Genomic DNA, 57,671 nt, shown 5'->3' with positions numbered 1-57,671 from the left:
GGATACCAAGCAAGAAGCCTACGCCGAGATGGCCGAGAAGCTGCACACCGCGGTCATCGACACCACCGAGCGGTGGGTCAAGCCGGAAGATGGGGATCTGTGGTATGCCTATATGCCAGATGGCAGCTATGGAATGAAGGATTATATGCATTTAACCTTGAAGGATTTGCGATATAGCCAAGAGTTATTTAAACGACTAAATAAAAATCCAGACCCTCAGTTTCAATACTTGATCGATGTAAAAGAACGCTACCTGACGAAGATGGGTCATCCGCTTTATGATTGGGAGGATCTGATGTTCCGGTTGAAGGATCGGTAGACCCGCTTTAGCGGAGTGAGGGACTGACCCTTGTCACAAGGTAAAGCGTGACTAGTTAAGCGGAGGATTTTCCGTTATTTTTCAAATTGAAGGAAATGAGGGCACATTAGGCGGAGATTGTTCCGCTAACAAGTGAAAATCCTCATTTTCTTTGCGGTTTGGGCCAATAACGGAAATCTTTCCTGTTATTTTCCGCTCAACGACCTCATTTTTAAGAATAGAGGAATTTTCTCCGCTTATCTCCCTGCCTTCCTCCTCACCGACTTAGGAAATCTGTAATTTTAAATTCCAGAATAAACCAAACTGTTTTATAATATAGAAGATTAGGTAGATATGCCTAAGCTTCCTAATCTGTACAGAAAGGGGGAATGATTTCATGTGCTTCACAATTTTTGGTGGAAAGGGATGATAGACAAGTTGTTATATCCGGGATATAAAAGGATATTCTGCGTATTGTTGCTCCTGTTTTCAAATCTCTTATTTGGTTTAAGTCCAATGGTTGTTAGTGCTACAGGTTTAGATATAGCTGATAAGATTTTTACTATTAATACAACAAACATCACTCAGGGTATTGGTTTGCCGGGCGGGAAGCTGGCTTTGGTTCATGGCGATGATCTGGAGATTTACAGTGCTGAAGGAGAAAAAGTATCTACGATAGCCAATCTAAGTTCTTATCGTAGTCCTAAGGCAAGCGGCGGAGCAGATCAGTTTAGGCTGAAGGTTTTGAATGATGGCAATCTACTCATTCATTGGTATTCATCTTCGATTAATCAAGCTATTAAAGATGCTTACTTTACCATTATTAGTCAAGATGGCCAGGTTGTGAAAGCTCCTACCATGATCAATAGCGATGCAGGAAGTTTAAATCGTTTCACAGCGGCGGCCCAACTTTCTAATGGTGATCTTGCTTTTGTTTGGGCGACAAGTGGGACGAATTATGCGCTTCGTATCTTTGACTCAGGAGGAACGGCCCGAGGAAATCAATTAAGTATTGTAAACGATTCGATGGGTGTATACGATATCGACATTGCGGCCAATGATAATGGGACCTTTATGGTCGTCTATAACCGCTATACAGCCGGGCAGTATAAAGGAATCTTGTTTCATAATAACGGAGGCGTGAAGAAGTCCGAATTCAGCATTTCGGATGTTTATAAGAGTGGAGCTGCACAAAATTATGTCGCTAGTCTTGCAAATGGAAACTTCCTAGTCGCCTATAAAGCGGAACCGGGCGATTATACTACTCGTGAATCCCGACTGGCTATTTTTACACCCGACGGAACGCGTACTCTAGAGAAGATTGTCAAAGTCATTGGAAACACGAGCATTGTGGTACCCCTCGGAATAGCTGACGGAGGATTTATCATACCGAGATATAATGAAGAAGAGGATTGGGCGGTGCTTGCGACTCGTTTTGATAATGATGGGAACTTACTAGAAGTTGATAAACGGGTGACTGACGCGTGGCCGGATGAAGTGGCTAGTATATGGCCTGTCCTGGTTACCGGCTATGAAGGGGGATTAGCCACCGTTAATGCGATCCGGACCGGAACGATGGAAGTTCGTTTATTCAATTTCGGAGGAACCCCACCTAAGGTGAATCGTCCATCCGTAACGAATGCGACTACAGCGGAAGATACCTTAACGACAAGCGGATTAGTGATTACGCCAGATGTCGCGGATACAACATCAGTCAAGTTCTTTAAGATTACGGAAATTACAGGCGGAACACTCTTAAAGAATGATGGAGTTACCCCTGTTCTTTCTGATAGCTTTATCACCGTGAACGAGGGTGCTGCCGGATTGAAGTTTATGCCTGCAGCCGATGCGAATACTCCTGCGGGGGGAATCTTCTCGTTTAAGGTGCAAGCGTCATTGGATGCGACGGGTCAGGGATTAAGTGACGCCTCGGAAGCGAGTATTACGGTATCTGAGGTGAACGATGCGCCTATGGCTCAGGATAATAATCTAGCAGCCATAGCGGAAAATGCAGCGGGAGCGTCCTTTACAATCGAAGACCTTTTAAGCAATGATAGCGCAGGTCCGATCAATGAAAGTGGCCAGACGCTCACGCTGATCTCGGTTGCCAATCCTTTAGGAGGCGAAGCAAGAATAGAGGGAACACGGGTTTATTTTACCCCTACACCCTATTATGCGGGTCCCGCGAGCTTCGAGTATACGGTACAGGATAACGGGACAACGAATGGAGCGCCAGACCTCAAAACGGCTACGGCAGTAGGTAGATTTAATATTACGGCCTTACCGAATGATCCACCATCAGGATCAGTTGTCATTAATAACGGAGCGGCGGCTACGAGTTCTGTAGATGTAACGCTCTCGATTACGGCAACGGATCCACAGAACCATCCGATGGAGATGCGTCTCTCCAACGACGGGACTTCCTGGGGTGAGTGGGAGTCACACGCTGATGCCAAAGATTGGACCCTGAGCTCAGGAGAAGGGGTAAAGACGGTTTATGTGGAGCTGCGTGACATCAAGGGAGCCATTTCACCTTCCATTTCCGACACCATCATTCTAGACACTAATGCACCGATCGTGGAAGGGGTAAGGTACGGGGAAGTTACGAACTCGGATTTGGTCATTACATTTAACGAGGGAACAGCTCAGCTGAATGAAATGCCATTTAGCAGTGGAGACACGGTGAGCACAGAAGGAAACCATACATTGGTTGTAACCGATGAGGCAGGGAATACAACGACGGTCCATTTCACCATAGATAAAACGGTCCCAGTTGGATCTTTACTCATTAACAACGGTGAACCTGAAACTTTCTCTTCTCTAGTGAATCTCACCATCACAGGGACAGATGACGGCGGCACCGTCGAGATGAGGCTGTCGAACGACAGTACGAATTGGAGCGACTGGGAGCCCGTAACAACTGAGAAGAGCTGGACGCTCTCCAGTGGATACGGGGTGAAAACGGTGGATATGGAGCTCCGAGATCAAGCAGGGAATATAACCCCTGTATCGGATACGATCAAAGTGGTAGCGGATGCCAATCTAAGTGGACTTGAGTTAACAGATGTTGATCTCGATCCTGGCTTTGATCCTGCCATAGTAGCCTACACCGCCAGCGTACCGCATGCCATAGACGAGGTAGCGGTGACGGCGACGACAGCAGATCCCAACGCAATCCTCCGGATTAATGGCTCGGATGCGGTGAGTAGAGTAGCGTTTCCTGTGTCGTTGAACGTAGGGGACAATGAAATTACGGTTGAGGTAACGGGTCAAGATGGAATCCCAAAACCGTACACGATTGAAGTGCACCGGCTAGATCTCGTAAACACCCTAACCGTACTAACAACCTCGGAAGAGGGGGCGAATGCGGGCGAGACGATCAACCTTCATGTTAAGGTGAGTCCAACGGAAGGGACTTCTGTTCCGACGGGAAATGTTACATTGAAGGAGGGAACGAATACCGTTGCGATTCTCTCGTTAGATGAGCAAGGAGAAGCCGTTTATACGACGTCTCTCTTATCCATCGGCTCTCACACCTTGACAGCGGAATATCATGGAGATGTGGTTCATCGAGCAAGTATTTCGGATGCAGTAGAACAAAGGATCTACTCCGTCTTGGAAGCCTATCAGGTAACGGCGCGTACAGGGGAAACGGTGGAAGTGCCGATTCTTCTCAGTACATCTGGTGATGTAGCCGGTCTGCAATTTGATCTTCTGTTTGACTCGAGTTTGTTGGAGTTTAAGAGCTTGGCTCAAGGCTCGTTAATGGATTCTCGTATCCGAGCAGACTTTCATTCCATAAGGGAGGGTCAACTCCGCGTCATTGTGGCCAATCTCGAGAATGCCCAGATTCCTAGCGGCACGGGCCAGCTCATGACATTAAACTTTGACGTAAGCCCATCGGCCCTGGTCGATGATCGAAGCGAGTTGAAGTTTGCGGATCCTGAATTTGTTGACCAGCATGGGAATACTCTGTCGGCTGATTTCCGGGTGAAGGATGGTTCGGTTACCGTCATTGATGATTTAGCACCGGAGATTACGCTCACGGCTTCTGAGCTCAACGCGACCAACCAACCGGTGACAGTGACGGCTCAGGTTTATGGTACAGGAAGCGCGGTTCCTATGAAAAAGTGGGCAAAAGGAAACCTAGCTATCGAGGATTTTGCTTCCATTGGCGTGGTCTTAGAGGGTGATACCTTTGAGGTGTATGAGAATGGAACCTACACGGTGTTTGCGAGGGATGCGGCAGGAAATGTTGCCGTCAGGTCGATCCAGATTACGAATATCGATGTAGAAAGTCCTTCTATTTCGGTCCAGAGCTTAACTCAAAGCCCTAATGATAAAGACGCTTCTATTCTGGTCGAGCTGAATCTAGATGGAACGGGAACGGCCATCGTAGAGCGAAAAGCAAGCGCGGGCTTACTTTCTAAGCAGGAAGTAATAACGATGGGTGAAAGCTTCACGGATTCGATTGTCATCACCGAAAATCGTCCCTACACCCTGTATGTGCGGGATGCAGCAGGGAATGAAACGGTTCAAGCGTTTTTCTTTATGGGAGACTCGAACTTCGATCAGTTCACGGACGTGACAGATTGGATCAATCTCATTAATTTCATACTGGAAAGAGAAGTTCCGACAGCCGCTGAAAAGCTGGTTTCCGATATGAATTCGGATGGTCTCTTGAGTGTAATGGATCCTGTCGTGCTAGCCAACATTATTATAAATGGCTACACGGGCGCCAATCAGACCCCGACGATCGAGCAGCCTATTGAGCATCAGGTGGTAAAGGTAGGAGAAGGTCCACGCACCCTTCCTCTTGCTCCTGTATTTAGGGACCCTGACGGAGATCTGCTGCACTTCTTTGCTCAGTCCACCGAAGAGACCTCGGTTCGGGTTGTACAGGATGCGTTGGATCCGCAGCTCGTGATCGTTCCGATGAAAGCGGGCCAATCGACGGTGACCGTGAAGGCGACAGACGGAAGAGGAGGAACGAGAACGCACACCTTTACGACTCTTGTGGAGAGCCCAGACGTTGTTCTTCCGCCACCTTCTTGTCCTGCTCCCGTGATCGGGCAGCGACTAGATGATCAAGTCCTCTATCTAGAGGGTGGAGCCGTGAGACTTCATATTCAACAGGTGTTTGAAGAACCAGCGAGTGTGACCTTAAGTGTTTACTCCAGCGATACCAAACTGGTGGAGGCCACCCTCGAAGGGATGGAAGTTATTCTTCATCCGAAAGGGGTAGGGGTGACGACGGTGTCGCTTCAAGCGGAAAACCCACAAGGGAAAAAGGCGGAGTTGAGTTTTACCGTAACCGTTCAAGCCTCCCCAGATAGCGAGAATCTTCCGCCTGTGGTAGCGAAGGTGATTCCCGGGCAGCAATTGGTGCTCGAGGAGGGGGCTGTGATCACGATCGACTTAGGCGAGGTCTTCGTCGATCCGAATCAAGATCCTTTGAGCTTTACCGTGACACCTTTAGATGAGGGAGTGGGTTCAGTGATCTTGGAAGGTAGTCAATTGACTCTCACACCTCTTATGGTAGGCAGCACGATAATGGAAATCGAAGCAAACGATGGAAAAGGCGGCACAGCTTTGACCTCCTTTAGTGTAACGGTGGTTCCCTGAGGCTGCACCAGACGAATCATAAAAGGATGATATGGAGACTGTTTTCCCGAAAGGAAAATAGTCTTTTTTTTTGTGTGGAAAAGGTAGAGAGAGGGCGGAGGGGGATCCGTAAGCGGAGAAAGTTCCGTTATTTTCTGATATGAGGGAAAAAAGAGCGAATGAGGCGGAGAAAGTTCCGTTAACAAGCAAAAATTGCCCCTTTCCTTGGCGTTTAGGGCAAATAGCGGAAATCTTTCCGCTTATGCTCCGCCCAACGCCCTCACTTTTGGAAATAGGGGAAATTTCTCCGCTTATTTTTTGGGGGAAAGGACCGGACTTTATTCCTATTATTCTAAAAAGAAACCTGTCCAATTTTTTCTAAACCAGATATAATTCTAATATTGCTACTTTTTATAAATATGACAAAAAACCTTTGGGAGAGAAGAGCCGAATGAATAAGAGAGTAGTCTCAACCTTAGTCCTTTCTTCACTGATGGCCTCGATTCTATTATTCGAGCCGACTAGTTCTTATGCTTTAGTAGAGAAGAAAGTTTTGAAGAATGAGAGAGGGGAAATTCACAATCTAGTGGGGGATCTTGGTTCTTTGCGTGGGGTGAACCCACAGGAGAGGGCATTGGATGCGCTCAGCAAGGTAAAAGGGACCTATGGCATCAAAGATGTGGCGAAGGAGTTCAAGGTGAAAAAGATGCCTGAACCCAAGGCGGGTGTAACGGGGAAGAAGAGCTTAACGAAGTCACTAACCCATCATACGCGTCTGGATCGTGTCATGAACGGTGTTCCTGTCTATGGAGAGCAATTAATTGTACATGAAAAGAATGGGCGCCTATCCGGTGTAACGGGAAAGTACAAACCATTGGTTGTGAATGCAACTAAAGCGACCCTATCAAATGAAGCGGCAGAGCAGAAAGCGCTAGAATACACGGGGTATCAAGGGGAGCTGGCGGTTCCTATCACAAGTGAGTTAACTTACCTGCCTCAAGGTGACCAGGCGATTTTAACGTATAAGGTTAACGTCTGTTACCTAGGGGGCAACACGCCTGGGGATTGGATCATTTTTGTCTCAGCTGTGGATGGGTCCATTGTTAATGCCTTCAATTCAGCAGCGGAAGCTATCGGGATTGGAACAGGCGCCGACCTGGAGGCCAAATGGATTAACACGGTGAAAAAGGGAAATGAGTTTTATCTTGAGGATCGCACCAAAATGATGGCGCTGCAGGGTGGAACGATTAACACCTATACCTACAGCAATGGAACCACTTCCCAAGCCTATGTTGTGGACACTGACAACGTATGGGACGATGAGTTGCAACGGGCTGCTGTAGATGCCCACTATAACGCTTCCATTGTCTATGATTTTTATTTAAATGAGCTTGGCCGCAACTCCTATGATGATATGGGGGCACCCATTATATCAAATGTTCATTACTCGAAAGACTATAACAATGCTTTTTGGAGCGGTGGCATAGGGCAAATGGTCTATGGAGATGGGGACGGAGAGTTGATGACCTCGCTCTCCGGCGCACTCGATGTGGTTGCACATGAAATCACCCATGCGGTTATACAGTATACCGCTGATCTGATTTATCAGGATCAATCCGGGGCATTGAATGAATCCTGGGCGGATGCTCTAGGTACGGCGATTGAAAACGAAAATTGGCTGCTAGGCGAAGAGATCTGGACACCTGGGATTGAAGGGGATGCTCTACGTTACATGGATGACCCGGAATTGGGGGATCAACCGGGCCATATGGATCAATATGTTGTCACGCATTTAGACAATGGGGGCGTCCATATTAATTCCGGTATTCCAAACAAGGCGTTCTATCATTTTGCAGAGGCCATAGGGTCTCGCGTGGAGGCAGGGAAGGTATGGTACTTGGCGCTCCGTGACTATATGACACCGAATACCGACTTTTCAGGTGCTCGGGCAGCCACGCTATTGGCTTGCGAAGAGCTGTATGGAAAAGGATCAGATGCCTATCAATCTCTCCAAACCGCTTGGACGAATGTAGGGATAGAATAGGAGGGGTTCGCTTGAAAACATGGAATCGTATGCTGGCTGTATCCCTTGCAGCCTTAACGGCGTTTAGTCCTCTCTCGCAACCGATGCAAGCGGATGCTTCAGGTCATGCTGCGGCATGGGCAGAGGAATCCATTCAAGAGATGCAGCAACGGGGAATCATGAAGGGCGATGCCAAGGGGCAATTTCGTCCTCTGGACCATTTGACTCGCCAAGAGTTTGCAGCGATCATAGCGAATGCGCTGAATGTTAACTTGACCGACGAGACTCTTACGTCTCCCTTTGTGGATGTCATGCAAGGAAGCTGGGCTGAGAAGCCGATCGCTGCCCTTGACAAGCTGGGAATCCTTCAAGGAGACGGCAAAGGGCACTACCGTCCGAACGATCCGATTACACGCGAGGAGATCGCGGTTCTTTTAGCTCGAGCAGCCGGGGTGAAGCCAGCTGGAGGAGCTGGTTCAGACCTTGCTTTTACCGATCAACAGCAAATTAGCCCTTGGGCTCGTGAAGCCGTACAGTTCTGGAGTCAAGCGGGAGTGATCCAAGGAGACGGCCAGCAGTTCGGCCCGAAGCGCCATGCTCTCCGTCAGGAAATTGCGGTGATGCTTTCTAAAGCCCTTCCTTTTTTCCAAGCTCACACCGCCACCGTGGACCGTATGGAAGATGGAAAGGTCATCATCGATGGAAAAAGCTATCAAGTCACCGAGTCCTTAGCTCCTTTGTTTACATCGGGGAATCAATCGATTCTTGAAGGGGCCAAGATGCGATTCGTTGCTGTTGATCAAACCATCTCTAAGATTACGTATCTGGAATTGACACAAAGTGGTCAGGTGCCGCAGCTTGGACAAGCTGAATTCAGCGGAAACAGGGTATTGGACGCAGGTCATGTAACGCTTGATGGGGATCTCAGCATTCAAGGGGATTTTATTTCAGTAAAAAATGTAAACGTTCAAGGCAATCTTGAGATTCAAAAGAGCGTGCAGCATGATTTTTATGCTTCGAACCTGAAGGTCATGGGGCAAACCGTGATTAACGGCGGAGACAGCCATACGGTGGTGTTTGAAGATTCGAAACTAGGTCAGGTGGAAATCAACAAACCGCAAGTTCGTGTAGCACCGAGAGGACAAACCACGGTCGGCGACCTGTCCGTCAACGTGAATGCTGCGATCACAGCCGACAGCCAGATTACGCTTCCTAAGCTGACGGTGCAAGAGGGGGTTCAGCAGCTAGAGCTTCATGCCAATATTGGGGTTCTTGAAGTACGGGGCCAGCAGCAGACCCAGCTTTCTGGATCAGGACAGATCAAGCAGTTGAACGTCATGGGAAGCGGCAACCTCGTCCTTAACAATACAGGAACGATTGAACAGATCCAAGTGGCGGATACCAGGTCGAAGCTGACGTTAAACACTGGACTTACGGTAAACAATCTTCGGTTACCCGAGGGAACGAAAACAGCGGACGCTGTGACCAACTATGCTAGAGTAAAAGACAATATTAAGAGCACCAATGGCACTAGTCCTCCTCCCACTGGTGGAGGCGGCGGAGGTGGTGGCGGAGGATCTACCAATTATGCTCCTCAATCCAAAACGATCCCAGTTCAAACACTAGGGCTAAGCAGCCAGCCGATCACCTTCGAAGCGAGTGATCTAGCAACAGACGCGAACGGAGACACTCTCGTGTTGGTTGCCGATTCTATTAAAATGGATAAACAAGGAATCGTAGAAGCAATCATAGAGCAAAATGGCTTAGTCCTTAAGCCGAAGGGCTTAGGTGAAGTGGTGGTCAAGGCTCTCGTTTCAGATGGCAAGCTGGAGAAGGAGATTTCGATCTCTGTACAGGTCACCCAAGCGGAAGAATTGCAGGCAACCGTTTTATCTGGCGGCTCGTTCGCGGTAGGGAAGGCCACTCACCCGCTTGTAATTGAAGTGGAGAAACTGGATGTCTTTGGTCAGAAGGTAACAGACCTCGATCTTTCGGGTTTGTCGATTCTTAACGGAACCACGAAGCTGACCAAGGGTTATAGCTTGGACGAGACAACGAACGAAGTTCAATTCTCGGTGTCTTACCTGAACATGCTAAGCGAAGGAGAGCATACCCTCACCCTACGTTTAGGGACGAGTCAAACCTCCTTCACCCTGCAGGTACTGCCTGCGCACCAGCATGCTCCAGTGGCGAAATCCCAGCCGAAGCAGCGGCTGCTCTTGGGTCATCCCGCAGGATCCTATGAGCCATCCGACTTAGCATCTGATGAGGATGGAGATGCCTTGCACTTCGTTGCAGGCTCACTCACCTCGAGTGACGAGGACATTGTCGAAGCGCAGTTAGAAGCCGGTTCCTTGCACGTAACGTCGAAGTCCCTAGGGGAAACGACGTTATCCTTACGGGTTTCCGATGGACATGCGGAAGTGCAAGTAGAACTCCCGATCCAGGTCGTGCAATCGCAAGCCCTGCTCGTCCATCCTTTCTATGGGAATCGCTTTGCGGTACAGGAATCAGGGATTGAGGCCTTCTTTACCTTAAGTTTGATTAATGAGTTCGGACAACAGGCCGCTGTAACCGATTATAGCCAAATCCAGATTAGCAACGGATCTTCCTTCTTGCAAATGGACAGAGACTACACCGTCGTGCAGCAAACCTATGGATTAGCGCTGGAGTCTTCCTTCCTGAATCAATTGTCGGCAGGGGAGACCGTCTTATCTGTCACGTACCATGATGTAACTGGGGAATTGCCGTTGATCGTTCAGTCCGAGTCAATGTTTTCTCAGGCCGTTGAAGCTGTCAACGCAGCCACTTCTATGGAGGATACACGAGCAGCGCTGGAGTCGCCTGCCTTGCGTCTTGCCCTCGTACCGTATCAATCGATTACGGACAGCCAACGGAATATCGTGGCTCAAGCTGTTCTGGTAGGAAAAGAAACCGGATACCTTTCTCGTTGGGCTATTCAGGATGCGGTAGATCTTGCTATTACACAGATTCAATGGGATGGAGACGAAGTCAGTGCCATTCGGGCTGTGAACCAGGCCCAAACTGTCCAGGAGATGCTGGATGCCATCAAGTCTCCTTACCTGCAACTGGATAACCCTGATTACTCTTATCTAGAAGAGTATGAGCGCGAGATTGTGGCTCAGTATTTATTGGAACAGCGTGGAACAGGCTACAGCAGTCGTGAGGCGATCCAAGAAGCCTTCGATTTGATCATCGCCATGATTTTGGAAGACTGGTATGCCCTCATGGATGATATTAGAGCCACGGAGATTGGCTTTGCTGAAGGAGACTATGACCAGCATGTAACCAAGGACATTGTGCTTCCTACAGAAGGGGCCATTCATGGTTCTACCATTACTTGGACATCTGATCGCCCTGAGGTGATTACAGCGGAGGGGCATGTGTTCTTGCCTAGTGAGGATACGGAGGTCATTCTCTCTGCGCTGTTTACAAATCGATATGAAAAATATGAGCTGTATTTCCCCCTTCTTGTCAAAGCCTTTCAAAAGGGTATTATAGCTACACCGTTCCAAGGGCGTCAGCTCTTAGAAGGGTCAGCCGCTACGGAAACGCTTATTTATGTTGAGCAATACGATCAGGATCATCGCAACGTGGAGGATCCGGTGTTGACCGATTTCACCCTCAGGAATGACTCTTCGTTGTTGAGACGTGACATCGATTATACCACCGATGAAGCGATGAACGAGTTTGCCTTGCAGATGTCTTACCTTAATGCGCTACCTGTGGGAATGCATGTGGTTTATATCGAAGACGGCTATTCTACAGACGCTGTGACGTTAGACATATTGCCAATGGAGGAGAGCGTTGCGGCAGCCGTCTACGCCGTGAATGAGGCAGCGGATATAGCCAGCCTCCGCCTCGCCATCGAGTCAGAGGACCTTGCCTTGCAGCTGATCCCGTATTACTCTCTATCCGACGCCCAGCAGCAATCGGTTGCTCAGGCGGTCTATAGCAGCAGGGGAACGGAAGTGTGGAATCGATGGATGATTCAAGACCTCGTCGATATGGCGGTAAGGGGAATCTATGGAAACGGGAGTGAAGCTAGCGCAGTGAAAGCTGTCAATGAAGCAACGACGGTGCCTGAGATGCTTGGGGCCATCAAGTCTCCTTACCTGCATCTAGATCATGAGTATTATTCAGCCATGGAAGACTATGAGCTTGAGATCATCGGACAATACCTCATCGAACATAAGCCATACCATGACCGGGATCATATCCAATCGACCTTTGCCTTAATCATCGACATGATCGTCGAGGATTGGTATGCGATTTTGGATGATGCCTATTCTTTAGAGATTGGTTTTACACCAGGAGATTCTGCCGAAAGCGTTACGGGTGATGTCTACTTACCATCGATCGGAAGCATACACGGAGCAAAAATCACGTGGACAAGCGACCAATCGGATATTATCGGTCTGGATGGGCATGTCACCCGACCTGTGGCGGATACGGTCGTGAGCTTAACCGCTTATTTAACCAATCGCTATGAAAAATACATGCGTGAATTTAAGTTGCTCGTAAAGGGAACCGAACCGAGTGGAGATTCTACGCTTCCTGACATGCAACAACCGATTACGGATCTTCAAACGGCAAGGAATCGATTTACCTCAACAAGTGAGTAACGAAAGGAAGAGGCGGTCCCTAAGGGGCAGCCTCTTCCTTGTGAAGTGATCGGACATACGATCCGCTATCCGGGCCACAAAGTGGGATTTTGACGTTCTAGCGGACATGGGGTCCTTTATTTGAAAGGATGAGGCTACTTTTTGATGTAAATCGAGGAAGTAGAGGATTCTATGTCCTTTAGCCTGATCAAGAAGGTAGTTTTGGACGAAACAAGGTACCGTATGTCCGTCTATGGAGAAGAACGGGGTCTGACCTCTTTGCTTATAGTCATCTCTACTTTTCTCTTCTCCCCAACCTCTCATAGCTCAATTTGGAAGGTTTTGCTATGATAAAGAGAGTCCCTTTGACAGAAAAGAAGAGGGAAGCTCGTCTGTTGTGTCAAGGGGAATAGATCGATTTGTAAGGAGAGAAACAGTATGCTAAACGCTTATAACAGTGGGTTGATATATCGCTTTTTATTTGTATCCTTCTTTCTCTTTTTTCTACCATTCGCTCATCATGCGTCGGTGCTAGCATCCACCGTTTCGGTCACGAGTGTCAAGATTACTCCGGATACCGTCCCGCTGCTAGAAGAGGGGAAGACGGTAGAGCTAAAGGCGATAGTATCCCCTCCAGAGGCCAATTCAGCGGTCAAATGGACGTCGACGAATCCAGCAGTCGCCAAGGTGGACTCGGAGGGCGTGGTAACCCCGATTACAGCAGGAACTACGACGATCATCGTCAGCACGGTGGAGGGCGGAAAAACCGATTTTCGCGAAATTAAAGTCTATGGACCCGTTAAGGATCTAGAACTAAGTCCTCCCACGTTGAATCTGACTTCTGGGGGACCGACGGGTACGCTTACCGCTGCGGTTAAACCGGCCAATGCCACCAATCAACAGGTCAACTGGGTCAGCACGAATAGAGCGGTAGCCGACGTGGATCAGAAGGGGGTAGTCACGCCCTTCAAGGCAGGCAAGACCATGATTATAGCCACCACTGCCGAGGGTGGAATTACCAAAACGAGTGAAGTAACCGTGACAGGAGTCGCGGTGGAACGGATCGAGTTAAACCGAACCAGCCTGAGCACCTTTCTGAACAGTGGCACAACCACCTTAACAGCAACAGTCACCCCTGCAGATGCAACGAATCGCTCCGTAACCTGGTCTACCAGTGATGCGGCTGTAGCACGAGTGAACAATGGTGTCATCACCCCTGTGGCTCCAGGCAGAGCGACGATCACGGCGACTACAGACAGTGGGAGAAAGACCGCGACTTGTGAAGTGACCGTTCTTTCTCATTCAGGACAAGCCAGTGGATTGAAGGTGAGACGAACCGGAACCTCTAGAGTAGAGCTCACCTGGAGCGGCACGTCAGGAGACACCTACGTGGAGATTAGGCGTGGAAACTCCAAGGAAGATGACGAGTGGACGCGCGATCGAAGTGCTTCGTTTAGCGGTCTTTCCTATGATACAAGGTATGATGTCTATATCAACGATCGATATGTGGATGACTTCCGGATACGAGATTTGGTCGGGAATGTGAATGTGCAGAACTTCAGGGTAAACCCGCTAAGCAGTACGAAAGTCGAATTAACCTGGACGGGAACATCGGGAACGGTGTATGTGGAGCTCACCGACGGGAGCAGAGACGATGTAGAAGAGTATAGCAGTACGTCCAATCGCGCGATCACCTTTAGCGGACTCTCTCCGAATACCACTTACAATGTGTATATTGAAGGCGTGTACGTGGATCGGTTCAAGCTGTCTCAGGACATCCGAGATTTCAAGGTCAAATCCAAAACTGAATCGACGGCCGAATTTACCTGGCAAGGGTCTACCGGAACGGTCCGTGTTGAGCTCCGAGATGCGAGCAACCGAACCCTTTTTGAAAAGTCAACGTCAGGACAATCCATTTCCTTCTCCGGCTTAACGGATAACACCGAATACCGGGTCTATGTAGATGGGACGTACATCCAAGCGATCCGTACCGACTTGAAGGACAAGGTGACGAACTTCTCGGTAAGGAAGGATCTCACGAAGAGATCCGTTCTGCTTCAATGGAGAGGAACCACTGGTACCGTGGAAGTCGTGTTGAAAACGGGAAATCAAATCGTCAAAACCACGCCATCCAGTAATTTTCAAGCGTCATTCACGAATTTGGTGCCGAACCAAGACTACGCCGTGTATATCAATGACCGCTATATGGAGAATTTCTCCTTGATCTTATCGGATACCCAAGCCCATTGGGCAAAAGCAGCCATCAATCGACTCTTCGAGAACGGCATCGTGTCAGGATACGAGAACGGAACGTTTCTCCCTGAAAAAACCGTGAATCGAGAAGAATTCGTCACCATGCTGGTCAAAGCCAAAGGATACACGCTGCAAGCTGGACAGGGAACGTTTAACGACATCCCAACCTATTACTGGGCAGCTTCCTTTATCCAAACCGCGATCGCACAAGGCATCATCGTCCCAAGTGAATTTGGATCGAACTTTCAACCTCGAAAACCAATTACCAGAGAGGAAATGGCCGTCATGATCGCTCGAGCGATGAAGCTGACAGGAGACGCAAGCGCGCTCTCCTTTAGCGACCAGAACCAGATCAAGAATAAAACACTCATTGGAGCCGTCGTCCAATCCCAAATCATTACCGGCTACCCGGATCAGACCTTCCGACCGAACGGCGTATTGAACCGGGCAGAGGCAGCGACGGTGATTAATAAGATTTATTAGTAGACTTAAAAGGAGAAAGGGGGGAGAATGGGGTCAGACTCCATTCTTTTAAAAGGTAGGAAAGCTAGCTTGCTGTTGAGTAAAAAGCCGGGGTCAGACTCCCACGAATTTTTTGGGGTCTGACCTCTTTGATTTGGGGAGAATGGGGGCACACCCCATTCTTATAATTGAAAAATCTTAGCCTGCTGTTGGATAAAAAAACAGGCCAGCCTTAACCATATAGGATGACTCAAAGGGGTCTGACCCCTTTGCTTATAGTCACCTCGTCTTATCTCCTAAAAAAAACAGGGGTCTGACTCCCCATCCGGTTCGGTTATGGCGGGTCTGACCCCTGTTTTCATTTTTGTTTAATTCAGACCCTATAATTCTAGTAATAGAAACATATCCCGCTGGCTTCCTTAGTTCAATCGCCAGCACCTTTAACCACAATTTACCTAACCTGTGCCTATTGTCCTAGAACCGGATAATTTTGCTGGTATACTTTGGTTCTATTCGTTATAATGTTTTTGTTGTCAAAAATAGTAAAATCTGTGTTGAAAAACTAAGTTAATCGCGGATAATTAGCGAAAAATGTCGAACACAATAGTTACTTTTTAGGACTATCCTATGGTATATTGATATCGTTCCATGAAATACCTCGTAGGGAATCTAGGAGGAAAGTAGTGTATAATGTCCATTCCTGTCGTATAATGTAAGTAATCAATGAGAATACATAGAAAATACTCGATATGAAGGAGATACTAATGGAAGAAACAACGATTGATTTAAGAGAGATAGTAGAAATCATAAAGAAACGTTTTGTCATCATTATTTTGGTAACCTTAATGGCGACCGTGACGAGTGGACTAGTCAGTTTCTTTGTGATTACACCCATTTATGAAGCATCCACCCAGCTGCTTGTCAATAAGAAAGAAAGCCAGAGTGAGATGTTGGTTCCGAACTTTAGTGATATCCAATCCAATTTGAAATTAATCGAAACTTATAATGTCATTATTAAGAGCCCAAGAGTGTTGGAAAAAGCGATTGAGAACATGGGTCTTGAGATGACCGCGGGTCAGCTTAGCAATAAGATCAAGGTCAACGCGGTACAAAATTCACAGGTCATGTCGATTACGGTCAGTGATCCTGATCCGGAGAAGGCGATACTGATAGCCAATGGCATAGCCAGTACCTTCCAAACCGAAATCCAAACCATTATGAACGTCGACAATGTCCAGATCTTGGCCGAAGCCAAGTCTCAGGAAACCTATAGCCCTGTCAAGCCTAAACCCTTCCTGAATATGGTGATTGCATTTGTGGTTGGTTTAATGACAGCGGTTGGAATTGTGTTTTTACTAGAGTACCTCGATAACACCCTAAAGAGTGAACAAGACATCGAACGCATCCTTGGCTTATCGGTATTAGGAAGCATTGCGACCATGGATGAGCTAGAAGAGGAGCGGGACAGAGGAGCCGCTGAAGCCAAGGTAGGAGGGAAGCAACTCCATGTTTAAGAAGAAGCCACTTCAAAGTCAAAAGCGAAATCTCATTACAATGGAGAAGCCGAAGTCTCCGATCTCGGAAGCCTATAAGACGCTACGAACCAATATTCAATTTGCCGGGATTGATCGCGAGTTGAAGACCATAATGGTCACGAGTACCGGTCCATCGGAAGGGAAATCCACCACCGTAGCGAACCTGGCAGTCGTGATGGCTCAATCCGAGAAGCGGACTCTCTTAATTGATGCCGACTTGCGTAAACCCACGGTTCACCATACGTTTGACCTGGCGAATCGTCAAGGGTTGACCACCTATTTAGCGGGACAAGATCGACTAGAAGATGTCATTCAAGCGACCGAAGCACCGAATCTGGATGTGATGAGCTCGGGTCCGATTCCGCCGAATCCAGCCGAGATGCTGAATTCTAAGGTCATGACTAGACTCCTAGAGGAGTTAAGTGTCCAGTATGATCAGATCCTCATTGATACACCACCGTTAATCGCGGTAGCCGATGCTCAGATCCTGGCTTCCAAAGTGGACGGTGTGATCCTCGTCGTGAATTCGGGTATGACCAACCGCGAGATTGCGGTGAAGGCCAAACAACAGCTTGAAAATGCGAAAGCCAATATCCTTGGGGTTGTTCTGAACAACAAGCAGATCAAAGGGGACAGCTACTATTACTATTATTATGGAGCGAAGAAGTAGAGGGTTGATCTCTACTCTCCTCCTTAAATAGATTTCCCATTATATTGAATATATAGGAATCTATTGAAACTTTCGTTTAACTGTGATATTTTCTAGACAATAGGACTTATGTTCTAGGAGGAAAGTCTATGATTGATGTTCATTCCCACATCCTGTTCGGCTTGGATGATGGAGCCCAGAATCCGGAAGATATGATGGCGATGGCCAAACAAGCCGTTGCTGATGGGATTACGACCGTGGTGGCGACACCTCACCATCTGGATCATGTGTATACGAATCCGCCGGAGAAGATCATCCAGCGACTTGAAGAAGCGAATGCCTTACTAAAAGAGCACCAGATTCCTCTAACCCTTCTTCCTGGAATGGAGATTCATGTGTACGGAGAAGTGCCGGAAGATTTAAAGAATAATCAATTGCTTAGCTTCAATGACCAGCATCGACATATTCTTTTAGAATTGCCTCATGACCATGTACCTAGATATCTGGAGAAGCTCATCTTCCAGATTCAACTGGCTGGATACATACCGATCATTCCACATCCGGAACGCAATAAGGAAATGAGAGAAAACCCGAATCTACTCTATCGATTGGTCAAGCAAGGAGCCTTATCTCAGCTTACCGCTGCTAGTGTAACCGGGAAGTTCGGAAAGAAGATTCAGAAGAGTTGCTTTGATATGATAAACCATCATTTAGTGCACTTCATTGCTTCGGATGCCCACAATACCGGAAGTCGGGGTGTCATCTTAAGTGAAGCCTATGAAACGGTGAAAGCGAAGTTCGGCCAAGAATATGTAGACTGGTTTCAGGATTCCGCGAAGAAGATCATCACAGGTAAAGAGTGTCAGGTTCATACCCCGGAAAAGATCAGGAAGAAGTTCTTAGGATTATTTTAGATGCTTGCTGAAGCAAGTGAGGTAATGTCTACTATCCTTTATCGATGTAGGCACTCGGCTGCGCTGTGGGAGAAGATCTCCTTAGACCTGACTGGTCGGTGGTGTGGTGTGAGGGCGGGTTCGATGCCCGATATTCTTTAATATTTATCTTTTAAAGGTAAAGACAAGTTGTGAAAGTGCTTTCTTGATTGTTTAATATACAACATATATAAGGATGAAGCAAGTCAGAGAGCTCCATGCCAAGTTTCACGAGGATGGATTTTCTTCCCAAGAGAGTAAAGGTTACTCCTTTTGGAAGAGGATTTATCCTTTTTACTTTTGTGAAATATTATACAAATAATACATAATTATCTAAAAACAGACATAAAACACCCAGTGAGGAGGCAGGTTGCCTTGACCTACCAAAAGCGGTTACTAACGTTGATCTTGATTGATTCGATCATCGTCCTCAGCTCGATCTATGTGAGCCATTATATCCTGGTGCCAAAAGAGAGGCCGGGGCTCGTGATTGCCGTCAGTTCTTTGGTCTTATTTTTCAGTCATCATTATTTTGCTAGTCGCTACAAGTTATATAAGCGTGTATGGAAGTATGCGAGTGTGGGGGAGCTGATATCCGTCTTTAAGGGTGTTACGTTTTCCATTTTGATTGCGCTCCTTGTACAATTTGCTCTCGTTCAAGAGTTGTACTATCGGGCCATGATCATCACTTGGATGATGCATATCATCTTCATCGGTGGCGTTCGTTTTTCTTGGAGATTGTATCGAGATAGTCATGTGTCCAAAGTGGATAACAGTCACAAAAAGAGAGCTCTGATCGTCGGAGCCGGTGCAGCGGGGACGATGATCGCCAGACAGCTGAAGCAAAATCCGAACGCCGAGCTTTATCCGGTCGCTTTTATAGATGATGACCCTACCAAACATAAACTTGAGATCTTGGGTCTACCAGTCATGGGTGGACGGGAACAGATCGAAACCGTAGTGAAAGAGTTGGAAGTCGATAATATCATCATTGCCATTCCTTCTTTAAATAAAAAAGAATTGAATCTGATCGTGGGGGAAGCCAATAAAACCCGCGCCAAAACCCAAATTGTTCCGATGATTGAAGACCTTATGACCGGGAAAGTCGCTGTGAGTGATTTCCGGGATGTCCAGGTCGAAGATTTACTTGGAAGAGAACCCGTGCAGCTCGATTCAGATTCGATAGCTGAATACCTCACCGGGAATGTTATCCTCGTTACCGGAGCCGGGGGATCCATTGGATCTGAGGTCTGTCGTCAGGTATCGAAATTCAAACCGAGAACCTTAATTTTGCTTGGACATGGAGAAAACAGCATTCATTCCATTGAATTGGAGTTAAAGGCCAATAACGTCAACGACGTAGAATACATAACCGAAATTGCCGATGTCCAAGATCGAGAAAAGATGTTTCACATCATGGGGAAACACCAGCCTCATGTCGTATTTCATGCCGCTGCGCATAAGCACGTTCCGCTAATGGAGCGTAATCCGGAAGAAGCTGTGAAGAACAACATCATCGGAACGAAAAATGTCGCGGATGCCGCGGATGTACATCACGTTGAAACCTTTGTCATGATCTCCACGGATAAAGCCGTGAACCCGACCAATGTCATGGGTTCGACGAAACGATTGGCCGAGATGATTATTCAGGATCTCGATAAACGAAGTGATACGCGTTTTGTCGCCGTAAGATTCGGGAATGTATTAGGCAGTCGAGGAAGCGTCATTCCGTTGTTTAAAGAACAAATCAAAAAAGGCGGACCAGTCACCGTCACCGATCCCGAGATGAAGCGCTACTTCATGACCATCCCGGAAGCCTCTCGACTCGTTCTCCAAGCCGGGGCTCTCGCCGAAGGCGGAGAGATCTTCGTATTGGATATGGGCGAGCCCGTGAAAATCGTCGATTTGGCCAGAAATTTAATTCGTCTATCCGGTTATACCGAGGATGAGATTCCCATTCACTTTAGCGGGATTCGTCCAGGCGAGAAGCTGTTTGAAGAACTATTGAATGAAAACGAAGTCCATGATCATCAGGTGTATCCGAAGATCTATATTGGAAAGACTTCAAACTTATATATTCATGAAATTTATGAGATCATTGAGAATGTCGATATGGATACCCAAGTGTTGAGGAAACGATTATTGGACTTAGCAAATAATCGAGTGGAAGCCAAGAAGTTAGTTTCCCTAGCGAAATAAAGAGATTAGAGGGGAGTCAAACATTATGAGAGTAAGAAAAGCCATAATACCCGCAGCGGGACTCGGAACCCGTTTCTTACCAGCAACCAAAGCCATGCCGAAAGAAATGTTGCCGATAGTTGATAAACCAACTATCCAATATATTGTCGAAGAAGCCGTAGAATCCGGAATTGAAGATATCATTATCGTAACCGGAAAAGGCAAGCGTGCCATTGAGGATCATTTCGATAATTCCTTTGAACTCGAGCACAATCTATTAGAAAAAGGGAAAATGGATCTATTAAATGAAGTGCAAAAACCATCCCAAATGGTTGATATTCATTACATCCGTCAAAAAGAAGCCCGTGGTTTAGGACACGCCATCTGGTGTGCCAGAAAGTTCATCGGCAATGAGCCGTTTGCCGTTCTCCTTGGGGATGACATCGTCCAAGCCGAGAAGCCTTGCTTAAAGCAAATGCTCGAGCAGTATGATCGTTATCGCGCGTCTGTGATTGGGGTGCAGCATGTACCCGATGATGAAGTCTCACGATACGGGATCGTGGATGCCAAGCAGATTCATGATCGATTCTTTAGTGTCAATAACTTAGTAGAAAAGCCGAAGAAGGAAGTCGCTCCTTCGAATCTTGCTATTATGGGACGGTATATCTTGAGTCCGAAGATTTTTGAAATCTTAGATAATCAAAAGCCTGGTGCTGGTGGAGAGATCCAGCTCACGGATGCCATTGCTGAGTTAAATAAGATCGAGGCCGTTTATGCTTATGATTTTGATGGGACCAGGTATGATGTAGGGGAAAAGTTAGGGTTTATTAAGACGCAGGTGGAGTTTGCGTTGGGGAGAGCGGATTTGAGAGAGGAACTCATGAGGTATTTGAGTGAAGTTGTGGAGAAGAGTTACGCGAAGAACTAAAGGAAGGAAGTCTTGGACCATGGCCGATAGAATATTCCTTTCGTCACCCCATATGAGTGACGAGGGTTATGAAATGCAGTATGTACAGGAAGCTTTTGATACCAATTGGATTGCCCCCTTAGGTAAGAATGTAGATGAATTCGAACGTGAATTATCTGCTAAAGTCGGTTCAAAGGCCGCAGCAGCTCTTTCTTCTGGTACGGGAGCTATCCACCTTGCTCTTAAAGCAGCAGGAGTCGGAGAAGGGGATATCGTTTTTTGCCCTACGTTAACCTTCTCTGCGACCGCGAATCCGATTATCTATCTGAATGCCGTTCCTGTTTTTATTGATAGTAATTATGAGACTTGGAATATGTGTCCTAAGGCATTGGAACAGGCTTTTGAAAAGTATCCCAATGTGAAGGCAGTAATCGTTGTCCATCTTTATGGTCTATCAGCAGATATGGATAAGATCGTAGAACTTTGTAAAAAGCATAATGTCGCTTTAATTGAGGATGCTGCCGAGAGCTTAGGTGCTTATTATAAAGGCAAGCATACGGGGTCTTTTGGAGATTATGGCATCTTTTCTTTTAATGGAAATAAAATCATCACCACGTCCGGTGGCGGGATGTTAGTTTCTGATAATGAAGAGAGAATTGCCAAAGCAAGATTTTGGGCCACTCAAAGTCGAGATCAAGCTAGACACTATCAGCATAGCGAGTTAGGCTTCAACTATCGTATGAGCAATGTAGTAGCTGGAATTGGTAGAGGTCAACTGAAAGTGTTAGAACAAAGGGTTGCAAAGAAAAAGTACATATTTGAGTTTTATAAGAAAGAGTTAGGTTCCCTTGAAGGTGTGAAGTTTATGCCCATCAATGAGTGGAATGAGCCTAATTATTGGTTAAGTTCGTTGACATTGAATGGGCCGGTTAGACCGCTTGATATTATGATGGCACTAGAAAAAGAAAATATTGAGTCTAGACCGGTTTGGAAGCCGATGCATATGCAACCGTTCTTTGAGAAATATGATTTTGTGGGCACGGATGTAGCAGAGAAGTTGTTTGATAATGGGGTTTGTTTGCCGTCCGATACGAAGATGACGGATGGGGATTTGGAGAGGGTTGTGGAGATTGTAGGAAATATCCAAATCCCCAAAAAACAATATTTCATTTGAGGAAGTTATTTTCGACTATGATCACTAGATAGATACAAATACTTAAAGTGAAAAAGAGGTTATTTACTATGGGGAATTTCATTAAAAAAATGATCGATTTTTCGATTTCATTCTTAGTTCTAACATTTTTATCACCATTTTTAGTGTTGATAGCAATTGCAATTAAAATAGATTCAAATGGTCCTGTTTTTTTTAAACAAGAGAGAGTTGGTAAAAAAGGTAAATTATTTTACATCTATAAATTTAGATCAATGGTGATGGGTGCTGAAAAAATCCAAATTGGAAATGTAAAGGGCGAAAATGATACCAGAATTACTAAAGTTGGTATGTTTATTAGGCGATATAGTTTAGATGAATTGCCACAATTAATAAATATTCTTAAAGGAGACATGAGTATAGTTGGTCCAAGACCAACATTAAAATATCAAGTTGAACAATATAATGATTTTCAAATGAGAAGATTGGAAGTGAAGCCAGGTATAACGGGATGGGCTCAAGTGAATGGCAGGAATAATTTGACTTGGTCAGAAAAAATAAAATTAGACAATTGGTATATAGACAATTGGTCGATATTTCTAGATATAAAAGTATTATATAAAACTATGTTTGTTTTATTTAGAAAGAACGAAGTTTATTATGGAAGCAAAATACAAGAGTTTAAAAAAATAGATACTCTTAAACCTTGATCCAGTGTTTAAGATGAGTAGATGATCGATTAAAAAGGAAATTTATAATCAGTGAAGGAGACAAAAAATGATTAGAGATAAAAAAAAAATACTTGTTCTTGGTGCTGGAAGAGACCAACTTCCAATAATTAACAAAGCCAAAGAACTTGGCCTATTTGTCATCGTTGTTAGTCCAAAAGGTGAATATGATGGCTTTAAAATTGCCGATAAAATATTTTATGCAGATATCACGGAAATAGATGAAATTCTAGAATTTGCAAAGAGTGAAGGTGTTGATGGTGTTGTGTCAGACCAACTAGACATTGCGGTACCATCAATTGCCTACATTACAGAAATGCTTAATCTTCCTGGCATAGGATATGACTGTTCTCAATATTTTACCAATAAAAATCTAATGCGGAACGTAGCGGAAGAGGTTGGGATACCTATACCTAGATATAAAGAGGTTGAGGATCTTAATAGTGGGTTAGGTGTTGCTAATGACATAGGGTTCCCTGTTGTTATTAAACCAGTGGATTCAGCTGGAAGTAAGGGTGTATTTAAAGTTGATAGTGAGGATGAGTTTAGAGAAAAATTCAAGTTAGCAAAGGTAGAATCATTTTCTAGAAAAGTTATGGTAGAAGACTTTATTCAAGGTGAACAGTATTTATCAAGAGGATATGTGGATGAGTATAAACTTCGTTTGTTTGCATTTGCAGACAGATATTATTTTGATTTACCTAAAAATTTTCTTCCTAACATAACTATTTTTCCGGCTACTGTTGAAAAAAATATTCAAATGAGAATGGTTGATTATCATGATAGATTAATAAAAAAATTGAGGCCTAAGTTTGGAGCAACAGGTAGTGAGTGGATATATAACAGAGATACAGATACGTTGTATCTTGTTGAAATATCAATACGAGGAGGCGGGGCTTTTATTAGTTCCGATTTAATTCCTGAAGCATATGGGATAGATTTACAGCCCTATCTTATAAATGCTTCTTTGAATCAGAAGAATAGTGATGTTTTTAGTGCGAATATCAAAAATCGTTCATCTGCATATGTTTTCTTTTTACTACCAGAAGGTAGAGTTTGTGATGTTTCAGGTTTAAATGAGATTGAAAGCATAGAGGGGGTATTAAAGTCTTTTGTAAGAAATATTAAAGTGGGTGAAATTATCAAATCTATAAATCATAAGGGGTCAAGAATTGGACCGATTCTAGTGAGTGGTGATACTAGAGATGAGGTTGAGATGACGATTAAAGAAATACAAAGTAAGGTTACAGTGAATGTAGAGACTGATTGTGGAAAAAAGGGGATAATATGGAAATAAAATCCCTTATGTATTAGGATTTATTCAAGAAAATGATAAAAAGTTATAAGAGAGACATGGAAAGAACTTATAAAAACCAAGAGTTGTAAGAAAGATTTAATATTAGATTAAGTTTATTCTTTTTTTATTAATAGCTTAATCGATTTACTTATTCTAGAATGTATAAATTATTAATAAAAACAAGCTGAAGGTGAAATCAAATGTTATCGGTTGTTCCTATAAATGAGACTGAAAAATGGGATGAGATAGTAAAGGGATTTGAATTCCATGATATATATTATCTATCTGGATACGTAAGAGCTTTCCAAATTAATGGTGATGGTGAGCCAATACTATTTTTCTATGAAGATAATACTATAAAAGCGATTAATGTACTAATGGTAAAAGACATATCAAAAGAAAAAAACTTTTTAGATAAGGTACCTAAGAACACATACTATAGTAGTTCTACTCCTTATGGTTATGGCGGTTTCTTAATTCAAGGGAAAGTAACTAATGATAGTTTAATGAATTTAGATAGGGAATACAATTTAGAATGTAAGAAAATGGGGATTGTTAGTGAATTTGTTCGTTTTCATCCTGTATTAAACAATTCAGAGATGGTTACGCCAATCTATGAAGTTACTAATCTTGGAAGAACTATTACGTTGGAATTAAATTCACATAATGAAATCTGGAACTGTTTAACTAGTCAAAATAGAAATAAGATCCGTAAAGCAAAAAAAGCTGGTGTTGATATCTTTTGGGGACGTAAAACTGATTTGTTTGAAAAGTTCAGGCCTTTGTATAATGGAACGATGGATAGAGACGGTGCAATTGAATATTATTATTTTAAAAATGATTTTTATAGTAGTATTCTGAGTGATTTAAAATACAATTCATTAATGTTTTATGCCCAATATAAAGAGGAAATTATAGCGATGTCAGTTATACTGTTTGTAAATCAACAAATGCATTATCATCTATCTGCATCTGATAAAGAATATCAACATCTTGCACCAACTAATTTATTGCTTTATGAAGCAGCAAGTTGGGGATGTGAAAATGGATACAAAACACTTCATTTAGGTGGAGGTGTGGGAAGTAACGAGGATAGTCTTTATACCTTCAAAAAAGGATTTAATAGAAATTCAAACACTTATTTCTCGATTGGAAAAAAGATATTTGATGAAGATAAGTATCAAGATCTGGTCAATATCAGAAAGCAAGAATCAGGATTTGATGAAAGAAATTCATTTTTTCCGCTTTACCTAGCATAACAAAGTGATAATAAAGCGATTTAATAATACTAAAAAAATTTAGATGTAATATCAGATGTAATAATAGTGATATTTGTTATTTAGAATTATAGGCGGTGGAGTATATATGGATAAACATCAAAAATATAATATTGTAATTTTAAATCATCATGCAAATGCCCCTGACGTTGGTGGTGGTGGGAGGCATTATGAAATAGCTAAATATTTTTCGGAATTAGGGCATGAAGTTACTGTTCTTGCTTCTTCTTATGATCAAGGGAAAAAACAGTATAGAGTTAGTGAGGAAATAAATGAGATATTTTTTAATGAGAAGTTTAAATTTGTAAGACTTAAAACAAAACCAGCATATAAACGTATGACTGGAAGATTTATTAATTATATTAATTATAAAAATAAAGTTACTAAATATGAAAATTTTAATCAAAAACCTAATGTAATTATTGCATCATCTGTACATCCACTTGCATGGGAAGCAGGCTATAAATATAGCAGGAGATATAATGCGAAATTTATTGTAGAAGTAAGAGACTTATGGCCATTAAGTATGTATGAGGACTTCTCTGGAATTACAAGAAAATTGATCTTTTCATACTTTGAATCCTTAGAAAAAAAATATTATAATTTGGCTGATGGAATAATTACTACAGCACCATATGCGAACGAGTATATGGAAGAGAAATATGGAATTGAAAAAAATAAAATTTTCTATATTCCTCATGCTATTGATATTGAAGAATTTGATAAACAAATAGAATCTCATGAAGATATATTATTACCGGAATTAAATGAAATACTAGATAATAAATTTTGTGTAACCTACACTGGCGCACTCTCAAAAAGTGAGGGATTACCAACATTTGTTGAATCAGCAAAGTATCTAAAAAAATATAAAGACATAATTTTAATTGTTATAGGTAATGGCCCAGAGAAAGAGAAATTGCTTAAAATAATTAAAAGTGAGAACTTAGACAATGTTCTTTTGTTAGAGAAGCAACCTAAAAATAATGTACCTTTGATATTGAAAAAGTCAGAAGTATTATTCTGTGGTCTATTAGAAAGAGAGGCATTTAAATATGGAATTAGTAAAAATAAGTTTTATGATTATATGGCTGCAGAAAAACCTATTATATTTGCATCGAATGTAAGAGGTAGTCTAATAAGTAAGGCAAAAGCGGGAATCACTATAGAGCCAGGTAATGCTAAAAAGCTTTCTGAAACAATTATACACATGTATGAAAATATAGATAGTGTTGGGAAAGATTATTCAAAAAATGGTCGCTTATATGTTGAAGAGAATCATACTGTGCAAAAAATATCTGAGAGATTTCTCGAGATTATCTCTAAAAGTTAATAAATAATTATTATAGTTTGAGTAAGAAGGGGACGTTGTTAATTATGAGTATTGTAAACGTAATTGGTCTAGGTTATATAGGGTTACCCACAGCACTGATTTTTGCGAAAAATGGTATTAAGGTGGTAGGTACCGATATCGATTCCAATCTGGTAAAGACATTATCTAAAGGAATCGCACCTTTTGAAGAAGAAGGATTAGAGGAACTTTTTCTACAGGCTCTCTCTAATGGAATTGAATTTACCACAAACTATCAGAAGACACATACGTATATTATTGCGGTTCCTACACCATATATTAAAGAAAGTAAGAAACTTGACCCAAAGTATGTTATTTCAGCTGTAAACAGTGTTCTAGATGTCTGTGAAAGTGGTGCGCTGTTAATTATAGAATCAACTATTTCACCTGGTACAATAGATAAGTACATTCGCCCTGAGATTGAAAAAAGAGGTTATGTAGTTGGAGAAGATATTCACTTATTACATGCTCCAGAAAGAATTATTCCCGGAAACATGATTTATGAACTTGAATTCAATTCAAGAACAATTGGGGCTGATAATTTTGAAATTGGAGAGAAAGTTAAAGGGTTGTATTCTAATTTCTGCAAAGCAGATATTGTTGTAACGGATATAAGAACTGCTGAAATGTCAAAAGTTGTAGAAAATACATTCAGAGATATTAATATCGCATTTGCTAATGAATTAGCAAGAATTTGTCGTACAGATAATATGGATGTTTATGAAATAATTAGAATTGCTAATTTGCACCCAAGGGTTAATATATTGCAACCAGGCCCAGGAGTTGGAGGACACTGCATTTCAGTTGATCCTTGGTTTTTGGTTGGGGACTATCCTGATCTAACAAATTTAATATTGACTGCACGAAAAACAAATGATTCAATGCCAAGTCATGTACTTGGACGTATTAGAGATATAATGAGGGAAAATGGTATTAAAGATATATCAAAAGTTGGCCTCTATGGTTTGGCATATAAAGAAAATGTTGATGATACGAGGGAGAGTCCAACACTTCAACTCTTAGATCGAATGGACGAGCACTTAGCTTTTGGTGTAAAAGTCTTTGATCCACTTGTTAAAAAAAGAATTGTAGACCATCAGTTTATGAATTTTGAAGATTTCTTAAATGAGATAGAGATACTTGTGATTATGGTTGGACACGAACACATTATAGACAATTTTGAACTCATTAAAAATAAGCATGTCCTTGATACTAAAAATATTTGTAATATCCACAAGGTATATAAGTTGTAGTTTTAGCTGTTTGAGCAATTGTCGGAAATGTTAGAATGAATATTGAAAAATGCTAAACTGTAGAGAGGGCAAAAATATGAAAGTATGCATTACAAGAAATGCAGAGGCCAGAACTAATGCTGGTATTTCAAGAATAGTTAGTGCTTTAGAATGTAACGTAGATAATATTATATTACTGACTAGAAATAGGTTTGCTGAAGGAAATGGCAAAGTAGAGGTATTGAGATACAATACGACAAACACAGAAATTGTCAACTATGAGATCAATCTAAAGAGTAACCCAGGCCGTGGTATCGTAAACATTGTCCAGTTGGTAATATTTCAATTTATTTTATTTAAATGGCTCTTAAAAAATAGAAACAAATATGATATTATACACGCCTTCGATTTAGATAGTGGTTTGCCAACTCTTCTAATTTCAGTGTTATTAGGAAAAAAGTACGTATATCATATTGCAGACTTCTATATTGACAGTAGAGGAGGAGTGCCGAAGTTTCTAAAAAATGTAATTAGGCGTATAGAGTACTCTGTGATAAATGGAGCGGAAACAACAATTATTTGTACTGAAGATAGGGCAAGACAAATCGAAGGAAGCAAGCCAAAAGAACTCGTAGTTGTCCATAATACACCCATAGTACCGGAGAGTTTATTGAAATCAATCCAACAGAATAATGAAATAAGAAATCCGAACAATCGAAAAATCAAACTAACTTATGTTGGTGCGCTAGCTGAGAAGCGATTTATTAGATATTTAATAGATGTAATTAAGAGATATCCTAATGTTACTTTGAATATAGCAGGTATGGGAAAGCTGGAACAATATGTGAAAGAAGCGTCAATTGAGTATGAAAATATTAATTATTTTGGAATGATAGACTATACCGATGCATTAAAATTATACTCTGATACTGATTATATGTTTGCTATATATGACCCAAGAGTTCCAAACCATAGATATTCTGCGCCTAATAAAGTTTACGAGGCAATGATATTAGGTAAGCCAATAATAGTAGCTAAAGGTACTGGAATAGACCAAATAGTTTCTACGAATAAAATTGGTATAACGATCGACTATTCAATCGAAGCTTTTGAAAAAGTACTAACTGACATAATATCTAATCCTGATTTAATGGTCAGTATGGCTAATAATTCTAAAAAAGTATATGTTAAATACTCGTGGATTGAAATGAAAAATAAAATTATAAATATATACCAAAATATACGGTAACTCAAATTACGATTAATTTCTATTAATAAGTAAAAAAATTAAATGTATAGAACTAGTATTACTAAGATTTAAAAATTAAATATTTCTTTTTGTTAAAAATTAAAAGAAAAAAGTAGTAGCTGTATTCAATCAATTGATTAAAAATCATTAAGGAAAGTAATATATAATACACTGAAATAAAATGTATTTTTATGTTTTCAATTTAGTAGATTTAATCTCCTGACTATAAAACATACAGTAATACTTTCCTTATATATTTACTAATATTATATGTGATTGAGTAATAATCCTAAGATAATGTTGAAAATAGAGATTTTAGCAACTAGTAGGTTTTTCCTTAAGTTGGTGTGTTATGACAACTGTATCTACAAATTAATGAAGTCTTAACATTGGTTATTGAATTATTAATGATCATATTTTGATGTACATTATTTATAAATAATTATTCTCTTAAATTAAGGTAGGTTTGCATATGATAGAGGCCACCATAAAACCAAATAATTTGTTATTGTTAGTATTACTCCTTCTAAGTGTTATGCCATATATATATGTAGGTTCATACGGAATGCCAGTCTTGTATTTATTATTGCCGATTGGCATAGTGATTTTTATACTTGTATTATTTGGGAAGATTCGCATCCCAAGAATTACAAAAACTTTGATATTACTATTTATACTAATATTGATTGAAATTTTTATATCTACATTATATGGGACTATAACTACTTTTAATAAATTTGATATCCCAACAGATTCAATACAGTACGTTGCAAGATTTATAACTCTAATTTCATTTATTGTATGGTTTTATAAGGGGAAAATTGAAGTAGATAAGTTCATACGATACTTTTTAGTTTTTCTGAATATAGCTATGTTAATAGGAATATTTCAATGGATTCCTTGGCCTGGAAGGGAATTATTCATTCAATTATATCCCTTCAGGGATGGATCTCTCCAATTAAGCCAATTAGACAGAGAACTTTATAGATTTAGATTGCATGGGATAGCCCAATTCGCTACTGCAAATGGAGGACTAGCTGCCTTTTTCTTTGTATTTGCATACTCGGTATTTAAGTATTACAAAAAATATAATTTTCTTTCCATTACTCTAATGGTATTAACGGTGATTAATATTTTTGCTAGTCAGGCTAGAGGAGGTATTTTGGCATTATTTTTTTCGCTTTTCCTTTTTTATTTTGTAAGTATCTATTTAAATAAAAGTAGTATAAAACCTACTTTATTTATGATGACTGCAAGTGGGATTATTACAACAATAAGTATATACCTCTACAATACTGGTAATAAGTTTATAGGTTCAATGGTATTTAGATGGAACCATCTATTTGAGGCAAGAGGTGGAGCAAGGGTAGATCAAATATACTATTTTATTTCATTATTAGAAAATCCCTTCTTTTATTTATTTGGTCTATCAAAACAAGTAGTAAACCAGAGCGAAATTTCCTATGGCGTTGAAATAGAGCCGATAAACATATTTGTCACATATGGAGCAATAGGATTTTTGTTACAATACTCAGTGATTGTCGTGTTATTAATATATTTTCTAAGAAATATGAGGAAATGCTTGGAAAATAAAGCTGTATTGACTTTGATTGTGGCTTCCTTTGTGGGAATATTAAGTTATCAGATTTTTTCTTTAGGTTATTATTTCTTCAGAGAGCTTAGAGTGGGATTATTTCCATGGATACTAATTGGAGTGGCAATAGGTGTGCTTGAGAAATATAGTAGGGATGGATGTAAATTATGACAAAGAAACTAGAACAGATATGTATAATATCAGGTTCATACCCAACACCGACAAGTCCTAAATATACGTTTGTTGATCAGTTAGTCAGTGCCTGGGCAGATTTAGGGATAGATTGTATAGTTATTTCACCAAATAGTATTACAAAACAAATTACAAAAAGATCAAATGTTAAACCAAGAGAGTGGTCTAAGACTACTCTAAAAGGAAACACAATAAAAATTTATTCTCCGAATTATCTTTCATATTCAAGTAGAAACCTATTAGGATATAATACTGCAAATCTAACTATCAAAAGCTTTAAGCAATCTGTGTTTAAGGAGTTTAGGAGATTAAACTTAAAACCAGATATAATTTATGGGCATTTTATCGTCTCCTCTGGCATCGCTGCAGCTGAAATTGGCTCGATATACAATATTCCGTCATTCTTTGCATATGGAGAAAGTTCACCAGAACACTTGGAAAAAATCGGCGTCCAAAGAATTTCAAATATGCTCAAGAATATTAATGGAGTAGTATCAGTTTCAACAGAAAATAAGAAACGGTTAATAGAACGTAAAATTGTCTCAAGCGAGAAAGTTAAGGTTTTCCCGAATGCAATTGATAGTAAACTTTTTTATAAAAGAGATAAACAAGAAATGAGAAGAAAGTTTGGTTATAGCGAATCTGACTTTATTGTAGCTTTTGTTGGTCATTTTATTAATAGGAAAGGTTCATTAAGAGTTTCTAGAGCGCTTGATGGCTTAAATGGAATTAAGTCCATATTTATAGGAAATGGACCTGATTTTCCAACATGTGAGGGTATTTTACATTCTGGAAGAGTTCCACATGAAAAAATACCTGAAATGTTAAGTGCTGCAGATGTCTTTGTTTTACCAACATTGAATGAAGGATGTTGTAATGCAATAGTTGAGGCAATGGCATGTGGATTGCCAATTATTTCATCTGATAAACCTTTTAATGACGATGTTTTAACAGCTGACAATTCTATCAGAGTGGATCCGATGAATGTAGAACAAATCAGAAATGCAATAAAGTTATTGAAAAACGATACTTCTATTAGGATGAAAATGTCTGAGGCTTCCATAATTCATGCAGTTAACTTTAAGATTGAGGAAAGAGCTAAGAGAATATTAAATTTCATGCAAGAAAAAATACAAAAAAAATAGCTATTTTACTGCTTTAATAATATATATTTGTTCATAATTATTTATCTAGTAGTTATAAGGTAGAAAGACAATTTTTCTATAAAAAAGGAATATTAAAAATAGGGAAAAATCATTTAAAACGGAAATTGTTAGTAAATAACATTAGGTAACTTAAGAGTTGTTCTAATAACTATTTGGAAAAGGGGTAAATATGACTAAGAATAAATACTTTAGAAGTCTTATGAATACCAAATGGGTTAGTATATATAGAAGGAGGTTCTTAAACTTTAAAGGTAGAATCCAAGCATTTTTGATTAGTGATGAAGAAATGAATAAGCGTCTATATAAAAAGAAGAAGCAAAAAAATCTTAACTTAGCTAGTCCAAAAACCTTTTCTGAAAAGGTAATTTTTTTAAAGTTATACTATAGAAATCCCTTAGTTACGCTTTGTTCGGACAAATATTACGTAAATGAGTATATAAAAGCTTGTGGTTTTGAACATATTATAAAAAAAACATATGGTGTATATCGTAATGCAAATGAAATAGATTTTTCAGCATTGCCAGATAAGTTCTTCTTGAAATGTAATCACATCCAAGGTTCTAACAAGTTAATAAACAGAAATGAAGTTGTAGACTACGATTACCTAAAAAAATATTACAATGTTTTACTGAAGCGGAATCATTACTATACTATGAGAGAATGGGGATATAAAAACATAAAACCACTTATTCTCTGTGAGGAGTGCTTGGAGGATAAAAATGGTAACTTACCGACAGACTACAAATTCTATTGCTTTAGCGGAGAACCAAAATATTTCATGGTTTCTTATGGTGAGTTTGAACATAATGTTCGAAATCATAAGTTTGATATGCAGATGAACTCCATCGATTCATATTTTAAAGAAGATGTTGCTATTGCCCCAGAATCTATTAAAATCCCTGATAATTTTGAAGAAATGGTAGAAATTGTTAGAGAATTGTGTAAACCTTTTCCTCACGTAAGAGTAGACTTATATAACGTCGATGGAAAAATATTTTTTGGTGAATTGACATTTTATAGTGCTGGCGGATTTATTAATGTGCATTCACAAGAGATGGATCTATTAATAGGATCGTGGATAAATTTAGATAATTATCAAATTGATCTCACCAAAAAAGTAAATTAAAAATATTTTATGAGAATATAGCCAACATGGAGTTTGTTGTAATTTAGATTGAATAAGGAGATATAAAGTTGGTTAGTAATCTAAATAGTAAAATAATCAATGCAGCAAAATGGTCAACAATAACATCAACCATCTCAAAACTAATAACTCCAATTACAACGATGATACTGGCTAGAATTCTAACGCCTGAAGCATTTGGAGTTATTGCTACAGTAACTATGATAATAAGTTTTGCTGATATGTTTGCAGATGCTGGTTTTCAAAAATACCTAATTCAACAGGACTTTAAAAATAATAAGATAAAGTTTAGATATGCAAATGTTGCGTTTTGGACTAATTTAACAATATCATTTCTAATTTGGTTACTTATCTCTATATTTTCTGAGCAAATAGCTACGTTTGCAGGTAATCCCGGTTTAGGTAAAGTAATAGTAATAGCAGGTATTTCACTACCATTAACGTCATTTTCGAGCATACAAATGGCATTATACAGACGTAGTTTTGATTTTAAAACTCTCTTTTATGTAAAGTTATTTGGAATATGTATACCGTTCTTTGTCACTATTCCACTAGCCCTTTATGGCTTAAGTTATTGGTCAATAATAATAGGTACTATATGTGGGAGTCTATCAAATGCTATTATATTGACAATAAAATCAGAGTGGAAACCAACTGCATTTTATAGCTTTATGATGCTAAAGAAAATGTTTTCATTTAGTTTTTGGTCTCTTTTAGAAACTATTTCAATATGGTTTACTTCATGGGTTGATATCTTTATTATTTCAAGTTTACTTAATTCCTATTATTTAGGTATATATAAAACTTCCATTAACATGGTTAATGGCATCTTAGGACTTGTAGCAGGTTCAATTGCAACCGTATTATTTTCAGCATTATCGCGATTAAAAGATAATGAAAATTCCTTTAATGAGACATTATTTAAATTTCAAAAATATGTTAGCATATTCCTGTTACCAATGGGAGTTGGAATATTTATTTACCGTGACACTATCACCTATATTTTACTTGGAAGTCAGTGGGCTGAAGCAAGCCTCTTAATTGGGTTATGGGGTCTGATAAACTCTTCGTCGATTGTATTTTCATACTTGAGTAGTGAAGTCTATAGATCAAAGGGTCTTCCGAAAATATCCTTATTAGCTCAGCTTTTGCATATTATTGCAATAATACCGACTTGCTATATAAGTATGAAATATGGTTTTAATACACTAGTCATTGCAAGATCTTTGATTGGTTTACAGTTTGTTCTAGTTCATTTTCTTTTATTATATATGATATTTAAGATATCACCGTTGAAGATGATAAAAAATATTTTCCCAATTATTTTTTGTTCTGCACTAATGGGTCTGTTTGCAGAATTAATACAGATGGTAAGTAATAAAATTTATTGGAACGTTGTTTCTATTGGTTTATGTATTGTTTTTTACTTTATGATTATTTTATTAATTCCAAGTATCCGCATGGAAATATTTGAAGTCCTTAAAAAGAAAAGTCAAAAATTAAATCTGTAGTATTGTTTGTGCTGTAGAAATTAATACTTTTTGTAAAGGAAAAACTACCATATTTGGTACCCAAAAAGAAAATGGAGTCGTGTAAATGAAAATAAAATTAATAGCAACTGATTTAGATGGTACCTTGCTTAAAAATAATAATAGTATTGATTCAGAAACTACTGAATTTCTTATCAAATTCCAAAGTAAAAAAGGAATTTTAGTTTTGATTACGGGAAGACGGTTAAATGAAATCTCAGAATATATAGACTCCCTAAAGATGCTAGATTTTAAAACAGGGTATATCGTATTCTGTGATGGTCAATATGTTTGGGACATTAGTAATAACCAAATAATAAATAATCAGTTTCTAACTATAAAAGATGTAATATTCATATTAGATCATATAAAAAACTATTCATTTAATGTTACCTTATATAATAACAAAAATGACTTTGTACTATTAAATAAGCAAACACCACTTAAAAGAATAATATATTCATTATGTCGAACATTACTAAAGAAAAATGGAAGGAAAAAGTATACCTTTACATTTATGATTCCTTTCATTTCTTCACAGGTTGTTGATATTGAAAAAGTAGTTATTCACACTAATAAACTTAAAAGCAAGGATATGCATGAATATTTCGGAAAGTTTACTGACCATTTTTCTAATTACAACATTACTTTAATGGAAGAAAAGAAGATAGAAATTTCGAGAAAGAATGTTAATAAACGAGATGCGTTATTGCAGATAACTAACTCGGAAGACTTGTTAAATGATGATGTTTTAGTTATTGGAGACGAAGGTAATGATGTAAAGATGCTAAAATACTTTAAAAACAGTTTTGCAATGGGGAACGCAAGTAATTATGTGAAACAAGCAGCCATGTATATTACTGATACTAATGAGAATCAAGGTGTACTTAAAGCACTAAAGAAGTTTGTAGGTGATGAAAATGATCGACTCGGGGGTAATACCCCCTCGGGTAGGGGTCAGACCCCAATGTCATCAAGCTAGCACTACAGAAAATGTGATTGATTGCCAACGGCAAAGCGCTCCGCGCTTTACCTTGTGATCAGGGACTGTCCCTCACTCTGCTAAAGTGTAAAGTATGAAATTAAATTACTTTCAAATTGTCTTAATAAGTGGATATATTTAGTCTGACGATTAGTGTTAGGCTTTTTGCTGTTATCTGCGCTAATATTTTAAGGATCTCTTATAATATGGGAACGATGAATTAATAGTGAAAATACTATTATTGTTGATTGGAGGAAATTTTTAATGTACAAAATAGCAGTAGCAGGAACAGGTTACGTCGGCCTAGTGGCCGGCGTTTGTTTTGCTGAAGTGGGTCATCAAGTGACTTGTGTTGATATTGATGAGAATAAAGTTAACCTCATGAAGTCGGGTGTGTCTCCCATTTATGAGGCTGGTTTAGAAGAGTTAATGCAGAAAAACTTTGCAGCAGGAAAAATTGATTATACTACAGATTTTCAATCGGCATACAAAGATGCAGATGCGATCTTTATCGGTGTAGGTACACCGGAGCAACCAGACGGTTCTGCCAATTTATCCTACATAGCAACGGTTGCAAGGCAAATTGCGGAATCCATAGAAAAGGACTGCCTGGTGGTTGTAAAATCTACCGTTCCGGTTGGAACAAACGATAAGGTCGAGCAATTTATTAAGGATTTCCTAGTCCATGATGTAAGAGTAGAAGTAGCTTCCAACCCCGAGTTTCTCGCTCAAGGATCGGCTGTCCATGATACGTTACATGCGGAAAGAATAGTTATTGGAACCGAAAGTAAATGGGCGGAAGATTTATTAATGGGTATTTATGAACCGTTTGGTTTACCTATCGTTTCCGTTAATAGAAGATCAGCAGAAATGATCAAGTATGCTTCAAATGACTTCCTAGCACTAAAAATCTCCTATATGAATGATATAGCTAACCTTTGTGAGTTGGTCGGTGCGGATGTTCAGGATGTGGCAAAAGGAATGAGTTTTGATGGGCGTATTGGAAGTAAGTTTTTAAATGCAGGGATTGGTTTTGGAGGCTCATGCTTCCCTAAGGATACAAAAGCACTAGAGTATATTGCTAAACAGCATGGCTATGAATTAAGAACTGTAAAAGCCGCCATAGACGTGAATAAAGACCAGAAAACGTTGTTATATAAAAAAGCGAGCAAGCGATTAATTACATTCAATGGTCTTAAGGTTGCAGTACTCGGATTAACATTTAAGCCGGGAACAGATGACCTACGGGAGGCTGCATCTCTCGAGAATATTCCTCTCTTATTAGAGCAGGGAGCAGACATTTATGCGTTCGATCCTGTTGGTAAGGATAACTTTGCTAGATTATATCCAGAAGGTCAGAATGGCAGAGGGAACATGACCTATGTTGAGCGTATCGAGGATGCTTTAGATGGGGCGAATGTTTGTTTCATCTTCACAGAGTGGGGAGAAGTGAAAGCTGTTGATCCTGAAACTTATAAGAAATTGATGAGAACCCCGCTTATCTACGATGGTAGAAATCTATACAGTGTTCAAAAGATGAAAGACGCAGGGGTGGAGTATCACTCCATTGGAAGACAATCCGTCTTTAGAGAAGGTGTAAAGGAGTCGAAGCATCGTGAGTTACAAACCATTGGACTCTAGTAAAACATTCCTGATTACAGGATCTGCAGGTTTCATTGGATATTACCTTTCGAAGAAACTATTGGATCAGGGCTGCCGGGTTATCGGTGTAGATAATGTAAATGATTATTATGATGTAAATCTGAAATATGCTCGTTTGGAACAACTTGAGCCTTATGAGAGACTTACGTTTATTAAAGGGGATATTTCAGACAAAGCGATGATCAGCCAACTATTTGAGGAATATAAGCCTCATGTTGTGGTAAATCTAGCTGCTCAAGCTGGAGTACGCTATTCTATTGAAAACCCGGATGTCTATATTCAAAGCAATATTATAGGATTCTATAATATTCTTGAAGCTTGCAGACACAATCCCGTGGAACATCTAGTCTATGCCTCATCGAGCTCTGTATATGGTGCGAATAAAAAGGTGCCTTTTGAAGAATCCGATTTTGTAGATACTCCTGTATCCCTTTATGCCTCAACGAAAAAATCGAATGAATTGATGGCCTATACTTATAGTCATCTTTATAACATTCCAGCTACAGGTCTACGCTTCTTTACCGTATACGGTCCTATGGGACGCCCGGATATGGCCTACTTTGGATTTACGGATAAGTATTTTGCTGGAGAGTCTATTAAAATCTTTAATAACGGTGATTTTGAAAATGACCTTTATCGTGACTTTACCTATATCGACGATATAGTAGTTGGAATAGAACGACTTATGGGAAACCCACCTGAAGATGCCGTTCCTCATAAGGTTTTCAATATTGGAAACAACAATCCAGAAAAATTAATGGCCTTTATAGAGACATTAGAAAAGGCTTTAACTAATGCTTTAGGTAGAGAAGTTTTATTTGAAAAGGTATTTGAGCCGATTAAACCAGGTGACGTTCCAGCTACTTATGCATCGACAGATCTGTTGCAGGAAGCTGTAGGTTTTAAACCGCAAACGCCGATTGAGGTAGGCCTGCAGAAGTTTGCGGATTGGTATGTGGAGTATTATAAGGTGAAATAAGTGAGTGCCTGTCACCGCCCGAATTTTGTCGAGGGCGGTGGCAATAAAAAGGATTATAACAAACTAGCCACTGAATTCAATTTTATCCTACTTATCTTTTAGGGGCTAAGTCCAGTGATTTAGGGAGGAAAGATGGTCTTAGTGGCTCTATTTCTGGATAGTTTTATGAAACACAATGATTTCCAGGGAAGTATGCCGGGTTCCAGCCTATGAATTGCCTAGAGTCTGGAATTGACATACTTAAATGTTAGGGAAAACAATAAAAAGATGTCTTTTGGATAAAGGTGGTCTGAGGAGTAATTCTATGGCGAGAACTTATTGGAGCGAAGGAAGAAATGTTACATACATACTTCGAGGATTATTTGCAATTGGATCATTATCCTTCTATTTTTATATATTAGAAAGTAATAATTATCTAGTAGTTGTGGGGCTCTTGTTGTTAAGTTTAATCGCCGCTGAAATGGTTGGAGCTGTTTGGACTAGATATAGAAGAAGTAAATCAAAGATAAAAAAAGAGCAAAAGAAGTCCACTGGAAAGTCAATGAAAAAGGGTTTAACAGACCAAGAATTATTGAATTCCAAAATTGATGACTTATCTGGAACTGACTTTGAGAGATTAATGGAGATGTATTACATAGATAATGCTCGCCTCGGGGATACCCCCTCGGGTAGGGGTCTGACCCCAGTCGAAGTTTGTCGAACATAACTCGCTATAGTAAGTGAAAAATAGGTCTGACTGTCTATAATTGGTCAGGCCTAGTACATTATGGCTTATTAAAATCAATGATCGCCTCGGGGATACCCCCTCGGGTAGGGGTCAGTCCCGCGGTTCTTTAAAGTGGTAAAGTAAATGCCGTTTAAAAATGTGGTCGGTTTTGTGAAGAAGAATTTTGCGAACCATCGTGTTTTCACGAACTTAGAAAAGTGGAATGAACAATGTCTCCAGTGGCTAAATCGAAGCGGGAATGGGAAAATCCACAATACCACAAAAAAGAGACCGGTCGAAGTGTTCACCCTGGAAAAGTTACACTTACGACCCGTCTCTCATTCACTCAGCTTTTCAGCTATTGACTCTTCTAGTATAACAAGGTCCGTTCGAAAGGACAACACCATTAGGTATAAGTCAAATCGTTACTCTGTGCCATTAGGTACATACCGTCACCCAGACACCGTCGGCTATGTAACAGGAACTAAAGATCATCAACTGATCATTAAAGAACATGTCGATGGAGATATTCTAGCCCAACATAAAATCGATCTAAGGAGTGGTCAATTAATTCAAGACCGTGATCTCCAACGGTAAAACGCTCCGCACTTTACCTCATGAAAGGGGTCTGACCCTCACTCTGCTAAAGTGTGAAAGTGATATGTCTTCATATTGATAACTGGTGATTAGTGTCAGGCTTTTAGCTGTTATCGTAAATATTTAATGATCTCTTAAAAGAGCGATGAATTATAAGTGATAAACTATTATTATTTATCGGAGGAAATTTTCAATGTGCAAAATAGCAGTATCAGGAACAGGTTACGTCGGTCTAGTGGCCGGCGTTTGTTTTGCTGAAGTGGGTCATCAAGTGACTTGTGTTGATATTGATGAGAATAAAGTTAACCTCATGAAGTCCGGGGTGTCTCCCATTTATGAGGCTAGTGCCCGCCTCGGGGATACCCCCTCGGGTAGGGGTCAGTCCCGCTGATCTTTAAAGTGCTAAAGTGAAGCCCGCTCCGGTTCATTACCGGAGTGGGCTTATATCAATTTAAAGTAACAAAACCTTTATTTTGTAATGGTATATGAAGTTTTTTAGTATATTTCAATACTAGAGAAGATTTTTCAAAGAGAATGTAGTAAGACCAAAATTTCCTGTTAAGTATCCCCACTATTATAAGGACAATCTTTAAATGATTCTAATTTGTGATATAATAAAAGACAAGGTTGTTTGATTAAGATCATCTAAAGGTCTATCTTTATTGAAAATTTACATAAATAAAAGTAGCTTAATTAACTCCTTAACTGCATATACTAATACTATCTTTTATTATGAAGGCGGTATGCAAGTGAGGATGAGGAGGAAGTACATGTTAAGAGGAGCACTGAAGGCAAATCCCAGAAATCGAATCACTCGAATTAGCTCTGACCAAAGAATCGAAATGATTAATAAGGAAATTTCAGCGAGTATAAATGTCGATAAACTCTTTAATGGTATTGAACCCTTAATAGTTGGTGAAAATGGAGTGGTTCTGAACTTCGATCATAATAATCCTCAACATAAAAAGTGGTTGAATGATTAATGAAGCCGGGAGAAATATACGATTTATATTTTCCTTTTAAAACACCAATCAAACCGGGCCAAGAAATGGGGAAGATTCGCCCGGCTCTAATTTTGGCTGTTTCTTCGAGTGGAACAGCTCTTGCTCTTTCGCTTAAAATAACCGGTACAGGACCAACCAGTGAGTATCCGTATCGTATTCCTATATTTTTTTGGCGAGACGCTAATTTGGACAAGCCATCATATGTGGAACTTGATACTGAAATGCCTATTCGAATTATATCCAGACAGTACCCTAGAGGGGAATTAAAGCCGGCCGACTTTAATAATGTACTTAAAGAGTATAGGAAATATAAATTAGGGTAAATTTGTCCACCTCGGTTATACCCCCTCAGAGAGTTGACTGACCCCATGATCGGCAACGGCAAAGCGGTGCGCGCTTTACCTTGTGACCAGGGACTGTCCAGTGGCCTTGCATGAGTGTTACCAACTGGAATTAGTTGAAAAATTTTACATTTATGCTTTGTACTATATTGACCACCTCGGTTATACCCCCTTGGGTAGGGGGCTGTCCCTCACTCTGCTAAAGTGTAAAGTATGAAAGTAACACCTCCCCAATCAAGAGATAATTTCTTGATTGGGGAGGTAATTTGTCGTTCACCTAGCTTACAAAATCCCTATTTTGTAACTGTACCTAAAACGCATAATGATTTTGTAGACTAAACAAAAAAGAAGAGTAAGTCCGCTTCGGTCTTTCACCGGAGTGGGCTTCTTTTGTTACTCAATTGAAGTTGAATATAATGAAGAAAAATTAGGATTGCTTATAATGTTCTTTTTCTGCATAGCCAAGGAGGTAAAGGAAAGCAAAAGCCGGGATACGTATTATAGGGGTCTTCGTTACATGAGAAGCAGCAATACCATAGTCATCACTGTTTTTTGTAATCAAAATGGCCCCCTTTGTTGTTTCATGATTGGCCCATTCTACAATGGCTTCCTTTTCCGATATGGTAGAATTCTCACGGTATTTAACTTCTATAATAATCCTTCCCATAGGGAAAGAAACAACCACATCAATTTCTTTTTTCGAATTTGAGTCACGGAAATATCCTACTTGTGGCCGCTGGTTGTAATAAAAGGAAAGTATATGTTTATAGACGGCTGTTTCAATTATTAATCCCATTTCATCAGGGTCTGTTAAGACTTCTTCGCCTAACATAAGAACAGCATTTCTGATGGCAGCGTCAGCTAAGTATATTTTTGGTCTTGATTTGAGGACTTTTTTTCCTTTGATTTCGGTAGGTTTGCTAATGTAAATTAAGTTTGCTTGCTCAAGTAACTCAAGATAATTTGCTATGGTGGGCCTTGATACACCTACTTCTTTTGCAATTGTATCCTGAACAATAATATTTCCGCTTACCATACAGATGAACAAAAATATCTTCTCAAGTTCCGCCACATTTCTTATTCCAAAAAGCGATACCATATCCCGTTTTATGACTTTATCAACTACATCTTCGCGGATAATTTTTTGCGCAAAGGGAACGTCATTAGAGAGTGCCACTTCAGGAAATCCACCAATTAGTAGGTATTGGTGAAAGTGTTTCTGGAGAGGCTGTAATGAAACCATAAGAGATGCAAGATCTTCTTTTTTCAATGCAGCAAGCGCCGTGGGTTTAACTCCTTCTTTTATATTTGGCATATCGATTCCCAGCAATTCTATATATTCATAAAAAGAAAGGGTAGGAATTTTGATTTGTGACCAACGTCCAACTCCGCTTTCTGACATTTTGCTAGCTAATATGGGGCTAGCTGATCCTGTTGCCATGATTTTATAATAAGGATTTTGATCATAAAGGGTCTTAAGCCAAGTATCCCAATCTGAAGCATATTGAATTTCATCAAAAAATAAATAAAGTTCTTCTGAATTTAATGCGATATTATTAATAAAAACCTCGATAATCGTACCAATGTCGCATAATTTCAGCATGGGATGATCAAAGGATACATATAAGATTTGTTTAGGAGATATATTTTTCATTACTTGTTCTATGGTTTGGTATAATATTGTTGTTTTACCAACTCTTCGGGGTCCTGATAAAATGACCTCTCTACGTATGGAGGGATGGTTAAATAGTTTATTGGCTTCATAAAATGCTAAGCGCTTTACGGGTTTGGTGAATTCCCGTGGGACTATGGAAGCAGTCCACCAGGGATTGTACCCAATCAGTACTTTGAGAATTTTTTCTTGCGAAATAAATTGCATCACAACACCTCCTTCATTTGTTTATACTTATCATTATATCACAATTAATGTAAAGTATACATTACATTAATATGATTTAATTGCTAATTATAACATGCTTGTGTGACCGTCAAGATAAATTGAACACTTTTTGCTGATTAATTTTGAACAGTTTTCTCTCCAAAAATGGTACTTCTATGCTTCATTCGATAGCTATCACCACATAGGTGAATGATCGCCTCGGGGATACCCCCTTGGGTAGGGGACTGTCCCTCACTCCGCTAAAGTGTAAAGTGTGAAAGTAAACCTCCCCAATCAAAAAGATATCTTTTGATTGGGGAGGCTATTTGCCGATCACTTACAGTTACAATACCAATATTTTGTTACTTTATTAACACACTGAAGGTATAGCTATTTGTTGGAAATGAAGTGTAAGTTTCATAATCACTATAGAAGATAAGATAGACATAGATTTGAGGGGTGCCGTGGGCGGAGAATGAGTTGTATCCAAAATAAAAAACCAACATGATGTTGGTTATACAGAAGGATTTATAGATTATAAAATATTAGCCTAATAAATTCATAAACTCATCAACGGTTAATCCAATATCAGATATTAACGATCGTAAAGTTCCTCTATCCAATTCCTTATGATTTGGGATTGATAATGTTACTCTCATACCTTGCTTGGTCAATATCATGTGACTTCCCTTTTGTCGTTTAAAAATCCACCCATCGTTTTCAAAGGCTCGTCGGGCTTCCATTCCTGATACAACTGGTAGTGGAGGCATTATAAAGCAACCTCCACATCAATCATTTCTTCTGTATCAGGCCATCCCATTTCTCTTCTAACTTCTATACAACCTTCAATGGCTTCTTTAATGTTTTCCAGGGCCTCGTTTCTTGTCTTACCTTGTGAAACACATCCGGGTAATACTGGACATTTTGCAAAAACCATACCATCTTCACCTGGGTAGAATATCACTGGGAGTTTCAATTGTTGCACCTCCAGTTTTTAATTATTATTATAACCCATTGTTACTAATATAATAATTGTACCATATTGTTACTGCCGTTACAAAATGACCCTGATTGCCGACGGTAAAGCGCTGCGCTTTACCTTGTGATGAGGGACTGTCCGGACTGTCCCTCACTCCGCTAAAGTATGAAAGTAAACCTCCCCACTCAAGAGTATATTTCTTGAGTGGGAGGCTATTTGTCGTTCAACTATTAACTCTATATCACTTTGGTATGAATAACAAAAAAACCAACACTTGTTTGTTGGTTGGAGAGATAATAACATCATGCTATTCTTTGTAGACATCGCCTCTGCTGCCTACTTTTAATACCAAAATAACTAATTGACCATCATTTATTGTAAATATAATTCGATAGTCCCAAACACGTTTTCTATATAGATCTTCTTCTCCTCTTGATTTTTTAACATTTGTTTCGGCATAGGGGTTTTCAGCTAGTGATACCATTGCATCTAAAATTCTTTTTCTCGTAGAAGAATTTAATTTGCAAATATCGCCTTAAGCATAGCGCGAAAGAAAGCCACCCACCTCAAGAAAACAACTTTTTGAGCAGCTATTGGACGTTTGAGGATAGTAACAATACCTGCATTTTGTACCTTGACTATCAATTTTCCCTTATCTAAAACTATTTTTATAATAGGAAGGAGGTATGGTTACAGATAGACTATGGTAGAGAGTTTTGATAGGATAAGAGAAGCAATTACATATTGCAGGGTGGGCGGTTGGCCACTCCCCTATAGAAGGGAGGTGGTAACATGACGGCGTATGAAGCAATAATGATAGCACTCACATCAAATTTAGTTTTGATAGGAGTTATTACAATTGCTGTGATGATCGTCGTACATAGAAAAAAGTAACCGCCCCGCTCACGGCCAAGAGAATAGGGTAGTTACTTTTTCCTAATTACATCTAAACTTTCAAGGTCAGCCGCTCTTCATGCGGCATGTAGTTGCGCAGTCAGGTGTTAGCAGCACCTGACTCTTTTTATTCATAGGCTTTATCTAAATACATTATACATGAAATCTTAGTAGTTATTCAAATTGTTATCGACAATAGAGACCGTAGGGGGATTATTCGAATTCCGGGAACAAAACATTTTTTTAGTTTGGTATGGGAGCAAACTGTGATTGCCGAAGGGAAAGCTACGCTTTACCTCATAATCAGAGACTGTCCCTCACTCCGCTAAAGTTTAAGTATGAAAGGTGTAAAGTGTGCACTTCGAAAAGAAAGAAGCTTATTTCTAACTGGGTCTGGCCAAACCACTTTATTTTTGTTCATTAACAAAATTCTCTGGTGTTAGCGATTTGATAAGCTCTGTTGTGGTAAGAACTTTTCCTTTTGTGTATGCTTTCCGACTATTTGAAATCAACTGTTTTAGATCTGTATCTGAATTGGTATCAAATTCAATAGAAGTTGTGTCTTCCTCCTGAAGAACGATGGTAAACCTGCCTTTTCCAGGAATAAAAGTACTACATACGGAATTTTTTCTGTTCATTTTATCTATAGCATCCATAAGTTCTGTTGATGAGGTGATCTTCTCCATTTCAAAACACCTACCTTCATTATTCCGAGTACTTATTAAACATTATATCATAATTGCCAACGGCAAAGCTCTCCGCACATTCCTTCGCCAACGAGACTGTTCTCAAATTGAAGTTTAAAAGTTTAGTAAATTATAGTAATATAAGAGATGTCCCCGTCCATCCTCTATTTTGTCCCCAAGTTGTGTTGCCCCTACAATAATGAAAGGAGTCTGCTATGCCCAGGAAACATCGGATCTGGTACCCGGGAGCTACGTATCATATTATGTGCCGGGGGAACCATCGCCACGATATTTTCCGAGATGATGAAGACCGGATATTTTACCTCACGACCCTCAGGCAAGCCCAAAAACACTACCCCTACACCCTTCACTCGTATTGTCTCATGACGAATCACGTTCATCTCCAACTCGAAACCCATCAATTAGAAGTCGGGCAAGTCATGAAAAGAATTAATATGGTTTATGCGATTTACTTTAACAGGAAGTATCATTTTGTCGGTCATCTGTTTCAAGGGCGTTATTGCTCGGAACTAATAGAAAGAGATGACTATCAATTAGAAATTAGCAAGTATATTCATCTGAATCCCGTACGGGCCAATATGGTAGAAAGGCCCTTGGACTATCCTTGGAGCAGTTACGGGTTTTATATGGAAGAGAGGGAAGACGCTCTGGTCAAAATAGGGAAGATCCTCGATTATTTTGCGCCGCCCAGAGTGGAAAGGTACAGAAAGTATGTGGAGTCTAGATGATAAAGGAGGAGAAGCATATTGGCAACGGTGATTAATAGCTTTGCGATTACGGGGGTGGATGGATACCGGGTCGAAGTGGAAGTGGAGCTGATCTACGGTCAGCCGTCGGTGACGATTGTGGGATTGGGGGACATGGCGATTAAGGAGGCTAGGGAGCGGCTTCAAGCGGCGATGATTCAGGCGGGCTATGAATTTCCTAAGGTGAAGATTGTAGTGAATTTGGCTCCAAGTGATGTGAAGAAGAGAGGGACGCATTACGATCTGGCGATGGCGGTGGGCCTGCTGGAACAATCGGAGCAATTGATGCCCTTGGTTCAGCTGAGGAAGTTTGGATTTATTGGAGAACTATCCTTGAATGGTCATCTGAGACCTTGTACCGGTGTGCTGCCGATGGCGATTCGAGCGAAAGAGATGGGGATTGAACAGTTGATTGTTCCATCGGAGAATTTGCAGGAAGCTTCTCTGGTCAAGGGAATTGAGGTGCATGGATTTACCCGGTTGCAAGATGTAGTAGAATTTCTACGCGGGAATGAGAAGTTGGCTGTTAAAGAACGACCGGACAAGCTGATCCTACCGGCATCGACCTTGGATTTTAAGGAAGTGCAAGGACAAGACACCTTGATTGAGTACTTGGTGCTGGCAGCGGCAGGAGGACATAATATGCTGATGTTGTGTGACAATAACAAGTTCAATAGCTGAGTAAAAACAACAGAATTTGACCTTGTTTGACATTTGACCTTTACTGACCTACAATTTACCTTGTAAGGAAACTTAAACTATTTTTGGGGGAGATTAAATTGACAGAGACAAAGTTCGGTTATGAAATTGATTTCTTACCAGTCGGGAATGGTAGTAAAAGTGGGGATGCTATTGCCATTCGATATGGTTATCCAGACGACTATAAGATTATGGTCATTGACGGTGGAACAAAAGATTCAGGGAGAGCATTAGTTGATCATATAAAAAAATATTATGGTACGACAGTAGTTGATTATGTAGTCAACTCACACCCAGACGCAGACCATGCCTCTGGATTAACAGTTGTTTTAGAAGAGCTTGAAGTAAAACAACTTTGGATGCACCGCCCTTGGGAACATAGTCAGGATATTAGAGAAGCTTTTAAAGACGGGCGCATAACGGAAGATAGTTTGTACAGAAGGCTTCAGGAGGCACTTAACCATGCGCGTAATTTGGAAGAGATTGCCATTAAAAAAGGAATTGACATCTATGAGCCTTTTGAAGGAGAGAAGATAGGAGATTTCGTTGTATTATCTCCGAGCAAACCGTGGTATCAGGAGCTTCTTCCCGAATTTAGATCCACACCAGAGCAACAGAAAAAGGAAGAAGCATCTATTGTAAGATCAATCTTTGAAGTTGGGCAAGCCGTAATAGCTAAGATTAAGGAATTATGGGATGTTGATAGTCTAAGTGAAGATGGTAAAACCTCTGCAGAGAATAATAGCAGTGTGGTAATGTTTGCAAAGTTAGATGAACATAGTATTCTCTTGACCGCAGACGCTGGAATAGAGGCTTTAAACAAGGCTGCTGATTACGCAGAGAGTAATGACATTGATCTGACTACATGTAAATTTATTCAAGTTCCACACCATGGTAGTCGGAGAAATGTGTCTCCTTCGGTTTTAAATCGTATTGTAGGAGAAAAGGTGGAGAAGGGTTCTAAGACTACTAAGGTTGCATTCGTGTCTGCTTCTAAGGAATCGGAAAAACATCCACGAGCTAATGTAGTAAATGCTTTTATTCGTAGAGGAGCAAAGGTTATCGCAACAAAAGGGTCTACAAAAGGTCAAAGATATAACTTCCCAGCTCGAGATGGATGGACTGTTGCAGAGCCAATGGAATTCTCAGATGAGGTGGATGAATAATATGGAGTTATTACCTGACAAGTATGATATGCAGGCAAGGGTAGCTCCTGCTGTCGTCATTTTGCTTCCTATAATGTTCTGTGTATGCTTACTTTTCCCAAGTCTTATTGACGCTACTTCAGTGTTGATGGGTTCAATTGTAGTACTTGCTCTTTCCATGCTACTCGCTAGTACCACAAGGAATGTAGGTAAAAGGAAGGAAAAACATCTATTTGAGCGTTGGGATGGTATGCCCACAGTTAGATTCCTTAGACATCTTGATACAGAGATAGCTGAGGAAACAAAACAAAGGTATCATCAATATCTACAAGCCAATGTACCGGGATTCTCTCCACCTACTAGAGAGTTGGAGTTTCAAGACAAGGAACGAGCCGATAGAATGTACGGATCAGCTGTGAATTGGTTGAGGCAACAATATGGAAGTACTAGCTTTGTCTTTTCTAAAAATGTTGCTTATGGTTTCGCACGTAACCTTTGGGGGTTGAAGCCATTAGCTATTACTATTTCTTTGTTATCTTTAGCTGGCAGTGTAATCATAGTTAATCATCGGTATGGATTGGCTACCAAAGATGTTCCAGTAGAAGCATGGTGCAGTATTGTAATTCCGGTTATTTTTCTTTACATCTGGATGTTTGTTGTTTCAAGCGAGTGGGTGCATTTGCAAGCAAAAGCATATGGAATCGCACTTCTTGAAACATGTGATGGTGTTAGGCAAGCATCGTAATAGGTTCTCATTTGGGATGTTCTCGAGATAATCAGAGAAATGGCTCAGACTAGGGGCATCTCTTAAAACTTTGAATGTCGTCTGATAATAAGTATTTAGGAATGAAATTGTCTGTCAGGGTGGAGTTATTAGTGTAGGTTATGTTTATCGGGGGCAACTACTTATGAACACTGTTGTTCATAAGTAAGAGGTTTACGAGTAGTATTAGATCATTAGCGCTTCTACTACTCTTTTAACTAGCTTACACAATTCAAAATCATCTTCACTATCAGGGTTAAACCTAATAATATGGTATCCTTTTTGTCGTATGTAATATTCCCTTTCTTTTTCGCTGGCGTTGCTTCTTTCTTTGTGACCAAATTCATCACATTCAACAATAACCTTATTATTAATTAGGAAGTCCACTCGATACTTATTATCAATCCATACTTCCATGTCCAAGGGGAATCCTTCAAAAGTTGCACTTAAAACCTTCTTCAAACTGTTTTGTTTTACTAAAAAACCGTTGATTCTTGTTAATGATTCAACAAACCCAGGAGTCTGAGTGCTAATGATAACTCTACAGACCTCGAGAGCAACAACACTACACTTGAGTAAAACACCGATCTCTAAAAATGCATGACCGGGAATAACTAAAAGACTAGGGGTGTTATCGCCTATTACGTATCTGTTATGAAATTTTAAACTTTTTAACTTCGCACCACTTAACTTAACTATTCCTAGTTCTTTTAATCTTCTTCTATGCCTTCGCAGTAAAGTGTTAACAGTATCTTTTTCTACCTCATAATATTCAGCTACCATCTCCACTGTTGAGAATCTGTCAGAAGGGAGTCCGCAATTTGTTGGTTTAATAAGATGAAATACATTCTTAACTTTGCCTAGTATTTCATAAGCTTGATGGTTCAAATCATCCATTTCTCACAACCTCCTTATAAGTTCCAAATTATGGGTGTTAACACACTTATTATACCCTTTTAGATGACATATAACCTCTAGGAAGATGGTGCGAGCTTAAGGAGTTAGCCTTTGTCTATCTGTAAGTAGCGGGGAGCGAACCCCGCACGTTCGACAAGGCTGAGAAAGACGCTCAGCCTTGTGGTTTGTTAATATGTATCTGAATGATTTAATTCAGTGCTAAGCAGACGCCGTCAGCGAGGTTAGGATTGCGGTAATTATTAATTTTAGGAGCGGGGACATCGTCCCCACACCCCTTTCAAGATTAAGAAATATTTCATTGGATTTTAGAGGGGAGAGTGTCCTTGAAGTCAGTAATACCATAAGGTTTGACTTCATAAGACAACCCTCGCATTTTTTTACATACTTGTCCAAAATTCCTCGTATTTTTTAACACTCACTTGGCGAGGAACATTGTTAGAAGAGTTTTGTCAGGGTATCCACTTTGACGATAAAATATCATTGGATTAACGAATATCATAACTTTGTTGCCACGTCTTACAGTTGCAAACGCTTGATATTGACCTAGTCTCATTTTGTTAAGTTTGTCATCTACTGTTTGTCTAGTTGTGCCAGTTAGTTCTGCAAGTTCACTTTTGTTAATACTAGAAATTAAATTTGGATTTTCTTCAAATGGGTTTAAGCATAACAAGTTGTCCCTGTAATGGACGTAGGGCATAATCTTATAAAGGAAACCCAAGTCTTTTGCATTATACATTTTAAACAATTCACGAACACCACTCGTGAAAGTCTTCAAGACCTTATCAAGTTCTTTTAATTTACCCTTGAAGTGATACCTTTGATTGAGTTTAACTATACCCGTTTCCTTATCTTCCATAATGATATTGTTGCTTATCATAGCCTTAAAGAAGTCACGAAAAGCAGTCTCTTTCAAGCCTAAAACCTCTGCAATATCCTTTTTATTCATTGGCATTTTCTTTTGGCTACGGACTAAGATACATTCAAAATTGGTATAGCTCTGGAGAACAAGCAAGTATCCACAATGTTTGTCTTCAAGCTTTCCAATAACCTCCTGAACTTCTACCATTGACGAAAACGTGAATTCATGACTTCTACCTGTTTGTCTACGTGTATATGCATAATCTTGAGCAGGAGATATGATTCTATATCCTTGACCTGAAGGGACTAGAATGCCATGCTCTCCTGTCTTGAGAGAGACTCCAGGTGTTAAGCTCATGTTGGTAAACCCCTTAGCACAACAGGCTTTATAAGGTCTTCGCCTCTCAGTCCTCTATTATACCGACTTTTCACAGTTTCATGGTTTATGCCATACTCCTCAGCAATATCTTTGAGTGTTAGGTCTTTATTATTGACCATAGTCCTCACTGTGCATCGCCTGTTATTATTCTGTGTTATCCTATCAGTCCACCTACAGTTATCAGGAGAGTAATTACCATCATTGTTAATTCTGTCAATACTAATTGAACGGTCATCCTTAACGTAGCCGTTTGCTAAAGACCATTCACAGAAGTTCTTAAAGCTGTCCCACTCTGGGCAAACTTTGATTCCCCTTCCTCCGTAGTCTGCGTTATCCCTATGATTTGGATTGTTACATCTTTGCCTCATGTTGCCCCAAGTGCTATAAAGATTTGGATATACCTTACTAAGTCCATGCTTTATAATTGCTTCTCTGTTGAGACAACCACAAGAACGAGTGTTACCGGTAGTAAGACCGTCTCTTCTTACTTTTTTTTCATTACCACAGTCACATTGGCAGTGGTAGTAGTTACTTCCCTCAATTCTTTCAATTACAGTTAAGCGTCCATACTTCATACCAATAATTTCTTTTCGCTTCATTCTATTCACTCCTTGTACTTGGTTCATAAGTTTTTCAATGTACAAAGAGGTTCAAACGAAAAGATGCAACCCTCGAACGGAAGCTTATTCTGTTAATTGTTTTATATTTCAATGCTTTAACGTGGTAAATTAGGGATGAATACATACGGATAATATTTGTCTGCGAGGTAATTGCAAACTAGTTTTTTTATTAGTTCTTCTGGTACTTAGGGGGTATTAAAGAAAGAGCGAGAATATTGTTCAATAATCTCTCACACAATGTTTGCAATCTGTCCCTTGTAGTGAGGTGGATTAATATTCAAATTAAGGGGATGGGGAGATGGAGAGGCTTATTTAATCAATTGTTAGAGAGAAAATCAACAATTGCTTGGTGGAAGAAGAAATTTTTAAGGACCAATCCTTCGCTGAAACCAAGGAAGACTTCATGGCACTACTGAAAAAAGCTAAAAGGTCAGATAGCAGTTATAGATTTCTTTGACCTTGAAGCCCACGCTAATAGCATGTGGGTATTCGCCTCAGAAGTGGCTTATCGTGAAGGTTTGAAAGATGATTTGAATCTGAAAGAGTGAAGAGGTTATATATGGCAATTAAGTAAATGCCATTTCAGCAGTAAGTTCATTCAGTTAGTTAGTACAAATCAAGTCCGACTTTCATTAATAGAATCTAAGATGATGAAATGCGGGAAAGACGACATTATGTGTATTCCACCAATACCGCCACCTGTTCCGGAAATATTTGGGCCGGGGAATCCGAAAAATCACGCCCACCGAGTTCGGCGAAAATCATGAATCTACCACCGAATGCTATTGAACTATAGGGGATCTTAAGTGGAATTCAGCAAAATAAATTCCAATCTTTTATATCTAATTTTGTTCAATGATATTGATAAATGGATGGTTAGATCGGTAAGTACAAGTGGTAATCTTCACCCTGTTAATACCTCTCTTAAAGGTTAATCCTAGCGTTAATTATCGCTGGGATTTTCTGTATTTAAAATCTGAACTTCACAAGATGATAAAGAGAAAAGTCATTTACATACGATAAAATTTTTGATGAATGCTAATTGACGAGTAGTTCCGGTATATATCTGAACATTCTTTTCTTTTTATTTAGTAAACTCCCCCACCCCTTATGCCTAGTTATCCTAACTTAAGTGCACCGTCCAGAAAGGTATACCTTAACAGACGTTTAAAGAACGTCTTATTTTTTGTCTGTAAAAGTTGTTAAATCATTTTACAAACGTTTATAAACTACAATTGACCTTTACGGACTGTTTTTGGTAAAATATACTTACAAAACAGAGGGAGGCAATCACATGACAATGCTAGTTATCTGCATTATTCTTGGCATCTTCATTCTTGATCATTTTCTTGATGTAGCACTCGAAAAACGAAATGACAGACTGTTTAACCAACACATTCTATCTCTAGACCCAGCTATACAACGTAAGCTTCAGGAGCAAAGAGAGTGTTGGAAAATTCAAATCTACATGAACGGGGAGGGCTTAACATGAGTAGCAAAACATTCGGATACATAAGGGTTAGTTCCAAAGACCAGAATGAAGCTCGTCAGCTTAAAGAGATGCTTGCTCTACGCATTTCTGAGAGAGACATATACATAGACAAGGAGAGCGGTAAAGACTTCAACAGACCTAAATATCAAGCGTTAAAACACAACCTACGTGAAGGAGATTTACTTTACATCAAGTCCATAGACCGTTTTGGTAGAAACTCAAAGGAGATAAAGAGAGAATGGGAGGAGATCACACAAGAAATTAAAGCAGACATCAAGGTATTGGACATGCCACTGCTGGACACAACACAGCACAAAGACACGCTTGGCACGTTCGTTAGTGATCTAGTATTGCAAGTCTTGTCATTCGTAGCTGAGAGAGAACGTGAGAACATCCAACAGAGGCAAGCAGAGGGGATTGCCATTGCTAAGGCTAAAGGTAAGCATCTAGGACGACCACAGATGACCTTAGACAGCTTAACAAAGGAGCAAAAGCGTACCTTAGAATCTTTGTACCCAGAATGGAAGAATGGTCAGATCACGGCAGTACAGCTTATGAATGACCTAGATTTGAAGAAGAGTACATTTTATAAAATCGTTAAAGAATACGAAGAGAAACTAGCATGATAAGAGCTAGAGGTTAACGACCATTACATTAATGTGTTTGTGATTAAGATGATACAGGACGTATGGCAATAGGTGGAGAGGTTAGGAGGTATGTACAGCAAGTAATACAGCAGTGCTTAGGCGTTTGGAGACTATCTAAGACAGGCTGTACAGCATCATAAGTAACTTGATTATAAGCAAATGACATTGTGCTACAATTGTTGCAGGCAAATCAGGCAAATCAACAGATAAAGGAGTTCTCCATGGAGCAGGAAAAAGTAAAGGTATGCGCTTATTGCCGAGTAAGTACTAACAGTAAAGACCAAGAGAACAGCTTTGAGAATCAACAATCATATTTTCACAGGGAGATTGCAAAAGACTCTAGGTATGAACTATATAAAATTTATGCTGATAAAGGAACAACAGGAACATCGCTTAACAACCGTAAGCAATTCAATGACATGCTCTACGATGCGGGGCTTGATCTAGCTCTTGCTTACAATGATGATAATGATAAGAGGAAAGACAAAGTTGGACACATGTTCCTTGCCAGCACCTCTAGAGAACCAAAATTTAATAGAATTATTGTTAAAAATACGAGCAGGTTTGCTCGGAATATCTTAGTTCTTCAAATCATCAGGGAATTGGCAAAGAAAGAAGTTTACATTGACTTTTTGGACAAAAATTTCTCAACAGATAGACCTAGGGATTTAGAAACGTTACCCATCTTTCTTCAACTTGATGAAAATGAAAGTCGTGATAAGTCAAGGAAAGTGAAATTTGGACATGAAGAAGGTGCGAAGAAAGGTGTAGTTCACACAAACGATAGACTTTATGGATATAGATACCTTAGAGAATCTAACTCTCTTGAAGTCATCCCTCATGAGGCGGAAGTAGTCAGGAAAATATTCACTCTTTACAGTCAAGGAATAGGATTTAGGAGAATCATAAACATTCTGAATGACGAAGGCATTAAGACAAGGAATGGGAGAGAATTTGGCTCAAGCTCGTTAAAAAGAATGCTTTCCAATGAGAAGTATGCAGGTATCAATGCAAGGCTCAAGTATGACACTGGAACGGTGTTCAACAAGAACTCTTATCCAAAGGTGAAAGACAAAGATGAGTGGGTCATCCATGAGGATTCAAGAATTCCAGCTATAATTGACAAGACACTATTTGAGCTATGCTGTAAGATTCGAGAGAGCAATGTGAACTATGTATGGCAAAAGGGGCAGTACAAGGGGATAAGTGAATATGCGGGTTTGATTTATTGTAAAAGATGCGGAAGCGTGTATACTTCCAATGTAGACAAAGGAAGAAGGTTTTACAATTGTAGCCTTAAGAAAACTAAAGGTACTATTGAGTGTAGCAACCCAAATGTATCCCTGAAGAAGTTACAGGAATTCCTGTCTGAACTTGCAACCAACGGATATGCTGAAGCTGTAGATGAGATGAAGGAAACTCAAATCAAAATCTTAGAGGATATGAAGAAGTACTTGGAGAAGCAAATAGATGCTGACAAAGTATCAACGGTGGAAGAACTTACTATCCAAAGAGACGAGCTAGTACAGCAAAAGCAAAAGCTTCTTCCGCTTTACTTGAAAGGGAAGATTGACGAGCAACTTCTTGATGACACCATGGAATCCATCGAAAAAGAACTAACAAGCGTTGAAGTGCTTATCAAAGAAAACTCAAAAACAAATGATGAACTGTCAGAAGACATTAAAAAGTTAAGTGAGGGTATTGCTCAAATTGCTGGACTTGTGAAGGATAAAGACTATACGGGTGAGAACATTACAGAAGCAATTGAAAAAGTATTAGTACTTGAAAACGGTACGCTTGATGTTGTATTCAAACAACAAGCAATATTGCTCGACATGGTTAAGAAGTACGAACATCTGGTAACTGAGGACTTTGTAGAGAGCGTGTACCCTCAAGTTTACTATGGTTCAGATTATACGGAATTATAGCGTGATATTGTAGTCTAATATGCTGATGATCGGTCCACCGGGGTGTGGAAAATCCATGATTGCGAAGCGGATTCCGACGATATTGCCGAGTATGACCGAGGAAGAGTCCTTGGAAGTGACGAAAATCTATAGCGTGGCAGGTTTATTGAAGCATCGAGGGGATTTAATCCGTGAGCGCCCGTTTCGCGATCCTCATCATAATGCGTCGACGAATTCCTTGATCGGGGGAGGGAATTACGCGACTCCAGGTGAGATCTCATTGGCTCATCATGGGGTCTTGTTTCTCGATGAGATTGCGGAATTTCAGAAGAAAACACTGGATGGATTGCGCCAGCCCATCGAGGATCGTGTGGTGACGATTACGAGGGTCAAGTCCACGAACACGTACCCCTGCAACTTCATGCTCGTGGCGGCCATGAATCCTTGTCCATGCGGGTACTATGGACAACCGAGGTGCCGATGTACGGATTACGAGGTGCTGAAATACCAACAGACGATCTCGGGTCCGATCCTCGACCGCATGGATGTCCAGAAGTATATTCAACCTGTGGATTTCTTTTCGTTAACGAATGGTTATCATGGGAGAAGCTCGGCAGAGATTCGTGAAAGGGTTGAAGCGGCTCGGGCTATTCAGAAGAAAAGGTATTCCGGATATAAGGGGATCACGTGCAACGCACAGATGACCTCGGGGATGATCCATGACTACTGTGAACTAGAAGAAGGAGGGATGCGACTGTTGCAAAAAGCTTACGAAAGGTTTCAATACAGTGCCAGGACGTTTCATAAATTTTTGAAGCTAGCACGTACTTATGCCGATCTGGAGGGAGCAACCAAGATACGCCAGAAAGATGTGGCTTCGGCTTTGACGGCCCGGGACTTAGATAAGGATCAGAAAGGGATGGTGGTATAGATGATCGCAAACCTAGACGACCTTCTGTATTGGATATGGTTGACGGACATCCCGTCGGTGGGCCCGGTCATGCAAAGAAAGCTGCTGCATCGGTTTGGGACGCCGGAAGCGATCTTTCAAGCTCATGAATCGGAATTAGCTGAGGTTTCAGGAGTCGGCCCACATCTGGCGAATCGAATCCGGTTATCGAGGTCTTTGGAGAAAGCCAAAAAGGGATTGGACCACATGCAACATAAACAAATTCAGCTGTTAACCGTCAAAGATCCTCTATACCCTCATGAATTTAACATGATTTCTAAAGCTCCTCTCGTTTTTTATTATCGTGGATATTTGAGGGGAAATAGTGTCGGAGTCGGCATCGTGGGTACGACTCGTTGCAGTGAGTATGGAAAGCGCGTGGCGGTTCATGCGGCAGAAACCTTCGCTCAATACCACATTCCGGTTATTAGCGGATTGGATAA

45 protein-coding genes and 1 pseudogene (1 of these 46 running past the window's edge) are annotated in these 57,671 nt (G+C 40.2%); 38 read left to right on the top strand and 8 right to left on the bottom strand.

Translation table 11 applies throughout. The features are described from left to right. The 29 genes and pseudogenes from EIZ39_RS23485 to EIZ39_RS23345 all read left to right on the top strand — a co-directional run. Positions 1 to 319 carry the end of a hypothetical protein gene (locus EIZ39_RS23485; protein WP_129203497.1) on the top strand. It extends 1,322 nt beyond the left edge of the window, so 319 of the gene's 1,641 nt are visible here — the last part of the coding sequence; its start codon lies beyond the left edge, outside the window; its stop codon occupies positions 317 to 319. Between the two features lie 405 nt (positions 320 to 724). Beyond that, complete coding sequence (locus EIZ39_RS23480; RefSeq protein WP_129203495.1) at positions 725 to 5,923, top strand: cadherin-like beta sandwich domain-containing protein; 5,199 nt, start codon at positions 725 to 727, stop codon at positions 5,921 to 5,923. 430 nt (positions 5,924 to 6,353) lie between these two features. Beyond that, positions 6,354 to 7,946 (top strand): M4 family metallopeptidase, encoded by a 1,593-nt coding sequence (locus EIZ39_RS23475; RefSeq protein ID WP_129203493.1) that lies wholly within the window; start codon positions 6,354 to 6,356, stop codon positions 7,944 to 7,946. A gap of 11 nt (positions 7,947 to 7,957) precedes the next feature. Further along, complete coding sequence (locus tag EIZ39_RS23470) at positions 7,958 to 12,571, top strand: S-layer homology domain-containing protein (protein WP_129203491.1); 4,614 nt, start codon at positions 7,958 to 7,960, stop codon at positions 12,569 to 12,571. A 417-nt stretch (positions 12,572 to 12,988) separates the two neighbouring features. Then, positions 12,989 to 15,286: an S-layer homology domain-containing protein gene (locus EIZ39_RS23465; RefSeq protein ID WP_129203489.1), complete on the top strand. Its 2,298-nt coding sequence runs from the start codon at positions 12,989 to 12,991 to the stop codon at positions 15,284 to 15,286. 743 nt (positions 15,287 to 16,029) lie between these two features. Then, positions 16,030 to 16,779: a YveK family protein gene (locus tag EIZ39_RS23460; RefSeq protein ID WP_129203487.1), complete on the top strand. Its 750-nt coding sequence runs from the start codon at positions 16,030 to 16,032 to the stop codon at positions 16,777 to 16,779. After that, positions 16,772 to 17,470, top strand: coding sequence for a CpsD/CapB family tyrosine-protein kinase (locus tag EIZ39_RS23455; RefSeq protein ID WP_129203485.1), 699 nt, complete (start codon positions 16,772 to 16,774; stop codon positions 17,468 to 17,470). The genes EIZ39_RS23460 and EIZ39_RS23455 overlap by 8 nt, the downstream gene beginning before the upstream one ends. 128 nt (positions 17,471 to 17,598) lie before the next feature. Next, positions 17,599 to 18,363, top strand: a complete 765-nt coding sequence (locus EIZ39_RS23450; protein WP_129203483.1) for a tyrosine-protein phosphatase — start codon at positions 17,599 to 17,601, stop codon at positions 18,361 to 18,363. A gap of 393 nt (positions 18,364 to 18,756) precedes the next feature. Further along, positions 18,757 to 20,580 (top strand): polysaccharide biosynthesis protein, encoded by a 1,824-nt coding sequence (locus EIZ39_RS23445; protein WP_129203482.1) that lies wholly within the window; start codon positions 18,757 to 18,759, stop codon positions 20,578 to 20,580. A 25-nt stretch (positions 20,581 to 20,605) separates the two neighbouring features. Next, on the top strand, positions 20,606 to 21,487 hold the full coding sequence (gene galU / locus EIZ39_RS23440) for a UTP--glucose-1-phosphate uridylyltransferase GalU (RefSeq protein ID WP_129203480.1): 882 nt from the start codon (positions 20,606 to 20,608) through the stop codon (positions 21,485 to 21,487). A 19-nt stretch (positions 21,488 to 21,506) separates the two neighbouring features. Beyond that, positions 21,507 to 22,640 (top strand): DegT/DnrJ/EryC1/StrS family aminotransferase, encoded by a 1,134-nt coding sequence (locus tag EIZ39_RS23435; protein ID WP_129203478.1) that lies wholly within the window; start codon positions 21,507 to 21,509, stop codon positions 22,638 to 22,640. 47 nt (positions 22,641 to 22,687) lie between these two features. Next, positions 22,688 to 23,326, top strand: a complete 639-nt coding sequence (locus tag EIZ39_RS23430) for a sugar transferase (protein ID WP_305014618.1) — start codon at positions 22,688 to 22,690, stop codon at positions 23,324 to 23,326. A gap of 67 nt (positions 23,327 to 23,393) precedes the next feature. Next, positions 23,394 to 24,641, top strand: a complete 1,248-nt coding sequence (locus EIZ39_RS23425; RefSeq protein WP_129203474.1) for an ATP-grasp domain-containing protein — start codon at positions 23,394 to 23,396, stop codon at positions 24,639 to 24,641. 200 nt (positions 24,642 to 24,841) lie between these two features. After that, positions 24,842 to 25,900: a GNAT family N-acetyltransferase gene (locus EIZ39_RS23420; protein ID WP_129203472.1), complete on the top strand. Its 1,059-nt coding sequence runs from the start codon at positions 24,842 to 24,844 to the stop codon at positions 25,898 to 25,900. A 106-nt stretch (positions 25,901 to 26,006) separates the two neighbouring features. Then, a complete protein-coding gene (locus EIZ39_RS23415) occupies positions 26,007 to 27,251 on the top strand; it encodes a glycosyltransferase family 4 protein (RefSeq protein ID WP_129203470.1) in 1,245 nt (414 codons plus the stop codon). 44 nt (positions 27,252 to 27,295) lie between these two features. After that, on the top strand, positions 27,296 to 28,522 hold the full coding sequence (locus tag EIZ39_RS23410) for a nucleotide sugar dehydrogenase (RefSeq protein WP_129203468.1): 1,227 nt from the start codon (positions 27,296 to 27,298) through the stop codon (positions 28,520 to 28,522). Positions 28,523 to 28,598: 76 nt separating this feature from the next. Then, a complete protein-coding gene (locus EIZ39_RS23405; RefSeq protein WP_164985280.1) occupies positions 28,599 to 29,750 on the top strand; it encodes a glycosyltransferase in 1,152 nt (383 codons plus the stop codon). Positions 29,751 to 30,222: 472 nt separating this feature from the next. Next, positions 30,223 to 31,515, top strand: a complete 1,293-nt coding sequence (locus tag EIZ39_RS23400; RefSeq protein WP_129203464.1) for a hypothetical protein — start codon at positions 30,223 to 30,225, stop codon at positions 31,513 to 31,515. Then, entirely contained in the window at positions 31,512 to 32,681 is a 1,170-nt protein-coding gene (locus tag EIZ39_RS23395) for a glycosyltransferase (RefSeq protein ID WP_129203462.1), read from the top strand. Before EIZ39_RS23400 ends, EIZ39_RS23395 begins: the two co-directional genes overlap by 4 nt. A 190-nt stretch (positions 32,682 to 32,871) precedes the next feature. Next, positions 32,872 to 33,828, top strand: a complete 957-nt coding sequence (locus tag EIZ39_RS23390) for an ATP-grasp fold amidoligase family protein (RefSeq protein WP_129203460.1) — start codon at positions 32,872 to 32,874, stop codon at positions 33,826 to 33,828. A gap of 68 nt (positions 33,829 to 33,896) precedes the next feature. Beyond that, a complete protein-coding gene (locus EIZ39_RS23385; RefSeq protein ID WP_129203458.1) occupies positions 33,897 to 35,357 on the top strand; it encodes a lipopolysaccharide biosynthesis protein in 1,461 nt (486 codons plus the stop codon). Between the two features lie 85 nt (positions 35,358 to 35,442). Further along, on the top strand, positions 35,443 to 36,357 hold the full coding sequence (locus tag EIZ39_RS23380; protein ID WP_129203456.1) for a Cof-type HAD-IIB family hydrolase: 915 nt from the start codon (positions 35,443 to 35,445) through the stop codon (positions 36,355 to 36,357). A 264-nt stretch (positions 36,358 to 36,621) separates the two neighbouring features. Next, complete coding sequence (locus EIZ39_RS23375) at positions 36,622 to 37,998, top strand: UDP-glucose dehydrogenase family protein (RefSeq protein WP_129203454.1); 1,377 nt, start codon at positions 36,622 to 36,624, stop codon at positions 37,996 to 37,998. Then, on the top strand, positions 37,973 to 38,998 hold the full coding sequence (locus EIZ39_RS23370; protein ID WP_129203452.1) for a GDP-mannose 4,6-dehydratase: 1,026 nt from the start codon (positions 37,973 to 37,975) through the stop codon (positions 38,996 to 38,998). The genes EIZ39_RS23375 and EIZ39_RS23370 overlap by 26 nt, the downstream gene beginning before the upstream one ends. Before the next feature lie 304 nt (positions 38,999 to 39,302). Beyond that, positions 39,303 to 39,704 carry a hypothetical protein gene (locus EIZ39_RS23365; protein ID WP_129203450.1) on the top strand — a complete coding sequence of 134 codons (402 nt, stop codon included), beginning with the start codon at positions 39,303 to 39,305 and terminating at the stop codon, positions 39,702 to 39,704. A gap of 144 nt (positions 39,705 to 39,848) precedes the next feature. Continuing rightward, positions 39,849 to 40,301: a transposase gene (locus tag EIZ39_RS23360; RefSeq protein ID WP_129203449.1), complete on the top strand. Its 453-nt coding sequence runs from the start codon at positions 39,849 to 39,851 to the stop codon at positions 40,299 to 40,301. A gap of 193 nt (positions 40,302 to 40,494) precedes the next feature. Further along, positions 40,495 to 40,644, top strand: a pseudogene (locus tag EIZ39_RS23355) (UDP-glucose 6-dehydrogenase); the annotation flags it as partial. A 427-nt stretch (positions 40,645 to 41,071) separates the two neighbouring features. Next, on the top strand, positions 41,072 to 41,284 hold the full coding sequence (locus tag EIZ39_RS23350) for a hypothetical protein (RefSeq protein ID WP_129203447.1): 213 nt from the start codon (positions 41,072 to 41,074) through the stop codon (positions 41,282 to 41,284). Beyond that, a complete protein-coding gene (locus tag EIZ39_RS23345) occupies positions 41,284 to 41,628 on the top strand; it encodes a type II toxin-antitoxin system PemK/MazF family toxin (RefSeq protein ID WP_129203445.1) in 345 nt (114 codons plus the stop codon). Before EIZ39_RS23350 ends, EIZ39_RS23345 begins: the two co-directional genes overlap by 1 nt. A 445-nt stretch (positions 41,629 to 42,073) precedes the next feature. On the opposite strand, the gene EIZ39_RS23340 is transcribed toward EIZ39_RS23345, so the two are convergent. The 5 genes from EIZ39_RS23340 to EIZ39_RS23320 all read right to left on the bottom strand — a co-directional run bounded on the left by EIZ39_RS23340 (position 42,074) and on the right by EIZ39_RS23320 (position 46,084). Further along, positions 42,074 to 43,525, bottom strand: a complete 1,452-nt coding sequence (locus tag EIZ39_RS23340; RefSeq protein WP_129203443.1) for an ATP-binding protein — start codon at positions 43,523 to 43,525, stop codon at positions 42,074 to 42,076. 545 nt (positions 43,526 to 44,070) lie between these two features. Beyond that, positions 44,071 to 44,295, bottom strand: coding sequence for a type II toxin-antitoxin system HicA family toxin (locus tag EIZ39_RS23335; protein WP_129203441.1), 225 nt, complete (start codon positions 44,293 to 44,295; stop codon positions 44,071 to 44,073). Next, positions 44,295 to 44,501, bottom strand: coding sequence for a type II toxin-antitoxin system HicB family antitoxin (locus tag EIZ39_RS23330; RefSeq protein ID WP_205668628.1), 207 nt, complete (start codon positions 44,499 to 44,501; stop codon positions 44,295 to 44,297). Before EIZ39_RS23330 ends, EIZ39_RS23335 begins: the two co-directional genes overlap by 1 nt. Before the next feature lie 310 nt (positions 44,502 to 44,811). Beyond that, the gene (locus tag EIZ39_RS27805; protein ID WP_368666355.1) at positions 44,812 to 45,000 is read right to left on the bottom strand and encodes a type II toxin-antitoxin system RelE family toxin; all 189 of its coding nucleotides are present in this window, start codon (positions 44,998 to 45,000) and stop codon (positions 44,812 to 44,814) included. Positions 45,001 to 45,805: 805 nt separating this feature from the next. Further along, positions 45,806 to 46,084 carry a hypothetical protein gene (locus tag EIZ39_RS23320; protein ID WP_129203437.1) on the bottom strand — a complete coding sequence of 93 codons (279 nt, stop codon included), beginning with the start codon at positions 46,082 to 46,084 and terminating at the stop codon, positions 45,806 to 45,808. A gap of 215 nt (positions 46,085 to 46,299) precedes the next feature. Between EIZ39_RS23320 and EIZ39_RS23315 the strand changes: the two genes are divergently transcribed. The 4 genes from EIZ39_RS23315 to EIZ39_RS23300 all read left to right on the top strand — a co-directional run bounded on the left by EIZ39_RS23315 (position 46,300) and on the right by EIZ39_RS23300 (position 49,440). Then, entirely contained in the window at positions 46,300 to 46,833 is a 534-nt protein-coding gene (locus EIZ39_RS23315) for a transposase (RefSeq protein WP_129203435.1), read from the top strand. Between the two features lie 27 nt (positions 46,834 to 46,860). Beyond that, positions 46,861 to 47,532 carry a magnesium chelatase domain-containing protein gene (locus EIZ39_RS23310; protein WP_240675922.1) on the top strand — a complete coding sequence of 224 codons (672 nt, stop codon included), beginning with the start codon at positions 46,861 to 46,863 and terminating at the stop codon, positions 47,530 to 47,532. Between the two features lie 98 nt (positions 47,533 to 47,630). After that, on the top strand, positions 47,631 to 48,716 hold the full coding sequence (locus EIZ39_RS23305; RefSeq protein WP_205668627.1) for a ComEC/Rec2 family competence protein: 1,086 nt from the start codon (positions 47,631 to 47,633) through the stop codon (positions 48,714 to 48,716). Between the two features lies 1 nt (position 48,717). After that, entirely contained in the window at positions 48,718 to 49,440 is a 723-nt protein-coding gene (locus tag EIZ39_RS23300) for a hypothetical protein (protein ID WP_129203431.1), read from the top strand. Positions 49,441 to 49,644: 204 nt separating this feature from the next. On the opposite strand, the gene EIZ39_RS23295 is transcribed toward EIZ39_RS23300, so the two are convergent. From EIZ39_RS23295 to EIZ39_RS23285, 3 genes are all read right to left on the bottom strand, one after another. Next, on the bottom strand, positions 49,645 to 50,355 hold the full coding sequence (locus EIZ39_RS23295) for a DUF559 domain-containing protein (protein ID WP_129203429.1): 711 nt from the start codon (positions 50,353 to 50,355) through the stop codon (positions 49,645 to 49,647). Positions 50,356 to 50,791: 436 nt separating this feature from the next. Further along, the gene (locus tag EIZ39_RS23290) at positions 50,792 to 51,592 is read right to left on the bottom strand and encodes a hypothetical protein (protein WP_129203427.1); all 801 of its coding nucleotides are present in this window, start codon (positions 51,590 to 51,592) and stop codon (positions 50,792 to 50,794) included. Further along, complete coding sequence (locus EIZ39_RS23285) at positions 51,589 to 52,212, bottom strand: sigma factor-like helix-turn-helix DNA-binding protein (RefSeq protein WP_164985279.1); 624 nt, start codon at positions 52,210 to 52,212, stop codon at positions 51,589 to 51,591. The genes EIZ39_RS23290 and EIZ39_RS23285 overlap by 4 nt, the downstream gene beginning before the upstream one ends. A 1,315-nt stretch (positions 52,213 to 53,527) precedes the next feature. Here EIZ39_RS23285 and EIZ39_RS23280 point away from each other — a divergent pair. The 5 genes from EIZ39_RS23280 to EIZ39_RS23260 all read left to right on the top strand — a co-directional run. Next, complete coding sequence (locus EIZ39_RS23280) at positions 53,528 to 53,725, top strand: hypothetical protein (RefSeq protein WP_129203424.1); 198 nt, start codon at positions 53,528 to 53,530, stop codon at positions 53,723 to 53,725. Further along, positions 53,722 to 54,351 (top strand): recombinase family protein, encoded by a 630-nt coding sequence (locus tag EIZ39_RS23275; protein ID WP_129203422.1) that lies wholly within the window; start codon positions 53,722 to 53,724, stop codon positions 54,349 to 54,351. Before EIZ39_RS23280 ends, EIZ39_RS23275 begins: the two co-directional genes overlap by 4 nt. Positions 54,352 to 54,593: 242 nt before the next feature. Further along, positions 54,594 to 56,300: a recombinase family protein gene (locus EIZ39_RS23270; protein WP_129203420.1), complete on the top strand. Its 1,707-nt coding sequence runs from the start codon at positions 54,594 to 54,596 to the stop codon at positions 56,298 to 56,300. Positions 56,301 to 56,319: 19 nt separating this feature from the next. Further along, the gene (locus tag EIZ39_RS23265; RefSeq protein WP_129203418.1) at positions 56,320 to 57,210 is read left to right on the top strand and encodes a YifB family Mg chelatase-like AAA ATPase; all 891 of its coding nucleotides are present in this window, start codon (positions 56,320 to 56,322) and stop codon (positions 57,208 to 57,210) included. Then, on the top strand, positions 57,211 to 57,671 hold a 461-nt coding region (locus tag EIZ39_RS23260; protein ID WP_205668626.1), incomplete at its 3' end, for a DNA-processing protein DprA.

Origin of the sequence: Ammoniphilus sp. CFH 90114, from assembly GCF_004123195.1 — a bacterium.
In the GTDB taxonomy this organism is placed as follows: Bacteria; Bacillota; Bacilli; order Aneurinibacillales; family RAOX-1; genus YIM-78166.
The sequence above is the reverse complement of the archived record's forward strand: the minus strand, read 5'-3'. Positions and strand labels throughout refer to the sequence as shown.

Bases quoted from the DNA above. Each gene is read 5' to 3' on its own strand.
- EIZ39_RS23290 (WP_129203427.1), bottom strand. From the start codon at position 51,592: ATGAGCTTAACACCTGGAGTCTCTCTCAAGACAGGAGAGCATGGCATT.
- EIZ39_RS23360 (WP_129203449.1), top strand. From the start codon at position 39,849: ATGCCGTTTAAAAATGTGGTCGGTTTTGTGAAGAAGAATTTTGCGAAC.
- EIZ39_RS23375 (WP_129203454.1), top strand. From the start codon at position 36,622: ATGTACAAAATAGCAGTAGCAGGAACAGGTTACGTCGGCCTAGTGGCC.
- EIZ39_RS23425 (WP_129203474.1), top strand. From the start codon at position 23,394: ATGATTAGAGATAAAAAAAAAATACTTGTTCTTGGTGCTGGAAGAGAC.
- EIZ39_RS23270 (WP_129203420.1), top strand. From the start codon at position 54,594: ATGGAGCAGGAAAAAGTAAAGGTATGCGCTTATTGCCGAGTAAGTACT.
- EIZ39_RS23345 (WP_129203445.1), top strand. From the start codon at position 41,284: ATGAAGCCGGGAGAAATATACGATTTATATTTTCCTTTTAAAACACCA.
- EIZ39_RS23450 (WP_129203483.1), top strand. From the start codon at position 17,599: ATGATTGATGTTCATTCCCACATCCTGTTCGGCTTGGATGATGGAGCC.
- EIZ39_RS23350 (WP_129203447.1), top strand. From the start codon at position 41,072: ATGTTAAGAGGAGCACTGAAGGCAAATCCCAGAAATCGAATCACTCGA.
- EIZ39_RS23420 (WP_129203472.1), top strand. From the start codon at position 24,842: ATGTTATCGGTTGTTCCTATAAATGAGACTGAAAAATGGGATGAGATA.
- EIZ39_RS23340 (WP_129203443.1), bottom strand. From the start codon at position 43,525: ATGCAATTTATTTCGCAAGAAAAAATTCTCAAAGTACTGATTGGGTAC.
- galU (WP_129203480.1), top strand. From the start codon at position 20,606: ATGAGAGTAAGAAAAGCCATAATACCCGCAGCGGGACTCGGAACCCGT.
- EIZ39_RS23435 (WP_129203478.1), top strand. From the start codon at position 21,507: ATGGCCGATAGAATATTCCTTTCGTCACCCCATATGAGTGACGAGGGT.
- EIZ39_RS23320 (WP_129203437.1), bottom strand. From the start codon at position 46,084: ATGGAGAAGATCACCTCATCAACAGAACTTATGGATGCTATAGATAAA.
- EIZ39_RS23395 (WP_129203462.1), top strand. From the start codon at position 31,512: ATGACAAAGAAACTAGAACAGATATGTATAATATCAGGTTCATACCCA.
- EIZ39_RS23265 (WP_129203418.1), top strand. From the start codon at position 56,320: ATGCTGATGATCGGTCCACCGGGGTGTGGAAAATCCATGATTGCGAAG.
- EIZ39_RS23465 (WP_129203489.1), top strand. From the start codon at position 12,989: ATGCTAAACGCTTATAACAGTGGGTTGATATATCGCTTTTTATTTGTA.
- EIZ39_RS23315 (WP_129203435.1), top strand. From the start codon at position 46,300: ATGCCCAGGAAACATCGGATCTGGTACCCGGGAGCTACGTATCATATT.
- EIZ39_RS23335 (WP_129203441.1), bottom strand. From the start codon at position 44,295: ATGCCTCCACTACCAGTTGTATCAGGAATGGAAGCCCGACGAGCCTTT.
- EIZ39_RS23280 (WP_129203424.1), top strand. From the start codon at position 53,528: ATGACAATGCTAGTTATCTGCATTATTCTTGGCATCTTCATTCTTGAT.
- EIZ39_RS23365 (WP_129203450.1), top strand. From the start codon at position 39,303: ATGGCGAGAACTTATTGGAGCGAAGGAAGAAATGTTACATACATACTT.
- EIZ39_RS23300 (WP_129203431.1), top strand. From the start codon at position 48,718: ATGGAGTTATTACCTGACAAGTATGATATGCAGGCAAGGGTAGCTCCT.
- EIZ39_RS23390 (WP_129203460.1), top strand. From the start codon at position 32,872: ATGACTAAGAATAAATACTTTAGAAGTCTTATGAATACCAAATGGGTT.
- EIZ39_RS23400 (WP_129203464.1), top strand. From the start codon at position 30,223: ATGATAGAGGCCACCATAAAACCAAATAATTTGTTATTGTTAGTATTA.
- EIZ39_RS23475 (WP_129203493.1), top strand. From the start codon at position 6,354: ATGAATAAGAGAGTAGTCTCAACCTTAGTCCTTTCTTCACTGATGGCC.
- EIZ39_RS23410 (WP_129203468.1), top strand. From the start codon at position 27,296: ATGAGTATTGTAAACGTAATTGGTCTAGGTTATATAGGGTTACCCACA.
- EIZ39_RS23405 (WP_164985280.1), top strand. From the start codon at position 28,599: ATGAAAGTATGCATTACAAGAAATGCAGAGGCCAGAACTAATGCTGGT.
- EIZ39_RS23480 (WP_129203495.1), top strand. From the start codon at position 725: ATGATAGACAAGTTGTTATATCCGGGATATAAAAGGATATTCTGCGTA.
- EIZ39_RS23415 (WP_129203470.1), top strand. From the start codon at position 26,007: ATGGATAAACATCAAAAATATAATATTGTAATTTTAAATCATCATGCA.
- EIZ39_RS23380 (WP_129203456.1), top strand. From the start codon at position 35,443: ATGAAAATAAAATTAATAGCAACTGATTTAGATGGTACCTTGCTTAAA.
- EIZ39_RS23295 (WP_129203429.1), bottom strand. From the start codon at position 50,355: ATGGATGATTTGAACCATCAAGCTTATGAAATACTAGGCAAAGTTAAG.
- EIZ39_RS23285 (WP_164985279.1), bottom strand. From the start codon at position 52,212: ATGAAGCGAAAAGAAATTATTGGTATGAAGTATGGACGCTTAACTGTA.
- EIZ39_RS23460 (WP_129203487.1), top strand. From the start codon at position 16,030: ATGGAAGAAACAACGATTGATTTAAGAGAGATAGTAGAAATCATAAAG.
- EIZ39_RS23275 (WP_129203422.1), top strand. From the start codon at position 53,722: ATGAGTAGCAAAACATTCGGATACATAAGGGTTAGTTCCAAAGACCAG.
- EIZ39_RS23455 (WP_129203485.1), top strand. From the start codon at position 16,772: ATGTTTAAGAAGAAGCCACTTCAAAGTCAAAAGCGAAATCTCATTACA.